Annotated in this window: 36 protein-coding genes and 1 tRNA gene (2 of these 37 only partly in view); 21 read left to right on the forward strand and 16 right to left on the reverse strand. The window is 35.8% G+C overall.

Features of this window, described 5'->3' with window-relative positions:
- The 3 genes from ACNH59_RS06375 to ACNH59_RS06385 form a co-directional block, all read left to right on the forward strand.
- A protein-coding gene (locus ACNH59_RS06375; RefSeq protein ID WP_418264595.1) for a TonB-dependent receptor domain-containing protein crosses the window boundary here: on the forward strand, positions 1–2,581 show its 3' portion. It extends 299 nt beyond the left edge of the window; 2,581 of the gene's 2,880 nt are visible here — the last part of the coding sequence; the start codon falls outside the window, past its left edge; the stop codon is at positions 2,579–2,581.
- Between the two features lie 251 nt (positions 2,582–2,832).
- Entirely contained in the window at positions 2,833–4,344 is a 1,512-nt protein-coding gene (gene atpD / locus ACNH59_RS06380; protein ID WP_418264596.1) for a F0F1 ATP synthase subunit beta, read from the forward strand.
- A gap of 77 nt (positions 4,345–4,421) precedes the next feature.
- Positions 4,422–4,703, forward strand: a complete 282-nt coding sequence (locus ACNH59_RS06385; protein ID WP_418264597.1) for a F0F1 ATP synthase subunit epsilon — start codon at positions 4,422–4,424, stop codon at positions 4,701–4,703.
- Positions 4,704–5,076: 373 nt separating this feature from the next.
- Here the strand turns inward: ACNH59_RS06385 and ACNH59_RS06390 are convergent, their stop codons facing one another.
- The gene (locus ACNH59_RS06390; protein ID WP_418264598.1) at positions 5,077–7,752 is read right to left on the reverse strand and encodes a reprolysin-like metallopeptidase; all 2,676 of its coding nucleotides are present in this window, start codon (positions 7,750–7,752) and stop codon (positions 5,077–5,079) included.
- Positions 7,753–7,968: 216 nt separating this feature from the next.
- Here ACNH59_RS06390 and ACNH59_RS06395 point away from each other — a divergent pair, with 216 nt between their 5' ends.
- The 4 genes from ACNH59_RS06395 (at position 7,969) to bioB (ending at position 11,182) form a co-directional block, all read left to right on the forward strand.
- On the forward strand, positions 7,969–8,901 hold the full coding sequence (locus tag ACNH59_RS06395; protein ID WP_418264599.1) for a bifunctional riboflavin kinase/FAD synthetase: 933 nt from the start codon (positions 7,969–7,971) through the stop codon (positions 8,899–8,901).
- Between the two features lie 118 nt (positions 8,902–9,019).
- Complete coding sequence (locus tag ACNH59_RS06400) at positions 9,020–9,463, forward strand: hypothetical protein (RefSeq protein ID WP_418264600.1); 444 nt, start codon at positions 9,020–9,022, stop codon at positions 9,461–9,463.
- Positions 9,464–9,568: 105 nt separating this feature from the next.
- Complete coding sequence (locus ACNH59_RS06405; protein ID WP_418264601.1) at positions 9,569–10,006, forward strand: hypothetical protein; 438 nt, start codon at positions 9,569–9,571, stop codon at positions 10,004–10,006.
- 90 nt (positions 10,007–10,096) lie between these two features.
- On the forward strand, positions 10,097–11,182 hold the full coding sequence (gene bioB / locus ACNH59_RS06410; RefSeq protein WP_418264602.1) for a biotin synthase BioB: 1,086 nt from the start codon (positions 10,097–10,099) through the stop codon (positions 11,180–11,182).
- Between the two features lie 44 nt (positions 11,183–11,226).
- On the opposite strand, the gene ACNH59_RS06415 is transcribed toward bioB, so the two are convergent.
- Positions 11,227–13,695 (reverse strand): hypothetical protein, encoded by a 2,469-nt coding sequence (locus tag ACNH59_RS06415; protein WP_418264603.1) that lies wholly within the window; start codon positions 13,693–13,695, stop codon positions 11,227–11,229.
- Between the two features lie 143 nt (positions 13,696–13,838).
- Entirely contained in the window at positions 13,839–18,038 is a 4,200-nt protein-coding gene (locus ACNH59_RS06420; protein WP_418264604.1) for a T9SS sorting signal type C domain-containing protein, read from the reverse strand.
- 240 nt (positions 18,039–18,278) lie between these two features.
- On the opposite strand from ACNH59_RS06420, the gene ACNH59_RS06425 reads away from it, so the two are divergent.
- Positions 18,279–18,746 (forward strand): regulatory protein RecX, encoded by a 468-nt coding sequence (locus ACNH59_RS06425; protein WP_418264605.1) that lies wholly within the window; start codon positions 18,279–18,281, stop codon positions 18,744–18,746.
- Between the two features lie 103 nt (positions 18,747–18,849).
- Here ACNH59_RS06425 and ACNH59_RS06430 read toward each other — a convergent pair whose 3' ends face one another.
- The 9 genes from ACNH59_RS06430 to ACNH59_RS06470 all read right to left on the reverse strand — a co-directional run bounded on the left by ACNH59_RS06430 (position 18,850) and on the right by ACNH59_RS06470 (position 39,850).
- Complete coding sequence (locus ACNH59_RS06430) at positions 18,850–20,004, reverse strand: beta-ketoacyl synthase N-terminal-like domain-containing protein (protein ID WP_418264606.1); 1,155 nt, start codon at positions 20,002–20,004, stop codon at positions 18,850–18,852.
- Positions 20,005–20,132: 128 nt separating this feature from the next.
- Complete coding sequence (locus ACNH59_RS06435; protein ID WP_418264607.1) at positions 20,133–22,085, reverse strand: OmpA family protein; 1,953 nt, start codon at positions 22,083–22,085, stop codon at positions 20,133–20,135.
- A 10-nt stretch (positions 22,086–22,095) separates the two neighbouring features.
- Positions 22,096–23,025: a type IX secretion system membrane protein PorP/SprF gene (locus tag ACNH59_RS06440; RefSeq protein WP_418264608.1), complete on the reverse strand. Its 930-nt coding sequence runs from the start codon at positions 23,023–23,025 to the stop codon at positions 22,096–22,098.
- A gap of 41 nt (positions 23,026–23,066) precedes the next feature.
- Positions 23,067–34,592, reverse strand: a complete 11,526-nt coding sequence (locus ACNH59_RS06445) for a DUF7507 domain-containing protein (protein WP_418264609.1) — start codon at positions 34,590–34,592, stop codon at positions 23,067–23,069.
- A gap of 356 nt (positions 34,593–34,948) precedes the next feature.
- On the reverse strand, positions 34,949–36,220 hold the full coding sequence (bioA, locus tag ACNH59_RS06450) for an adenosylmethionine--8-amino-7-oxononanoate transaminase (protein ID WP_418264610.1): 1,272 nt from the start codon (positions 36,218–36,220) through the stop codon (positions 34,949–34,951).
- Between the two features lie 56 nt (positions 36,221–36,276).
- On the reverse strand, positions 36,277–36,894 hold the full coding sequence (bioD, locus tag ACNH59_RS06455) for a dethiobiotin synthase (RefSeq protein ID WP_418264611.1): 618 nt from the start codon (positions 36,892–36,894) through the stop codon (positions 36,277–36,279).
- 69 nt (positions 36,895–36,963) lie between these two features.
- Entirely contained in the window at positions 36,964–38,106 is a 1,143-nt protein-coding gene (locus ACNH59_RS06460; RefSeq protein ID WP_418264612.1) for an aminotransferase class I/II-fold pyridoxal phosphate-dependent enzyme, read from the reverse strand.
- A 65-nt stretch (positions 38,107–38,171) separates the two neighbouring features.
- Positions 38,172–38,786, reverse strand: a complete 615-nt coding sequence (locus ACNH59_RS06465; protein WP_418264613.1) for a 50S ribosomal protein L25/general stress protein Ctc — start codon at positions 38,784–38,786, stop codon at positions 38,172–38,174.
- Positions 38,787–38,908: 122 nt separating this feature from the next.
- Positions 38,909–39,850: a ribose-phosphate pyrophosphokinase gene (locus ACNH59_RS06470; protein WP_418264614.1), complete on the reverse strand. Its 942-nt coding sequence runs from the start codon at positions 39,848–39,850 to the stop codon at positions 38,909–38,911.
- Positions 39,851–40,054: 204 nt separating this feature from the next.
- Between ACNH59_RS06470 and ACNH59_RS06475 the strand changes: the two genes are divergently transcribed.
- Positions 40,055–40,134 (forward strand) — tRNA-Leu (locus ACNH59_RS06475).
- 183 nt (positions 40,135–40,317) lie between these two features.
- On the opposite strand, the gene ACNH59_RS06480 is transcribed toward ACNH59_RS06475, so the two are convergent.
- On the reverse strand, positions 40,318–41,340 hold the full coding sequence (locus ACNH59_RS06480) for a LacI family DNA-binding transcriptional regulator (RefSeq protein ID WP_418264615.1): 1,023 nt from the start codon (positions 41,338–41,340) through the stop codon (positions 40,318–40,320).
- 167 nt (positions 41,341–41,507) lie between these two features.
- Between ACNH59_RS06480 and kduI the strand changes: the two genes are divergently transcribed.
- The 5 genes from kduI to pth all read left to right on the forward strand — a co-directional run bounded on the left by kduI (position 41,508) and on the right by pth (position 45,210).
- A complete protein-coding gene (gene kduI, locus ACNH59_RS06485; protein WP_418264616.1) occupies positions 41,508–42,350 on the forward strand; it encodes a 5-dehydro-4-deoxy-D-glucuronate isomerase in 843 nt (280 codons plus the stop codon).
- Positions 42,351–42,368: 18 nt separating this feature from the next.
- Positions 42,369–43,163 carry a gluconate 5-dehydrogenase gene (locus ACNH59_RS06490; protein ID WP_418264617.1) on the forward strand — a complete coding sequence of 265 codons (795 nt, stop codon included), beginning with the start codon at positions 42,369–42,371 and terminating at the stop codon, positions 43,161–43,163.
- 110 nt (positions 43,164–43,273) lie between these two features.
- The gene (locus ACNH59_RS06495; protein ID WP_418264618.1) at positions 43,274–44,176 is read left to right on the forward strand and encodes a DUF4861 family protein; all 903 of its coding nucleotides are present in this window, start codon (positions 43,274–43,276) and stop codon (positions 44,174–44,176) included.
- Positions 44,177–44,220: 44 nt separating this feature from the next.
- Complete coding sequence (locus ACNH59_RS06500) at positions 44,221–44,448, forward strand: DUF4861 family protein (RefSeq protein ID WP_418264619.1); 228 nt, start codon at positions 44,221–44,223, stop codon at positions 44,446–44,448.
- A 135-nt stretch (positions 44,449–44,583) separates the two neighbouring features.
- Positions 44,584–45,210: an aminoacyl-tRNA hydrolase gene (gene pth / locus ACNH59_RS06505; protein ID WP_418264620.1), complete on the forward strand. Its 627-nt coding sequence runs from the start codon at positions 44,584–44,586 to the stop codon at positions 45,208–45,210.
- Positions 45,211–45,422: 212 nt separating this feature from the next.
- Here pth and ACNH59_RS06510 read toward each other — a convergent pair whose 3' ends face one another.
- Positions 45,423–46,139 carry a DsbA family oxidoreductase gene (locus tag ACNH59_RS06510; protein WP_418264621.1) on the reverse strand — a complete coding sequence of 239 codons (717 nt, stop codon included), beginning with the start codon at positions 46,137–46,139 and terminating at the stop codon, positions 45,423–45,425.
- Positions 46,140–46,617: 478 nt separating this feature from the next.
- On the opposite strand from ACNH59_RS06510, the gene ACNH59_RS06515 reads away from it, so the two are divergent.
- Genes ACNH59_RS06515 through ACNH59_RS06540 form a run of 6 tightly spaced genes read left to right on the forward strand, consistent with a single transcriptional unit; the run spans position 46,618 to position 53,516 of the window.
- On the forward strand, positions 46,618–47,499 hold the full coding sequence (locus ACNH59_RS06515) for a hypothetical protein (RefSeq protein ID WP_418264622.1): 882 nt from the start codon (positions 46,618–46,620) through the stop codon (positions 47,497–47,499).
- Positions 47,500–47,536: 37 nt separating this feature from the next.
- Entirely contained in the window at positions 47,537–48,586 is a 1,050-nt protein-coding gene (locus ACNH59_RS06520) for a substrate-binding domain-containing protein (RefSeq protein ID WP_418264623.1), read from the forward strand.
- Between the two features lie 20 nt (positions 48,587–48,606).
- Positions 48,607–50,124 carry a sugar ABC transporter ATP-binding protein gene (locus ACNH59_RS06525; RefSeq protein ID WP_418264624.1) on the forward strand — a complete coding sequence of 506 codons (1,518 nt, stop codon included), beginning with the start codon at positions 48,607–48,609 and terminating at the stop codon, positions 50,122–50,124.
- A gap of 28 nt (positions 50,125–50,152) precedes the next feature.
- Complete coding sequence (locus ACNH59_RS06530; RefSeq protein WP_418264625.1) at positions 50,153–51,124, forward strand: ABC transporter permease; 972 nt, start codon at positions 50,153–50,155, stop codon at positions 51,122–51,124.
- A 5-nt stretch (positions 51,125–51,129) separates the two neighbouring features.
- Positions 51,130–52,626, forward strand: coding sequence for a mannitol dehydrogenase family protein (locus ACNH59_RS06535; protein WP_418264626.1), 1,497 nt, complete (start codon positions 51,130–51,132; stop codon positions 52,624–52,626).
- Entirely contained in the window at positions 52,626–53,516 is an 891-nt protein-coding gene (locus tag ACNH59_RS06540; RefSeq protein ID WP_418264627.1) for a carbohydrate kinase family protein, read from the forward strand. The genes ACNH59_RS06535 and ACNH59_RS06540 overlap by 1 nt, the downstream gene beginning before the upstream one ends.
- Positions 53,517–53,780: 264 nt before the next feature.
- On the opposite strand, the gene ACNH59_RS06545 is transcribed toward ACNH59_RS06540, so the two are convergent.
- Complete coding sequence (locus tag ACNH59_RS06545; RefSeq protein ID WP_418264628.1) at positions 53,781–55,265, reverse strand: mannitol dehydrogenase family protein; 1,485 nt, start codon at positions 55,263–55,265, stop codon at positions 53,781–53,783.
- 165 nt (positions 55,266–55,430) lie between these two features.
- Between ACNH59_RS06545 and ACNH59_RS06550 the strand changes: the two genes are divergently transcribed.
- Positions 55,431–56,195, forward strand: a complete 765-nt coding sequence (locus ACNH59_RS06550) for an NUDIX hydrolase (RefSeq protein ID WP_418264629.1) — start codon at positions 55,431–55,433, stop codon at positions 56,193–56,195.
- 173 nt (positions 56,196–56,368) lie between these two features.
- Here ACNH59_RS06550 and ACNH59_RS06555 read toward each other — a convergent pair whose 3' ends face one another.
- Positions 56,369–57,671 carry the 3' portion of a pyruvate carboxylase gene (locus ACNH59_RS06555; protein WP_418264630.1) on the reverse strand. 2,150 nt of this gene lie beyond the right edge of the window, so the window shows 1,303 of its 3,453 coding nt (coding positions 2,151–3,453); its start codon lies off the right edge, out of view; the stop codon is at positions 56,369–56,371.

Raw genomic sequence — 57,671 nt, forward strand, 5'->3', positions numbered from 1 at the left:
AAATGAGATCGTTATTTCTGCCTCTAGGACGCCAGAGCGTATAATTGAATCGCCAGTTACTATTGAAAGAATGGGAATTTCAGATATTAAAAAAACAGCATCTCCATCCTTTTATGACGGTCTTGAAAATCTTAAAGAAGTTCAAATGAATACGAGTAGTTTGACTTTTAAATCAATCAATACTCGTGGTTTTGCTACGGTTGCCAATACTCGTTTTATGCAACTAGTCGATGGAATGGATAATTCTTCTCCGTTGCTAAACTTTGTGTTGGGAAATATGATTGGTGTGTCTGAAATTGATGTACAAAGTGTGGAATTGTTGCCGGGAGCTTCCTCGGCCTTATATGGGGCAAATGCTTTTAATGGGATTATGTTTATGAATAGTAAAAGTCCGTTTTTTCACCAAGGGATTTCTACCTATTTAAAGTATGGTCAAACTAGTCAAAAAGCTGCGGGAACCAATGGGTATTATGACTTTGGAATCAGAATGGCACATGCTTTTGATAAACATTTTGCTGCTAAATTCAATTTCACACACATGGAAGGTACAGATTGGTTTGCGACTAATTATGATGATAAAACAGTAGTGGGTAGGACAAGGAGTCATCAAAACTATGACGGTATAAATGTATATGGTGATGAGGTAAGTACCAATATTTACAACGTAGGACAAACATTAGTTGCTAATTCACTTTTGCCAGCAAATCTTGCGGCTTTATTGCCTAGAGAGAATGTTTCAAGAACGGGATACAACGAAACCGATTTGACTGATAATAAAGCCAGTAATACTAAAGTGGATTTTTCTCTTCATTTTAGACCAATGGGAGATGAAAAGTTAGAAATTATTTGGCAAAGCAAATTTGGTTTAGGTAATGCGGTTTATCAAGGTGGGAATAGGTATTATTTGAATAACTTTTTCATGCAGCAACATAAGTTAGAATTCAAAGGCAAAAACTTTTTTGTGAGAGGTTATATGACTACTGAAGATGGGGGAGAATCTTATGACATGCAATTTACAGCATGGAATGTTAATAAAGCTTGGAAGTCTAATGAAAATTGGTTTGGTCAATATGCAGGAGCTTATGCACAAGCTATGGCTGGGGTTTTTGGACCAGGAAATCAAAACCCTACTGCCGCCGCTGCACTCGCTAGAGCCGCTGCAGATACTGGTAGATTGATTCCAGGTACTGCTGCTTTTCAAACAGCTTTTGATAAAGTAATTGCTGATCCTAATATATTAACTGGTTCCAAGTTGGTTGATAATTCCAAAATCTACCATTCTGACGCTAATTATAATTTGAAAGATTTGATAAAATTTGGAGAAATTCAAGTTGGAGGATCGTATCGACTGTATCAGTTAAATTCTCAAGGTAGGATTTATACAGATGCTAATAGCTCTATAGATTACGATGAATATGGTGTGTATACTCAATTGCAAAAGAAATTACTAGAGGATAGGCTTAAATTTACAGGTTCAGTGCGTTATGATAAATCTAAGAATTTTGAAGGTAATTTTTCGCCAAGAGTGTCGTTTGTTTATGCCGCAGGTAAAGAAAAACAGCATAATCTAAGGACTTCTTTTCAAACAGGTTTTAGAAATCCAACCACACAAGATCAATATATTGGATTTAATGTTGGGCCAGCTGTGTTAATTGGGTCGGCGCCAGATAATTTATTAAGATATGTTGAAACGGTACCAGTTAGCAATGGATTTCCAGCGGTAGGGCAACTATACGCAGGTGGTTCAACTACAACGATTACAGGTGTTAATGCTTATCAAAATTCCTATACAGCGGCATCTGTTGGTGCTTTTGCGGCTTTCGCAGCTGCAAATCCTACGAATACACCTGGGGCGGCAGCATTATTAAGAAAAACGAATGTAAATAATGTGAAGCCAGAACAAGTGAAAGCTTTTGAAGTGGGTTATCGTTCTCAGATAAAAGATATTAGTATAGATTTAAATGTATACTATAATATGTATAAAGATTTTATTGGAAATACAACTGCTATTGCTCCCTATTATGGTAAAGCTAGTGAAACATTCGATTTTACATCTGGAGCTCCAACTTATGCTACTAATCCTGAGGTTCAATCTTTACATGCTATTGGAAATGGTAACTTTAGAGTTTTTCAATTGTATACCAATACTCCGGTAGAAATTAATTCATTGGGAGTTGGTGTTGGATTATCAAAAAAGCTGTTTGGGGATTATCTAGCTGGTGTTAATTATAACTATGCACAGTTGGATTTTGATAAGTCAAAGGATCCAGGTTTTGAAGCTAGTTTCAATACGCCTAAACATAGGGTTAAACTGTCATTTGGAAACGAAAAGCTTTTCAGGAATTTTGGATTTAATGTAAGTGGAAGATGGAATAGCGAATACATGTGGGAATCTTCAATGGTTGATGGAATTATCGAGTCTGCTACTGTTATTGATGCTCAGGTAAATTATTCGTTGCCTTCTATAAAATCAATTATTAAAATTGGTGCTGCAAACTTAGGAGGAAAAGAATATACTCAAGTTTTAGGTGCTGGAGCAATTGGACGACAATTATTCGTGTCCTTTGTTTTGAAGCCTTAATCTCTTTTTTGAGGATTTTAAAGCAAAACCATCTCATTTTGTTAAGGGATGGTTTTGCTTTTTTTATGTAAATTCTTTGTATTCTCTAGCCTGATAATTGATTCATTAAAAAAATCAACTTTTTTATATAAAAAATTATTGATTTTTTGTTTTAAAAAATTATCTTTGCACTCTGAAAAAAGCGGTCAGTCAGTTGAGTTTGATTGAAAGCATTCATAAACCTAATTAGCTATTTAATAAATACATAAGTAATGTCAAAAGTAATAGGAAAAGTTGCGCAGATCATTGGTCCAGTAGTCGATGTTGTTTTCAACGGTAAAGATGTTGAACTTCCGAAAATTTATGATTCATTAGAAATCATAAAAAAAGATGGTACTAAATTAATCCTTGAAGTACAATCTCATATTGGTGAAAACACAGTTCGTACCGTATCTATGGACTCAACAGATGGTTTGAGTAGAGGTTATGAAGTAGTGGGAACTGGAAACCCAATCCAAATGCCAATTGGGGCTGATGTTTACGGACGTCTATTTAATGTGGTTGGAGATGCGATTGATGGATTGCCAGAATTGCCTAAAACAGGTGAAAACGGAATGTCAATTCACCGTCAAGCACCAAAATTTGAAGATTTATCAACTTCATCAGAAGTTTTATTCACAGGTATTAAAGTAATCGATTTGATTGAGCCTTATGCAAAAGGAGGTAAAATTGGATTGTTTGGTGGTGCAGGTGTTGGTAAAACAGTATTGATTCAAGAGTTGATTAACAATATTGCAAAAGGTCACGGTGGACTTTCAGTATTCGCAGGAGTAGGTGAAAGAACGCGTGAAGGAAATGACTTACTTCGTGAGATGTTAGAGTCAGGGATTATCAAATACGGTGAGGAATTCATGCACTCTATGGAAAATGGAGGATGGGATTTGTCTAAAGTAGACTTGCCAGGAATGAGAGAGTCTAAAGCTACTTTCGTTTTCGGACAAATGAATGAGCCTCCAGGAGCTCGTGCTCGTGTAGCATTATCTGGATTATCTATTGCTGAATATTTCCGTGATGGAGCAGGATCTGACCAAGGAAAAGATGTATTATTCTTCGTTGATAACATCTTCCGCTTTACACAGGCAGGTTCTGAAGTATCAGCACTTTTAGGTCGTATGCCATCTGCGGTAGGTTACCAACCTACATTGGCAACTGAAATGGGTGCGATGCAAGAGCGTATTACGTCTACAAACAAAGGATCTATTACATCTGTACAGGCGGTTTACGTTCCTGCGGATGACTTAACTGACCCGGCGCCAGCAACAACGTTTGCTCACTTAGATGCTACTACAGTATTGTCTCGTAAGATTGCTGAGTTAGGTATTTATCCTGCAGTGGATCCATTGGATTCAACTTCTCGTATCTTGACTCCTCATATCTTAGGAAATGAGCATTATGACTGTGCACAAAGAGTAAAAGAAATTCTTCAAAAATACAAGCAATTACAAGATATCATCGCTATCCTTGGTATGGAAGAATTGTCTGAAGAGGATAAATTAGCAGTATCTAGAGCACGTCGTGTACAACGTTTCTTGTCTCAGCCATTCCACGTTGCTGAGCAATTTACAGGTATCCCAGGTGTATTAGTTGATATTAAAGATACTATCAAAGGATTTAATATGATTATTGATGGTGAATTAGATCACTTACCAGAATCAGCATTCAACCTTAAAGGTACTATTGAAGAGGCTATCGAAGCTGGAGAGAAAATGTTAGCAGAAGCTTAATTGATTTAGGAATAAGGATGTAAGAATTAGGATTTCTAATTCTCAAATCTCAAATCCAAAATCCTTAATAATAAATTATGATTTTAGAAATAGTATCACCAGAGACGTCTTTATTTAAAGGAGAAATTACTTCAATAGCTGTTCCAGGTGTTGATGGTAGTTTTCAAATCTTGAATAATCACGCGCCTATAGTTTCTATACTTCAAAAGGGAATAGTTAGTATTAAAGCTCCAAGTTTTAAGTTTAGTAAGGAGTCAGCAGGATTGTTTACTAAAGTAAATGATCAAAATTATACTTTGGCTATTGCTTCTGGAACAATTGAAATGAAAGACAATAAAGTAATTGTTTTAGCAGACTAGAACCGTTATCATAAATAAAACAAAGCTCTACAAATTTATATTTGTAGGGCTTTTTTATTTATAGTGCTATTATTAGGTGCATTAGGGATATGTTTGATGGTAGTTTATGTATAGTAAGAGGAGTGTTTGATATAAGTGCAAGACTTTAGATTGATTATTCGGAAAATTATAAAAGAACAATACTTAAAGAGGCCTAATTGAATTTTTTAAATTTAAGTGCTAATGTCAATATGGTTTGATATAATGTATTTTGGTAGAGGATGTGATTTTTCTTGTGTGTAAAGTTGCCTAAAAGTTTTAAATACAAAAAACCGTCTCAGAAAGTTGTTGAAACGGTCTTAGTAATGGATTTGATAAAATACTTTTGTCAAGATTAATTCACAATTATTTTTTTGATTATTTTTTTCTCGCCAACGATGATTTGTAAAAAATAAATTCCTGTTTGTGCATTGGGGATTTGCATGTCTTCTATGAATAAATTTGTTCTAGGAAATTCTTGTTCGACTATCTTTTTTCCTAGGATGTCGTGTATTTGAATGTTGATAACGCTAGTTGAATCACTTTCAAATTTAACTTTAAATTTCCCATCGTTGGGATTCTTGTACAAGGCAAAATTTAGAATTTTAAATTCAGGCTGTTTTAGGGTAAAAGTTTTGGTGCAAATTTGGATTGAGGCGGAGTTTAATGTGCCGGTATCTTCAGGATAAGCATCTCTTATTCGAAAAATCCAAGTTCCTTCAGGATTCTCGCCATTAAATGCTGAGAGGGTTCCAAATGGTGCTACGGTTTGTGGTGAGCTAGATCCACAAGTTAGATCGGAACCTGAATCGTCGTAAGTTAGTGATAAAGTGCCATTAGTGTCACTGCAACCTCTTTCAAATAGTTTTACAGTGGTTCCTTTTGGGCTAATAACATCCATTTGAATGTCCGATAAAAAGGCATGCGTTAAGTTTAGGTTGAAGTTTACATCAGATACCACTCCTTCTGTTGCTGGATATGCAATGGTTCTGGTGGTATAGGTGCTTCTTTCAGGGATTGTAAATGGTGCTGTGTAGTTATAGGTATTACAAGTGTAATCTACTGTGTAGCCAATAGAAAAAGATTGGCTGTTTAGGGCGTAGTAGATGTTATTTGTAGGTTCGATTAATAGTCGGCAGTTTTTTTCAGTTATATTCGGCACTGTTATGCTTTCTGAGCCGTCATTTGGCGTGTTTGTGGCTAATGAGATAGGGAAGCTTATTCCTCCGTCTATGGAGAGTTTAATGTTTACATTGCTAGATCCCGGAAGTGTATTAGTGTTGTTTACTGTCCAGGTTATGGTCTCGTTTGAACCCTGCGTCCATGATATATTTTCTGTGTTCTGCGAGCTAATAGTAAATGGTCCTGCAGTTTCATTCACAGAAACAATCATTTCGTCTGAATTAGTTTGTGCTGTTCCTTGTGCGGCATTATCTCTTGCGGTTAATACAAACTTTAAGTTTCGACCAATATTAGATACGGATTCCCAAGTACTCGTAAGTTTATTGGCTAAAACATTATTGTAAGGAGGCATATATCTTATAGGGCTGCTTGCAGGTGGAAGAGATCTAAATAAAGGTCCGTTGGTTTTCGTCGGATTGGCAATGCTATTGCTTTGGCTGGCCGTCGTTGCAGAATCGTTTTGTTCCCAACAGTAGGTAAGAGTGTTGTCATCAATGTCAGAGCCTGTTCCTTTTAATATAAAAGCTGTTCCTTTGGGTATTGTATAATCGTTTCCAGCGTTAATTTGAGGGGTGCTGTTGGTGGTAATTGTAGTGCTAACGGGACAAGATTTAGTTGCAAGATTAGATTGGATTTGTGAGATGGTGGCAAATGAAAAATAAGTATCAGAATTGGTTTGTACATCGTAGTCATCTGTTACTCCTGCGTAGCCCATAATGGTGGAACCACTGCCTGGTTCTACATTTACACCTGTGCCTTCAATTTCATAGGAAAAAGTATGGTTGGCTCCAAGTTGATGTCCCATTTCATGAGCAACAAAATCGATATCAAAAGTGTCGCCTTCTGGTTTTCCGTTACTTGGCGAAGTGTAGGCGCTTCCTTTACCATAAGGGTTTTGTGTTGTGGGATTGACACAAACGCAACCGATACATCCTGCATTTCCTCCTCCTCCGGATGCTCCAAATAAATGGCCAATGTCATACCCATTGTTAGTGATTACAGAGGTCAAGGTGTTTTGTAATTCTAGAGCCCAATTATCTAAAGAGTTTGCATTGGAATACGGGTCGGTTCCTGCATTGGTATAGATGATTAAATCATTATTTGCAATGATGTTTAGTTTAACAGCTAAATCTCTATTGAATATAGCATTTACTCTTGTCATTGTGGCGTTCATCGCTGCTAAAGCTCCCTCTTTAGTATTGCCATGGTAAGCGGTATATTCTCCAGTACAAGATAGTGCTAGCCTCAGGGTTTTGAAGACTTTATTGTTTGCGGTAAGTTTGGCGGTTTGATTGAGTAAGGAGTTGTTTATTGCAATATCATCGGTTTTGCAACTAAATGGGAGGCTACCTTTGCCTCGGCTTTTAGAAGAGAATATAATGTATTTTGAAGGGTCATCTGGGGACAATTCGATGAATTCTGATGCGGTATCTGTTCTTAAAACGATAGTTTGTAATCCCTTTGGTGAGAGACTGAAATGTAATTTTGCTTTTTTATCAGTTATTCCTTTTCCTTCATAGGCTTTAATTTCAGGATATTTGGCTTGTAATTCAGGTTCAAAATTCGAGGCTTCTTGCACGGAATATTTTTCTATTACGCCTTCTGTATTTGGAATGCTAATTTCAACTGCAGCGTACTTAGCAGTTTTTGAGTTTAATTTGGTTAAAGATTGTTTAAACATCTCCAAATCTAGTTTGAAAAATAATTGGTCATTATTAGTCTGTAAACTGCTGTTTTTATTGGAGGTACTTGGATTGGGAGTATTTATTCTGGTCCAAGGAGATTGATTTTGAGCTAAAGAGGGTAAGCAGTAGGTGAATACTGCAAATAGTAATACATATTTTTTCATAATCAATATAAATATATTATGTCAAAAATAAGGTTTTAAATTTAAAACATGAGTCTGAGTATCTTTATTAAATTAGTTGGGTTGTAGATTTTGTGAAATGTTACTTTCTTTAACTAAAAAGTAAGAAACCTTTATAAAAAACAGTCAAAATCAATTGTTGAAACGACTCCAATTAAAATAGATACTATAAATTTGCAGAACCGTAAAATAATAGCCTTGAAGATTTTTGACTCTATACAGGATTTTAGTTCCTCTAAGAAAACTATTTTGACCTTAGGCACCTTCGATGGGGTGCACATTGGGCATAAAAAAATATTGGAAAAATTAATTCTGAATACCCAAAATAAGGAGTTTGAAAGCCTAGTGTTGACTTTTTTTCCACATCCTAGAATGGTTCTTCAAGAGAAATCAGAAATAAAATTACTCAATACCATTCCAGAGAAAGTCAAATTGTTAGAAGCAATTGGGATAGAAAACTTAGTAATTCATCCTTTTGATGAGATTTTTTCAAGATTAACAGCTGAGGAATTTGTTACGACAATCCTGGTGAATCAATTTAGGATTCATAAAATTATTATTGGATATGATCATCGTTTTGGCAGGAATAGAACCGCAAATATTGATGATTTAATAGGCTTTGGAGAGAAATATGGTTTTGAGGTGGAGCAAATTTCAGTTCAAGAATTAAATGATATTTCTGTAAGTTCTACGAAGGTTAGAAAAGCAATTGGTGAAGGTGATATCAAGCTTGCCAATAGTTATTTAGGTTATAATTATTTTATGACTGGAATAGTTGCTGAAGGAAAACGTTTGGGTAGAACAATCGGATTTCCAACGGCTAATTTGAAAATCAAAGAAGATTATAAGTTGATTCCAATGAACGGGGTGTATGTTGTAAAAAGTATTTTAAATCATACTGCGGTTTATGGATTGATGAATATTGGTTTTAATCCCACTGTAGGCGAAAATGAATTGTCAATCGAAATTCATTTTTTGGATTTTGAGGGGGATTTATACGGTCAAGAAATTGAAGTTTCTTTTTTAGATTATATCCGCTCCGAACAAAAATTTGACTCTGTTCTTTTGTTGAAAGAACAGATCGAGAAAGACAAAAAAATAGCACAGCATTTCATAAAAGAAATGCATTAAAAAGCAAAAGAATTCTTAGGTGATTCTTTATATATACGTTTTTTTTGCGTAAATTTGAGATGTATTCCATTGTTTATCAAAGAAGTATTTGTTAACTTTTAAAATTAAACAGATGAAAATGTCAAAAGAATTTATAAACGGTTTTCTTATTTTTATAGGTATTGGACTCTATTTTTTAATAATGGAGTTTTCAGGATTGGCTCATTTGTATTATTTGCGTTTCTTCAATATCTTGTTTGTTTTCTATGGGGCCGACCGAACTTTAAAGTCCAATTTTGCAGAAGGAAAACTTCACATTTCTGAAAATGCAATATCGGCATTGTTTACTGCGCTTATTGGTGTTTTTCTAAGTATAATTGGGCTTATTGCTTATAGTTATATTCAAGGTGGGGATGAGTATGTGCAAACGTTATCTAAAACCTTGTTATTTGGTGGAAATCCATCAATCATGACTTATTCTATTTCTTTACTTTTTGAAGGAATTGTATCAGCGGTAATCGTCACTTTTATATTGATGCTGAGTTGGGATAGCAGGTATGTTTCCGATAAACATCAAAATTAGTATTTCCTAATTCTGACTGTACTAGTCGGAAGTGCTTTGTAGAAGCATTTTTTCTTTATGAGGTCATTTTCATAGTATTCTAAATATTAACTAAAAAATGAAAAAATGAGAGTTTCAAAAGAAATAATAAACGGCTTTATTATCTTTAGTGGCATAGCGTTATATTTTATGCTAATGAATGTGCTAGGATATGCAGATATATTTTATTTAAGACTCTTTAATGTCGTTTTTGTATTTTATGGTGTGAATAGAACTATTGAAATGAATCTCTCAGAAGGAAAGTTAAAATTTATTGAGAATGCTACTTCAGCCATGATTACTTCAGTCATTGGTGTGGTTTTGAGTGTTGTCGCGCTTATTGCTTATAGTTATTTTCAAGGAGGAGATGCTTATGTGCATTCTTTGTCTAAAACTTTCTTATTTGGTGGAAATCCTTCTATTGAGGCTTATTCTATATGCTTGCTTTTTGAAGGAATTGCTTCTTCCGTCATTGTTACCATGTTATTGATGTTGTATTGGAATAATAAACTCTATACGGATTAATTATATTGATTAACTCATTTAGCTTTTCGATATTTTAGATTGCTTCATTAGAACTATTTGACTACTTTTGGAGCTTTAAAAAATGTATCGATGAGTATCACAAAACACAATTGGACAAAAGAGGAAATTATTGCCATATACAATAAACCTATGATGGATTTGCTTTACGAGGCAGCATCTTTACATAGAGAACATCATGATCCTAATGTAGTTCAAGTTTCAACATTATTGTCTATTAAAACGGGTGGATGTCCGGAAGACTGTGGGTATTGTCCGCAAGCGGCACGATATCATACGGATATTGAAGGTAATGATTTGATGAGTGTGAGTCAGGTAAAAGCACAAGCTTTACGTGCTAAGTCAGGTGGTTCTTCCCGTGTATGTATGGGAGCAGCTTGGCGAAATGTGAAGGATGGGCCAGAATTTGACCAAGTTTTAGAGATGGTTCGCACCATTAATAAGTTAGATATGGAGGTATGTTGTACATTGGGTATGATTACCGAAAATCAAGCGCAACGTTTAGCAGAAGCGGGTTTGTATGCTTACAATCATAATTTAGATACTTCTGAAGAATATTATAAAGAGGTTATTTCTACAAGAGGTTTTGAAGACCGTATTCAAACTATTGAGAACGTACGTAAAACCAATGTTACGGTTTGTAGCGGTGGAATTATAGGTATGGGGGAAAGCATTGAAGATAGAGCAGGAATGCTTGTAGCGCTTTCTACCCTAAATCCTCAACCAGAATCAGTGCCAATTAATGCATTAGTAGCAGTGGAGGGAACGCCAATGGAGGAGGAAAAACCAGTCGAAATATGGGAAATGATTCGTATGGTAGCAACCACTCGTATTGTGATGCCAGAAACACAGGTTAGATTATCAGCAGGACGTATGAATATGAGTAGAGAAGGACAAGCGATGTGTTTCTTTGCAGGTGCCAATTCCATTTTTGCGGGAGATAAATTGCTGACTACTCCTAATCCTGATGTTGACGAAGATATGAAGATGTTTGAGTTGTTAGGGTTAAATCCTCAAAAACCGTTTACTAAAGTGTCACAACCACAAACAGTGGAAGCTGCCGATTCTCAATTTTCTGCCTTAGGTGAGAAACCAAAATGGTCTAGACCAGGGCATGAAATCGAAAGAAATCTAGAAGCTTCTCAAAAAGGGAAATAAAAATATTGAACCGTCTCGATTATGAGACGGTTTTTTTTCTATTTTTAGAATAGGGTCTTTATAATGGCTCTTTGATTGTTTTCTAGTTGTATTTTGATAATAAGAAGTTTGTTCGCGGGCTCTAATGCTGTTATTTGATACTGTTTCGAATTAATGTTTCTCTTTTTGAATAGAGGTATTCCAAGGGCGTCTAAAACTAGAAGTTCATGGATATTTTTATACAAAGATTGAACTTTTAAGCTATTATCCTTTCGGTAAATATAAATATCATTGGTAGGGGGTTCACAGCTGCTTTTTGATAAATTGATATGGTTGTGTTTTAATACAAATCGGTTGTCAAATATGCCTTTTTCGGTAGAAAAAGTATAAGCCCCCTCCTTTAGGTTATGAATTATTTGTGCTGTTTTATCCTCAAGGTATAGCGGTCTGTTTTCAAATACTCCATCTGTTGCTGCTATATTTAGGTTAAACTCACCTGAAATTGTTGTTCTGTAACCCAAAGGAATTGTATCCTGTGCTTGAAATGGAGCTGTTTTTCCTTGAATGACAAGTTTCTTGTTACCAATAAGACTGTAGAAGTCTAGGTATGGATTGCTATCAAATGTTATTCCATCATAATTTTTGTCATATTCGTTGGTGGCGCCTGGGATGTAGCCTACTAATATTTGTTTGAAGGCCCCTTGTTTATTGGATAGATTGAGCCATATTCTATTTTTATTGTCATTATGATTTTTCTTAACAGATTGGTTTTTGAAAAATTGAGAATTGTCATTAAAACCCCCACTATTATCTAATCGCATGCTGTTGTTGAAGATGAGATTTCCAGAAATGTTTCCAGTAACAAAAAATCCTTGACCCGCAGCAATATTTCCGTTTGGGATGTTAGTATTTGAGCCTCCCGAAATATTAGGTGTTTCTATTGCAGCAACCCCGCCCGTTAAATTATAAGTGGCATAGTCGTCAGAGGTATAGGCATATTTTCCAGTCCCAGCGGTTCCATTGGTGATATTGGATGCTAATTGGATTGAAGTATTGTGCGTCCAAAAATAAAGTGTTCCGTCAATCATGGCGTTATTTTTCAGAATAAAAGTATCCGCGTTAATTGCTGACGGGTAGGGGTTTCCAACAAGATTGGAGCGATTATTGCCCACAATAGGAACGTTGATACTGCCGTTATTGGGAGTTCCTATAAAAGTAGCTAGATGCGCACTAGGACTATTGGGCGCTTTGTTTTGTTCTGGACCACGAATGATATAGCCGATGCCTTTGTCCATAATAGTGCCTGCGCTTTCTTGTTTCCAATTGTCAGCTGTGGCATTATAAGAATACCATTTGCCTGAAAGAGTATTAGGTGAAACGGCACCGATAGTAAATCCAGTCACAGGCGATGACCAATAAGTATAATCTAAGTTACTCACAGGGGTGGTTACTCTTTGATAGTGAATTGTTCCAATATTTGTTGCGTTATCGTTTAATTGGACCAAACTCGCCTGATTGTTGAAAGTCAGTTTGCCGCCTGTTACACTAAGATTATTTGTGATTTTAAAAGTATGATTGCTTTGGAAAATAACCTCTCCTGAATTGATTTTGCAACTACAACATTCCAAATTAGAAGATGAGGTGTAATTGCCTTCAAAAACCAGATGATTGGTTCCATTGGGTGCGCCATTAGACCATGAATTGCCATCCCAAGTAGTGGTATTTGAAATAATTGTTACATCGTTAGAAGCATTAGAAAGACAATAATTATTTCCTATTTTAAATTGGTGCGTACCTGCATAGATGTGTGTTACTGTTACTGAGTTACCAGTTCCGTTGGACTGTATTAAAACGTCATTTTGGAATAAGTTCCAAGTGCCATTAGGTAGGTTTGTGAGCGTTACACTTCCTGTAGGACTGCTACAATCGGGTTGCATTACACTTTGAATATGAGGTACTGGTAAGTCACAATTGACGCTGCCATGAAAAGCAAACTCATTTATACTAAAGGTTCCTGTAGTGCTACTGCCGCCCCAAGCATACAATCTAAAATGAATCGCCGTATTGAGGACTTGGAATTGAGAACCTGATAAGTCAATAGGAGTAGGGGTGATTTCTGTTCCTGTAGCGGGAATGACAGGAGTACTTATGTTTGAAGCATATCCGTCTAAACTGGATCTTAAGGCGAAAAATATTGGGCCAGCCAAAGCCGAAACCTGTGCTTTGTATTCTAATGATGTAAGTGTTATGTAGTAGCCACTTTTTGGAGTCAGAATAAATTCAAAATAATCATTCGTATCAAGTGTTAGTAGGTTCCAATCTCTAGCATTGTAACGATTTGCTCCGGTGTTTCCATTAATACCCGAACCTCTTCCTATTCCTGAAACGGTGATGTTAGGGTCGGTAGTTTGTCCATTTGTGTAGGGGTTTGAAAGGCTTGGGTTTGTGTCAGTAATATTGTTTCTAAAAATGCTTTGGCCATAAGAATGGGAATTTATTTCAATGAAAATCAGAAGAAATAATAATGCTTTCATTTGTAATATGCTTTGAGTGAATCATTTATCACTAAAGATATTTACAAATGATTATTCTTACAATACCCACTTTTGGTGATTTTTCACATAAAAAAATCCCATCCGTTTCGGGATGGGATTGTAATAAGTGTTTGTTTTTTGGGTTAATAAAGGATCTTTTTATTAATGATTTGGCCGTTATTTAGCTTTATTTTGACAAGTAACATTTGTTCTGAAGTTGCCATATTTGTAATTAAAAGTTCAGGACTGTCAACTTTTGATTTTTGCAATATTAATTTTCCTGAAATATCAAATACTGAAACTTCATCAATTACATCAGTAGTCACATTTATCTTAATTTCATTTTCTTTTTGTGAAATGTAAACTGCATTATTAATAATTTCAATGTCTTCGGTTCCTAATGTGTTTTGGGTTTTGTAGGTTAGTAAGAAACGATTATTGAATGTCCCTTTGGTAGTTGTAAAAGTATATGGTTTTTCTTTTAAGTTCTGAATTGTGTTGGTTGTTTTATCCTCCAAATAGATGTTTTGGTTGTTCAAACTGCCATCAGTTTTATCAATAGCAATAGTGAACTCACCTGCTATAGTAGTGCTGTATCCTAAAGGTACCACATCGCTGTCTTGAAAAGGTAAAGCACGGCCTTGAATTGTTAAAGGGGTGTTTTGGTTGATACTATAAAAATCAATAAAGCTATTTCCATCATAACTGATTCCGTCATACCCTCTATCGTAATTATTGGTAGCTCCAGTAATGTAGCCAATTAAGGCTTGTTTGAACGCCCCTTGAGTGTTGGTCATGTTAAGCCAAACCCTATTTTTTTCTATTTTGCTAGTAGTAGCTGTTTTAGCTGTTTTGCTGTTAGAGGCAGGTTTGAAAAAGAAAGAATTATTTAATAACTCACCTGCTGGACCTATACGCATACTGTTAGTGAAAGTAGCCGAACCACCAGATAAGCCTGTAGCCATAAAACCTTGACCCGCACCGATAACACCATTAACGCCACTTGTTCCTCCAGTGTAATTATAAGTAGCATAATCATCAGAAGTATAGGCATATTTTCCACTTCCAGCTGTGCCTGTAGGGAGATTAGAGGCTAATTGAATAGCTGTGCCGTGCGTCCAAAAGTACAAGGTGCCTTCTAAAACACTATTATTGGCAAACAAAAAGGCATCGGCATCAATAGCAGAGGGGTAAGGGTTTCCAATGAGATTAGAAGCATTTGAACCTACAATTGGCGTACTGATGATGCCATTGTTTGGTTTTCCAAAAAATGGAGCATTTACCACTACTGAGCCACTATTAAAACCAGTACCTTCTCCTCGAACAATATAGCCATTACCCGGAGTCATAATTGTTGAAGCATACGCTCTTGTCCAAGAATTCCCTGCGGCATTGAACATATAATACAAAGTACCGGCTTTTATGCCTCCAAGCGTAAAGTTCTCCACTGGAGAAGACCAGTAAGTATAATCTGTTTTTAGGATAGATGCTGTAGTTCGGTTATAAGTAATATTTCCTGAATTGATAGCGTTATCATTGATTTGAACTAAACTAGCATGATTCTCAAAAGTTAATGAGCCGGTTCCCATAACTTCAACATCATTAACAATCTGCATGATGCGTCCTGTTTTAATAATTACATTTTTGTTAGGAGTGACTTTACAAGAGCATCCTTTGACATTCGTATCTTCATTATAATCTTCGGCAAAAACAATTTTTTGATCTAAAGTAGGTGTGCCGTTATCCCATGATCCCGTCCATGTGTTGGTAATTATTGGTGCATTATTAATAGTTACTGATGCACTGGAACCTGATGTGCAGGTTCCATTGTTTACGGTAAAAGTATAATTTCCAACGGCTAGTCCACTTACGGTTGCAGTACTTCCTGAACCAGTAATTGTGTTTGTTACTTCTCCATATTGATACAATGTCCAGTTTCCAGAAGGAAGGTTGCTTAGGGCTATACTTCCTGTAGGTAACGAGCAGGTAGGTTCTGTTGTTGAGCTAATTGTTGGAATTGAAGGTAGTAGGGTTACTGAGGCTGTTACTGGAGTTCTCGTTGCTGTAGTGCATCCGTTATTGGTAGCGTCAACATAATAAGTTGTAGTACTTGTGATTGACGGTGTTGTAAATGAAGTTCCTGTTCCTAATATTGCCCCACCTGTTGAAGCAGCATACCAGTTTAAAGTTCCTACAGAGGCAGTTGCTCCTAACGAAACGGTACCAGTACCACATCTTGTGTTGGGCGTTGTTCCTGTTACTGTTGGAATTGCATTTACTGTAGCGGTTACTGGAGTTCTCGTTGCTGTAGTACATCCGTTATTGGTAGCGTCAACATAATAAGTTGTAGTACTAGTGATTGACGGTGTTGTAAATGAAGTTCCTGTTCCTAATATTACTCCACCTGTTGAAGCTGCATACCAGTTTAAAGTTCCTACAGAGGTAGTTGCTCCTAACGAAACGGTACCAGTACCACATCTTGTGTTGGGCGTTGTTCCTGTTACTGTTGGAATTGCATTTACTGTAGCGGTTACTGGAGTTCTCGTTGCTGTAGTGCATCCGTTATTGGTAGCGTCAACATAATAAGTTGTAGTACTTGTGATTGACGGTGTTGTAAATGAAGTTCCTGTTCCTAATATTGCCCCACCTGTTGAAGCTGCATACCAGTTTAAAGTTCCTGCAGAGGCAGTTGCTCCTAACGAAACGGTACCAGTACCACATCTTGTGTTGGGCGTTGTTCCTGTTACTGTTGGAATTGCATTTACTGTAGCGGTTACTGGAGTTCTCGTTGCTGTAGTACATCCGTTATTGGTAGCGTCAACATAATAAGTTGTAGTACTAGTGATTGACGGTGTTGTAAATGAAGTTCCTGTTCCTAATATTACTCCACCTGTTGAAGCTGCATACCAGTTTAAAGTTCCTACAGAGGCAGTTGCTCCTAACGAAACGGTACCAGTACCACATCTTGTGTTAGGCGTTGTTCCTGTTACTGTTGGAATTGCATTTACTGTAGCGGTTACTGGAGTTCTCGTTGCTGTAGTACATCCGTTATTGGTAGCGTCAACATAATAAGTTGTAGTACTAGTGATTGACGGTGTTGTAAATGAAGTTCCTGTTCCTAATATTACTCCACCTGTTGAAGCTGCATACCAGTTTAAAGTTCCTGCAGAGGCAGTTGCTCCTAACGAAACGGTACCAGTACCACATCTTGTGTTGGGCGTTGTTCCTGTTATTGTTGGAATTGCATTTACTGTAGCGGTTACTGGAGTTCTCGTTGCTGTAGTGCATCCGTTATTGGTAGCGTCAACATAATAAGTTGTAGTACTTGTAATTGACGGTGTTGTAAATGAAGTTCCTGTTCCTAATATTGCCCCACCTGTTGAAGCAGCATACCAGTTTAAAGTTCCTGCAGAGGCAGTTGCTCCTAACGAAACGGTACCAGTACCACATCTTGTGTTAGGCGCTGTTCCTGTTACTGTTGGAATTGCATTGACAACTATTGTAATAGTTTTTGAATGAGAAAATGCAGTGGTGCCAAAATAGGTAGTACAGGTTAATGTTGCAGAGTAATTACCAGTTTGTGATGCTGAAAAACTTGGATTTTGAGATGTATATGTTGTTGTAGCAGAATTAGGTGCTGTAACTGACCAAGAGTATTTTACTCCATTGGTAGAACCGCCAGACGTTGTTTTCCCTACTAATCCAGTATAGCTTCCGTATAAATTAATAGCATTTCCGCTACATACAGGAGAATTTGATGATGGAGTTGAATATAAAGTACCTCCATTATCCATAATGTCATCAAAATCATATCCTGTGTCGGAATTCCCCCCCTTACAGACTGCAACTTCAACAGACCCGATAAACAGCGAGTTATTATTACTACAGTCTCCAATTAAGCCTCCAGTAGAAACCTGGATAGGAGTGCCTGCAGGTAATTTTATATCAGACTTTTTATTAAAATCTATTGATCCTAAAGAGGAAGTGACAATTAATGAGGTTGTGTTGATAATATGGGTAGTGTCATCGACTAAAACTAATTGGCCACTTATTGTAAATTGACCAAATGAGGTAGGAATAGTCGCCATATTTAGCGTGATTTTATGTCCTGATTGAATCAAAACAGCACCTGTGCCAGAAAATTGACCAGGATAACCTTGTGGGGAAGTTCCTGAAGGAGTGACCCATGAAGTGCCATTAAAACGTTGCCAACTTGAAAGTGTCGTCCAGTTACCATTTCCTGTGGATTGATAATCTCCGACTGATTGTGAAAAGCCTACAAATGAGAAAAATAAAAAAAATAAAAAAAGAATAAAAGTATTCCAAGTAAAAATTTGTCTCATAAAATTCTTTTGATTTCGTGGTAAATCAGTTTTTCACAGTGCGAAAGTACTGTTTTCCTTGTATTTACGAATTAAAGACGTTAAAGGTTTTATTTTATCGATAAAATGCATTTTTTAACAGTTGTGTAAGGTTATTTGTTTTTTGGAGATAAAATATTGTTATTATTCGTTAAATAAATGAAAAGGAGTTTGTCGTCTAAATTGTGTATTTTCGGGTTTGAAAATCACAACAAATAATCAATGTATATTGCTCAAGAGATAAAGAATAAAATAGAAAATTACTGTGCTTATCAAGATCGTTGCCATGAAGAAGTTATTTCTAAATTAAGAGAAATGAAACTTACAAATGATGAAATTGATATGATAATAAGTCAACTCATTGCTGATAATTTCCTGAACGAAGAACGTTTTGCTCGCAGTTTTGCACGTGGAAAACACCGCATCAAACATTGGGGCAAAATCAAAATTGAAAGTGAATTGAAAATGCGTCGAATAAATCATACTTTGATTAAAATCGCTCTGAAAGAAATAGAAGAGGAATACGCAAACAACTTTGAGATTTGGTCCCTAAAATATTGGGATACAATTTCGGAAACCAATCTATTAAAAAAAAGAAAAAAATTCTGTGATTACTTCCTTCGAAGAGGTTTTGAGTCTTTTTTGATTTATGATTGTATTAAGGAATTGGAAAGTAATTCTAAGAACTAGTGCATATCCGTTTGCAATATAGGTAAAACTGATTTAAAGGGAAAAAGCGGATGTAGGCTGTTTTTTTTGTAACACAGATTTAAGAAATTTAAAAATCTATAATTTAAACGCTCAACAAGATACTTACTGCATTTCCACCAAAACCAACGGAATTCACCAATACCTTTTGGATAGGCTTAGTCTGTTGTTGTGCCTTCGCAAAAGGGACATTAATAAACTGATTGTGTTGCATCATGAAAATGGCTAATTCAACACTCAACATGCCTGAAGTCCCAAAAGTATGGCCTATTTTCCACTTATTTGTGGTTAGCAAAGGCAGTTGTTCTCCAAATATTTTTTGAATGGCTCGGTACTCTGTTAAGTCACCTTTGATGGTGCCGGGTGCATGCATCACAATGGCATCAACATCTGTAGTTGGTGTATTTGCTAGTGCCATACTCATGGATTTCTGGAAACAAATGGCTTCTGCCGATATGGAAATATTGTGTTCCAAAATTTCAGTAGCATAACCAAAACCTTCAATATAGCCTAAAGCATTTTCTTTGGGACCCAATTCTAAACAACCCACTGAGGCTCCTTCGCCTAAAATCATTGTATTTTGTTTTTTGTCAAAATCCAAAGCTCTATTCGGATATTGTTCCTTACTGTTGGAGTAAATTTTTAAAGCACGCATTTGACCAATAGTAAAATCAGTTAAGGGAGCCTCACTTCCACCAACTAAAAATTTAGTCGCCATGCCTGCTTTCAGCCAAGCAATGCCGTTTAATAACGAATGTAAAGCCGTAGAGCAAGTGATTGAATGCGAAATTTCAGGACCTGTAGCTTGTAAATCATGAGCCACCCATGACGAAATGTTTCCTAAAGTCGTAGTAGGGGAGGCTAGCGTTTGTGCTTTTCCTGATTCTAAATATTCTTTATAATGTTTTTCGAACAAATCTGTTGCACCACGTGAGGAACCAATATTAATTCCAAAATTATCTCCTTTTTTCCAGCCTGCTTTTGCTATAGCTTGTCGAGAAGCAGCTATAGCAAGCAAAACAGTTTTGTCTAATGATTTGTATTTAGAGTCGGATTCGGCAAGTTCTTTTATTGTCCTATCGTCATTTGCATTTATCGTTCCCACTAAAGTTTCTTGATGATCCAAATGTTTTTTGGAGAAACAAGGTGTTGGATTCAAATAATTTTTCCAAATTTCTTCGGGTTTTGAACCAAGTGGTGAAATAGAAGCTAAAGCTGTAATGGCAATTTTTTGTGACAAGGGTATTAATTTTAGTTTGCAAAGATAATCAAAGGAACCTGAGCCTCAAAGATTCTGTGTTGTAATAAAAAAATGGGCATGACTATTAATTTTAGTCAAACCCATTTTTTATTTTAAAAGAAAGTAGTTTAATCTATTGCTATAACAATAAATTCACTTCTACGATTTAATTGGTGTTGTTCTTCAGTACAATTTGATTTATTTGTAGGTTCACAAGCACAATCATTAAGAAGTTGCGATTCTCCATAACCTTTGGCATTTAGTCTATTGGTTTCGATTCCATTCTTAATTAACCATTCCATTGTAGATTTTGCTCTTCTATCTGATAATGCTTCATTGTATTTTGCTGTTTGTCTACAATCAGTATGGGAACGAATATCGATTTTCATTTTAGGATATTCCTTCATAACCGCGAGAACTTTTTCTAATTCAAAAGCAGCATCTTTACGAATAAATGATTTGTCTAAATCAAAATAGATAATTGGTATATTTAGCGTTTTTGCAAGATCAGTTCCAATTCCGAATTGTTTGATTCTTTTATCAAGTGCTAATGAAAATTCGGTTTCCCCCGTTTTTTTAGGGACATTTATTTTACCTTCATTGGTTTCATAATCTTTCTTCTCAGCTCTTACATAATAAGTTTTATCACATTCAACATCTTTGAAGCGATATTTGCCTGTTGCATTAGAATAGGTTTCTTTTATAAAATTAAACTTTTCGTCAAAAAGACTAACTTTTGTATTTTCTATAGATTTAGAAGTTTCCTTATCGGTAATATTACCAAACAGTGATTGTTCACATTTTAGTTTTCTGGTTTCAGAAAATTTGTAGATATCATCATAACCATGTCCGCCATCTCTGTTAGAAGTGAAAAACCCAATTCGACTTTTACTGTCAATAAAAAATGCAAAATCATCTTTGTTTCCATTTATGGGTTCCCCAATATTTTGCACTTCAGAAAAAGAATTTCCTTTAATTTCCGTAACATATACATCAAGTCCTCCTAAACCAGGACGTCCGTCTGAAGAAAAGTATAATTCATTATCATCAGAGATAAATGGAAATGTTTCTCTTCCTTCTGTATTGATTGTTTTTCCTAAATTTTCAGGTTTAGAAAATGTGCCATCATTGTTTATTTTTACTTTAAATAAATCAGATTGGCCTAAAGTGCCTGGCATATTTGAAGCAAAATAGAGTTCTTTGTCATCCGGACTCAAGGCTGGGTGAGCATTACTATAGTCGTCACTGTTGAAAGGCAATTCAATTACATTGGACCATTTTCCGTTTTCTAAAGTAGCTTTGTAAATTTTTAGCAATGTGATTCTTTGACTATCTTTTCCTTTTTTTCCGTCAAGGAAATTGTTTCTAGTGAAATACATTGTTTGACCATCTCTTGTGAAAACAGGTGTGGATTCGTGAAATTTTGAATTTATTTTATCAGCAAAGGGAACAGGTTTTCCTAAGCGTCCAGTGGTGTTTACTTCTGAACTGTATAGATTGGTAAACGATTGATTGGTCCATTTGAATACTCTTCGGTGTACGCCAATTGTATCTCTGGCAGATGCAAAAACTAATTTATTTCCCATAAATGCGGTTCCATAATCTGAGTATTCAGAATTTATTCCAGCATCTTCGATGTTAAATCGTCCCGAGTTCTCTTTAATAACTTCTAAATAATTTTTGTTTGCAGCAAATAATTTGGCTCTTTGGTCATTACCAGATTTGTTATTGAATTCCTCCAAAACTTTATTCGCTCTGTCATATTTGCCAATAGATTTCAAGCATTCTGAAAAGCGGTAATAATACTCAGGATCTTGATTTGCATTCATAGCAAATAATTCCTCATACCATCGACCAGCTTTGCTCAACTCTGCATTGAAATAATATGCATTCCCTAATTTTTGGAACATTTTTTCATCTTTATATCCTTTTTCAGCAACTCTTTCGTAGGTGCTAATAGCATCGATATAAGAAAAACGTTCGTATTGTCTATCTGCAGCTTCAACACTTGCTTTTTGGGCATAGATTTGAATTGCGGAAAAGATTAATAAAGTGCTAAATAAAAAGTTTCTTATTTTCATTTTGTGTATTTTAAAAGAATCTAGGGGTAACAATTCTGTCGTATTTATTAAATAGTTCATACCTCAAAAAGATTTCATGTGAACCAGAGTTGTAATGTGCTAACCGAGTTGTTTCAAGGTCGTAACCATAACCAATAAACCATGAGTCTGTAGCTTGAAATCCAACCATTGCACTAACGGCAGCACTCCATCTATAGGATAAACCTGCAACAAATTTTTCTTGAAACATGAAATTTCCAGATACATCTACTTGAAGAGGAGTCCCTTGTGCCAACTTACTGATAAAGGAAGGTTTGAATTTAATATCACCCGTTAGGTCAAATACATATCCAGCAGTTAAATAATAATGCAATCTTTCTTTTGCTATATAGCTAATGGAACCACCTCCTTTGTATTTGTCAAAGTGACTTGTTTCAATTAAATTAGGAACAGATAGACCAATGTATGAGTAATCAGAATAATAGTAAAGTCCTGCGCCAATATTAGGAGTAAATCGATTGTCGATATTTCCATCATTAAAACTCTTGTCTGGAGTTAGGTAAGTTAGTTTGTTGAAATCAATATTCAATAAATTAACGGATGCCTTTAATCCAAAAGATAAACGGTAGTTTTCAGAGGTTTGAATTCCGTAAGAAAAATTTAAACCAATATCAGTTTCGTCAGAAGGTCCTATCTTGTCATTTAAAATGGATACTCCCATTCCCATATTACCTCCATTAATTGGAGTGTGGATTGAAACATTGTTTGTCACAGGAGCGCCTTCTAGACCTACCCATTGTGTACGGTGCAAAGCAAATATGCTCATTTTTTCTCTTAAACCAGCATAAGCAGGATTGATACTCATGCTATTGTACATATACTGAGTAAACTGTGCATCTTGTTGTCCATAACTAAAGCTAGTTATGAATATTAAAACCAATATTGCTATTTTTCTTTTCATTTGTTTCTATTTAAAACCTAAGACGTTTTCTTGGAAATTGTTTATCTATTTAAATATAAGTATCCAGCTTTTTGATGTAATACAGCGTCTGTATCTTTATAGTTTACAATGTAATAGTAAGTTCCTGTTGGTAATTCTGATGATTGACTAACAGTAACTCTTCCTTCAGATCTTCCTTTAAAAGCTCTGTCAGTGTTGTTGTATAAATCTCTTTCGAATACCAGAACTCCCCATCTATTATATATTTCAACTTTGTTATCTGGATAACATTCGATTCCACGAATATAGAAGACATCATTATCACCATCTCCATTTGGAGAAACTGCTTTTAAAGGGTCTACCACACATCCTACAACACCTAATACTGTTGGTTCTTCTTCAAGATTACTAGTACTTGAAGAAATTGCAGTAACATCTGAGCCAAACCTTGTTTTACCTATAACCGTAGCTTGATTGGAAACAAAACCTTTTACAATGTCAGCTTGAGTTAATGGGTAAATAGCAGAGTATGCAGAGTAGTTTATTTCGCCTGGAGCCAAAATCGAAATTGGACTTCCATTCAAAATTACTCCTGCTAAATCATCTGTTAAAACTACATTGTAGAGTGTAACATTTCCTGTGTTTTTAATTTCAAAGCTATATTTGATGGTTTCCCCTGCTTGTGCAAAGCCATCATTATTGTTGTCTTCAAAAGTTGCAGTTTTTAAAACTGCGATATTTCCTTTACTAGGTAATACTGTTTCCGTTTTTGTGTCATTTTCAACAGTTGTACCAGAGATGTCTTTTACCTCGTTTCCAGATGTATCTTTTCCTATCACTAATGCTGTATTGATAACTTTACCATTATCAATATCTGATTGTGTTAAGGTGTAAGTTCCAGTAATAGAAGCTATAGAAGCTCCAGGTAATAAAGTAGCTATTGTATTTCCTGTTATGGTAGGAAGCATAGTATCAGTAAGCACAATATTGGTTAAGGTTACCGAACCAGTGTTTGTTACATTAAAGTTATAAGTGATTTTTTCACCTGCTTGAGCTATTCCATCATTATTTGTGTCAACAAAAATTGCCGTTTTTACTAAAGCTATTGCGCCTTTTTGTGGTAAAGGAGTTTCCGTTTTTGTGTCATTTTCAACATCAGTACCAGATATATCCTGAACATCATTCCCTTTAGGGGCTTTTCCTTTTGCTAGAGCAGTATTGGTAACTTTTCCATTATCAATATCAGTTTGAGTCAAAATGTAAGTTCCTCTTAAATTGTTGACAACAGTTCCAGGAGCTAAACTAGCAATTGTGTTATTGCTAATAGTAGCAATCATTGGGTCAGTAACTATAATATTTGTTATTGTAACGTTTCCAGTATTAGTCACTGTAAAGAAATAGTTTACTTTTTCTCCAACTTGTGCAAAACCATCATTATTAGTATCCTCAAAAATACCTGTTTTGACTAAAGCTATTGAAGGATTTTGCGACAATGGAGTCATTGTGCAATCCAAGCACTCAGGGTCTTTAGGACAAGTAGTACAAGGCGTTGGGTCAGTAGAAGTTCCCGTCACAGGATTTCCTTTGGGATCTTTTCCTGTAGCAGTTGCCAAGTTGTAAACAATTCCTGCATTGATATCCTCTTGTGTAAGTGTATGCGAAGCAGTGAATGTAGTATCATCTGAAGTTCCTACAGCAAGAGTTGCAATTGGACCACCAGTAACTACTGCATTGTTATCGGTTACAGTTACGTTTGTAAGGGTTACGTTTCCAGTATTTTTTACTACGAAAGTATAGTTGATTTTATCCCCAACATTTGTTTTACCGTCAGCGTTAGTATCTACATAAGTACCGTCTTTGGTAATTGAGATTGAAGGATTTTGCGACAATGGAGTCATTGTGCAATCCAAGCACTCAGGATCTTTAGGACAAGTAGTACAAGGCGTTGGGTCAGTAGAAGTTCCCGTCACAGGATTTCCTTTGGGATCTTTTCCTGTAGCAGTTGCCAAGTTGTAAACAATTCCTGCATTGATATCCTCTTGTGTAAGTGTATGCGAAGCAGTGAATGTAGTATCATCTGAAGTTCCTACAGCAAGAGTTGCAATTGGACCACCAGTAACTACTGCATTGTTATCGGTTACAGTTACGTTTGTAAGGGTTACGTTTCCAGTATTTTTTACTACGAAAGTATAGTTGATTTTATCCCCAACATTTGTTTTACCGTCAGCGTTAGTATCTACATAAGTACCGTCTTTGGTAATTGAGATTGAAGGATTTTGCGACAATGGAGTCATTGTGCAATCCAAGCACTCAGGATCTTTAGGACAAGTAGTACAAGGCGTTGGGTCAGTAGAAGTTCCCGTTACAGGATTTCCTTTAGGATCTTTTCCTGTAGCAGTTGCCAAGTTGTAAACAATTCCTGCATTGATATCCTCTTGTGTAAGTGTATGCGAAGCAGTGAATGTAGTATCATCTGAAGTTCCTACAGCAAGAGTTGCAATTGGACCACCAGTAACTACTGCATTGTTATCCGTTACAGTTACGTTTGTAAGGGTTACGTTTCCAGTATTTTTTACTACGAAAGTATAGTTTATTTTATCCCCAACATTTGTTTTACCGTCAGCGTTAGTATCTACATAAGTACCGTCTTTGGTAATTGAGATTGAAGGATTTTGTGACAATGGAGTCATTGTACAATCCAAGCACTCAGGGTCTTTAGGACAAGTAGTACAAGGCGTTGGGTCAGTAGAAGTTCCCGTTACAGGATTTCCTTTAGGATCTTTTCCTGTAGCAGTTGCCAAGTTGTAAACAATTCCTGCATTGATATCCTCTTGTGTAAGTGTATGCGAAGCAGTGAATGTAGTATCATCTGAAGTTCCTACAGCAAGAGTTGCAATTGGACCACCAGTAACTACTGCATTGTTATCGGTTACAGTTACGTTTGTAAGGATTACGTTTCCAGTATTTTTTACTACGAAAGTATAGTTGATTTTATCCCCAACATTTGTTTTACCGTCAGCGTTAGTATCTACATAAGTACCGTCTTTGGTAATTGAGATTGAAGGATTTTGTGACAATGGAGTCATTGTGCAATCCAAGCACTCAGGGTCTTTAGGACAAGTAGTACAAGGCGTTGGGTCAGTAGAAGTTCCCGTCACAGGATTTCCTTTAGGATCTTTTCCAGTAGCAGTTGCCAAGTTGTAAACAATTCCTGCATTGATATCCTCTTGTGTAAGTGTATGCGAAGCAGTGAATGTAGTATCATCTGAAGTTCCTACAGCAAGAGTTGCAATTGGACCACCAGTAACTACTGCATTGTTATCCGTTACAGTTACGTTTGTAAGGGTTACGTTTCCAGTATTTTTTACTACGAAAGTATAGTTTATTTTATCCCCAACATTTGTTTTACCGTCAGCGTTAGTATCTACATAAGTACCGTCTTTGGTAATTGAGATTGAAGGATTTTGTGACAATGGAGTCATTGTACAATCCAAGCACTCAGGGTCTTTAGGACAAGTAGTACAAGGCGTTGGGTCAGTAGAAGTTCCCGTTACAGGATTTCCTTTAGGATCTTTTCCTGTAGCAGTTGCCAAGTTGTAAACAATTCCTGCATTGATATCCTCTTGTGTAAGTGTATGCGAAGCAGTGAATGTAGTATCATCTGAAGTTCCTACAGCAAGAGTTGCAATTGGACCACCAGTAACTACTGCATTGTTATCCGTTACAGTTACGTTTGTAAGGATTACGTTTCCAGTATTTTTTACTACGAAAGTATAGTTTATTTTATCCCCAACATTTGTTTTACCGTCAGCGTTAGTATCTACATAAGTACCGTCTTTAGTAATTGAGATTGAAGGATTTTGCGACAATGGAGTCATTGTGCAATCCAAGCACTCAGGGTCTTTAGGACAAGTAGTACAAGGCGTTGGGTCAGTAGAAGTTCCCGTCACAGGATTTCCTTTAGGATCTTTTCCAGTAGCAGTTGCCAAGTTGTAAACAATTCCTGCATTGATATCCTCTTGTGTAAGTGTATGCGAAGCAGTGAATGTAGTATCATCTGAAGTTCCTACAGCAAGAGTTGCAATTGGACCACCAGTAACTACTGCATTGTTATCGGTTACAGTTACGTTTGTAAGGGTTACGTTTCCAGTATTTTTTACTACGAAAGTATAGTTGATTTTATCCCCAACATTTGTTTTACCGTCAGCGTTAGTATCTACATAAGTACCGTCTTTGGTAATTGAGATTGAAGGATTTTGTGACAATGGAGTCATTGTGCAATCCAAGCACTCAGGGTCTTTAGGACAAGTAGTACAAGGCGTTGGGTCAGTAGAAGTTCCCGTCACAGGATTTCCTTTAGGATCTTTTCCTGTAGCAGTTGCCAAGTTGTAAACAATTCCTGCATTGATATCCTCTTGTGTAAGTGTATGCGAAGCAGAGAACGTAGTGTTATCTGAAGTTCCTAAAGCAAGAGTTGCAATTGGACCACCAGTAACTACTGCATTGTTATCGGTTACAGTTACGTTTGTAAGGGTTACGTTTCCAGTATTTTTTACTACGAAAGTATAGTTGATTTTATCCCCAACATTTGTTTTACCGTCAGCGTTAGTATCTACATAAGTGCCGTCTTTGGTAATTGAGATTGAAGGATTTTGTGACAATGGAGTCATTGTGCAATCCAAGCACTCAGGGTCTTTAGGACAAGTAGTACAAGGCGTTGGGTCAGTAGAAGTTCCCGTCACAGGATTTCCTTTAGGATCTTTTCCTGTAGCAGTTGCCAAGTTGTAAACAATTCCTGCATTGATATCCTCTTGTGTAAGTGTATGCGAAGCAGAGAACGTAGTGTTATCTGAAGTTCCTAAAGCAAGAGTTGCAATTGGACCACCAGTAACTACTGCATTGTTATCGGTTACAGTTACGTTTGTAAGGGTTACGTTTCCAGTATTTTTTACTACGAAAGTATAGTTGATTTTATCCCCAACATTTGTTTTACCGTCAGCGTTAGTATCTACATAAGTGCCGTCTTTGGTAATTGAGATTGAAGGATTTTGCGACAATGGAGTCATTGTGCAATCCAAGCACTCAGGGTCTTTAGGGCAAGTAGTACAAGGCGTTGGGTCAGTAGAAGTTCCCGTTACAGGATTTTCTTTAGGATCTTTTCCTGTAGCAGTTGCCAAGTTGTAAACAATTCCTGCATTGATATCCTCTTGTGTAAGTGTATGCGAAGCAGTGAATGTAGTATCATCTGAAGCTCCTACAGCAAGAGTTGCAATTGGACCACCAGTAACTACTGCATTGTTATCGGTTACAGTTACGTTTGTAAGGATTACGTTTCCAGTATTTTTTACTACGAAAGTATAGTTGATTTTATCCCCAACATTTGTTTTACCGTCAGCGTTAGTATCTACATAAGTACCGTCTTTGGTAATTGAGATTGAAGGATTTTGTGACAATGGAGTCATTGTACAATCCAAGCACTCAGGGTCTTTAGGACAAGTAGTACAAGGCGTTGGGTCAGTAGAAGTTCCCGTTACAGGATTTCCTTTAGGATCTTTTCCTGTAGCAGTTGCCAAGTTGTAAACAATTCCTGCATTGATATCCTCTTGTGTAAGTGTATGCGAAGCAGTGAATGTAGTATCATCTGAAGTTCCTACAGCAAGAGTTGCAATTGGACCACCAGTAACTACTGCATTGTTATCGGTTACAGTTACGTTTGTAAGGATTACGTTTCCAGTATTTTTTACTACGAAAGTATAGTTGATTTTATCCCCAACATTTGTTTTACCGTCAGCGTTAGTATCTACATAAGTGCCGTCTTTGGTAATTGAGATTGAAGGATTTTGCGACAATGGAGTCATTGTGCAATCCAAGCACTCAGGGTCTTTAGGACAAGTAGTACAAGGCGTTGGGTCAGTAGAAGTTCCCGTCACAGGATTTCCTTTGGGATCTTTTCCTGTAGCAGTTGCTAAGTTGTAAACAATTCCTGCATTGATATCCTCTTGTGTAAGTGTATGCGAAGCAGTGAATGTAGTATCATCTGAAGTTCCTACAGCAAGAGTTGCAATTGGACCACCAGTAACTACTGCATTGTTATCGGTTACAGTTACGTTTGTAAGGGTTACGTTTCCAGTATTTTTTACTACGAAAGTATAGTTGATTTTATCCCCAACATTTGTTTTACCGTCAGCGTTAGTATCTACATAAGTGCCGTCTTTGGTAATTGAGATTGAAGGATTTTGCGACAATGGAGTCATTGTGCAATCCAAGCACTCAGGGTCTTTAGGACAAGTAGTACAAGGCGTTGGGTCAGTAGAAGTTCCCGTCACAGGATTTCCAACTGGAGGTGTTCCTTTAGCTAAAGCTAAATTGTAAACAATTCCTTTGTTAATATCTTCTTCCGTAATATTATAAATTGCTGAGAAGGTATTTGAATCAGTTTCATTACTATTTAAATCTATTGGTCCGCCATTTACAGTCACTTTGTTATCAGTTACGGTTACTCCGGTTAATATTGAACCACCAGTATTTTTAACTGTAAAAGTATATTTAATTTGATCTCCTACATTTGTTTTGCTGTCACCGTTAGTATCAACATAGGTTCCTTCTTTTGTAATCGAAATTGAAGGAATGTAAACATTGACAATTACTTTTGCATCGTCACAGTTTGTTGGATTTATTTTTTCACAAATTTTGTATACCAATTCATAGTCACCAGCAGGAGTTCCCGCAGCTACTTTAACATCAGTTCCCACTAAAGAGATTCCCGCATTAGTAGCCGAAACAAAAGTAGTATTGACCTTAGTTGGGTCAACAAGAACCCCGTTTAATTTATCATTTACCAGAACATTAGTGAAAGCTGTACCACCAGTAAAACCATTGGTAGCAGTTGGAGCAGTATCGTCATTAGCTTCGATAGTTGCTGCTGATACTTTTACTTTTACAGTAGCCTCGTCACAGTTTGTAGGGTTTATTTTTTCACAAATTTTGTATACCAATTCGTAGTCACCAGCAGGAGTTCCCGCAGCTACTTTAACATCAGTTCCCACTAAAGAGATTCCCGCATTAGTAGCTGAAACAAAAGTAGTATTGACCTTAGTTGGGTCAACAAGAACCCCGTTTAATTTATCATTTACCAGAACATTAGTGAAAGCCGTCCCTCCAGTTAAACCATTGGTAGCGGTAGGAGCAGTATCGTCATTAGCTTCGATAGTTGCTGCTGATACTTTTACTTTTACGATAGCCTCGTCACAGTTTGTAGGGTTTATTTTTTCACAAATTTTATATACCAATTCGTAGTCACCAGCAGGAGTTCCCGCTGCTACTTTTACATCAGTTCCCACTAAAGTAATTCCAGCATTAGTAGCTGAAACAAAAGTAGTATTGACCTTAGTTGGGTCAACAAGAACCCCGTTTAATTTATCATTTACCAGAACATTAGTGAAAGCCGTCCCTCCAGTCAAACCATTGGTAGCAGTTGGAGCAGTATCGTCATTAGCTTCGATAGTTGCTGCTGATACTTTTACTTTTACGATAGCCTCGTCACAGTTTGTTGGATTTATTTTTTCACAGATTTTGTATACCAATTCATAGTCCCCAGCAGGAGTTCCCGCAGCTACTTTTACATCTGTTCCTACTAAAGAGATTCCCGCATTAGTTGCTGAAACAAAAGTAGTATTGACTTTAGTTGGGTCAACAAGAACCCCGTTTAATTTATCATTTACCAGAACATTAGTGAAAGCCGTACCACCAGTAAAACCATTGGTAGCAGTTGGAGCAGTATCGTCATTAGCTTCGATAGTTGCAGCCGACACTTTTACTTTTACAGTAGCCTCGTCACAGTTTGTAAGGTTTATTTTTTCACAGATTTTGTATACCAATTCATAGTCTCCAGCAGGAGTTCCCGCAGCTACTTTTACATCAGTTCCTACTAAAGTAATTCCCGCATTAGTTGCTGAAACAAAAGTAGTATTGACCTTAGTTGGGTCAACAAGAACCCCGTTTAATTTATCATTTACCAGAACATTAGTGAAAGCTGTACCACCAGTAAAACCATTGGTAGCAGTTGGAGCAGTATCGTCATTAGCTTCGATAGTTGCTGCTGATACTTTTACTTTTACAGTAGCCTCGTCACAGTTTGTAGGATTTATTTTTTCACAGATTTTGTATACCAATTCGTAGTCCCCAGCAGGAGTTCCCGCAGCTACTTTAACATCAGTTCCCACTAGAGAGATTCCCGCATTAGTTGCCGAGACAAAAGTAGTATTGACTTTAGTTGGGTCAACAAGAACCCCGTTTAATTTATCATTTACCAGAACATTAGTGAAAGCCGTACCACCAGTAAAACCATTGGTAGCAGTTGGAGCAGTATCGTCATTAGCTTCGATAGTTGCTGCTGATACTTTTACTTTTACAGTAGCCTCGTCACAGTTTGTAAGGTTTATTTTTTCACAAATTTTGTATACCAATTCATAGTCCCCAGCAGGAGTTCCCGCAGCTACTTTAACATCAGTTCCCACTAAAGTAATTCCCGCATTAGTAGCCGAAACAAAAGTAGTATTGACTTTAGTTGGGTCAACAAGAACCCCGTTTAATTTATCATTTACCAGTACATTAGTGAAAGCCGTCCCTCCAGTTAAACCATTGGTAGCAGTAGGAGCAGTATCGTCATTAGCGCAAATAAAATTAGAAATAATAGTATTTGGAGTAGCTTCTGAAGTACAACCTAATGAATTAGTAACAGTAAAGTTATACGTGCCTGGTACTAATTCAGATATGGTTTTAGTGGTTGTATTTCCACTTATATTACCAGGATTAATAGTCCAATTTCCAGAAGGCAATCCACTTAATAGAATGCTTCCAACTGGATTGTCACATGAAGGTTGTGTGCTTACAGTAACAGTTGGAGCAGTTGGTTTTGTTTTAGGCGCTGCAATTCCACTTGCAGTATCACTAGTACAACCGTTTACAGTTTGTGTAACGGTGTAAGTTGCTGCTGTATTTACATTTATAGAAGCTGTAGTTTGTCCGTTACTCCACAATAAAGTTCCCGTATAATTAGAAGCAGTAAGCGTTGAAGTTCCGTCACAGTTGTTTACTACAGTAACAGTTGGAGCAGTTGGTTTGTTTTTAGGCGCTGCGATTCCACTTGCAGTATCACTAGTACAACCGTTTACAGTTTGTGTAACGGTGTAAGTTGCTGCTGTAGTTACATTTATAGAAGCTGTAGTTTGTCCGTTACTCCACAATAAAGTTCCCGTATAATTAGAAGCAGTAAGCGTTGAAGTTCCGTTACAGTTGTTCACTACATTAACAGTTGGAGCAGTTGGTTTGTTTTTAGGCGCTGCGATTCCACTTGCAGTATCACTAGTACAACCGTTTACAGTTTGTGTAACGGTGTAAGTTGCTGCTGTATTTACATTTATAGAAGCTGTAGTTTGTCCGTTACTCCACAATAAAGTTCCCGTATAATTAGAAGCAGTAAGCGTTGAAGTTCCGTCACAGTTGTTCACTACAGTAACAGTTGGAGCAGTTGGTTTTGCTTTAGGCGCTGCGATTCCACTTGCAGTATCACTAGTACAACTGTTTACAGTTTGTGTAACGGTGTAAGTTGCTGCTGTATTTACATTTATAGAAGCTGTAGTTTGTCCGTTACTCCACAATAAAGTTCCCGTATAATTAGAAGCAGTAAGCGTTGAAGTTCCATTACAGTTGTTCACTACAGTAACAGTTGGAGCAGTTGGTTTTGCTTTAGGAGCAGCGATTCCAGTTGCAGTATTACTAGTACAACCGTTTACAGTTTGTGTAACGGTGTAAGTTGTTGCTGTAGTCACATTTATAGAAGCTGTAGTTTGTCCGTTACTCCACAATAAAGTTCCCGTATAATTAGAAGCGGTAAGCGTTGAAGTTCCGTCACAGTTGTTTACTACAGTAACAGTTGGAGCAGTTGGTTTGTTTTTAGGCGCTGCGATTCCACTTGCAGTATCACTAGTACAACCGTTTACAGTTTGTGTAACAGTGTAAGTTGCTGCTGTAGTCACATTTATAGAAGCTGAAGTTTGTCCGTTACTCCACAATAAAGTTCCCGTATAATTAGAAGCAGTAAGCGTTGAAGTTCCGTCACAGTTGTTTACTACATTAACAGTTGGAGCAGTTGGTTTTGCTTTAGGAGCAGCGATTCCACTTGCAGTATCACTAGTACAACCGTTTACAGTTTGTGTAACGGTGTAAGTTGCTGCTGTATTTACATTTATAGAAGCTGTAGTTTGTCCGTTACTCCACAATAAAGTTCCCGTATAATTAGAAGCAGTAAGCGTTGAAGTTCCATTACAGTTGTTCACTACAGTAACAGTTGGAGCAGTTGGTTTTGTTTTAGGCGCTGCGATTCCACTTGCAGTATCACTAGTACAACCGTTTACAGTTTGTGTAACAGTGTAAGTTGCTGCTGTATTTACATTTATAGAAGCTGTAGTTTGTCCGTTACTCCACAATAAAGTTCCCGTATAATTAGAAGCAGTAAGCGTTGAAGTTCCGTCACAGTTGTTCACTACATTAACAGTTGGAGCAGTTGGTTTGTAAGTGATTGTAATCTTAGCTTGATTGGAAGTCAATAAAGTAAAGTCCGTTATTGTGTAATAAATTGGTGTTGGATTGTTTTTGAAAGAATCTAGTGGAGTAAATGTAACTACACCACTTGGATTTACAGACCATGTTCCTTCTCCAGAAACAGTTAATGAATTTTGAATTCCTGAAGCGGATGGATTTAAGTCAACTGTTGCTTTGTTAATATTTTGATTGGAATCGACATCATTGGCAGTTACATCTATACTAACAGCACCATAATTTTTACATAAACTAGAATCATTATTTGCAATTGGAGCTATAGGTACAATAAAAATTACTTCGCCAAAACTAATTGAACTTTGTCTAGCGTTTGAAGAGGTATTATATACTGACCCATTACCAAGTCTAAATTTTACAGAATTTAAACTTCCGAAATTAACAACAGCAATGTATCGAGTTTCCAATAGGCTAATCGTATTTACAGATTCACTTGGACCTTTAAATCTTGTGTAAGTTGGGTTTGTTCCAGTTGTAGATACCGTAATTTTGGTTGGATTTTCTAAAGCATAAGAACCGTTTGATGGTATAGCAACATCAAAAAATTCGTTACCATCAATGTCTATGGCTTCTAAGGTAAAGGAACTCAAGTCTATTTGTATGGGTTGTGCTGTTCCGTAAGTTCCTGATTTAAAGAAAGCAAATTCAAATTCAACGTATCCATCAGCTTTTGAAGTATTGATTTCGGGTTGAAAACGATCTATTAAACCTCCATTAGATGGGTTGTCTACAGTTCTAAGTGTAGCGTCACTAATAGCAACAATTGTTACAATTGCTTCTACGTCAGTTCCATCTACAGTGGTTACAACAGGATATCGATATTTTGCTCCAACTTGTTTATCTGTTCCTGATATTAACGTTGGAGTCGTAAATTTAGGGCTCTGGGAGTATAAATTTAATGAAACTAAAAGAAAGAGGGTGAAAAACAATAATTTTCCAAATTGGATTCTTTTAAAAGTAACTTTATCCATAATTTTGTAATTTTTTCTGTATAGATCTTTTAATGCTAAAGGCTTTTTTTGCGGCCTCCATGTCTTTATGTTATTATCAACATTGTTAAAAAGATGCAAAACTATATAAAAAAAAACAACTGTAGCTAGGAAATTCTTACTAAAAATTATAAAATCGATTAACTCAAGAATAAGTCGTTAAATGACCGTTTTTAACATTTGTTTATATAATGGGTTAGCAAGGATATTGGAATTTTTTTTGATTTTTGTGTAATGAAAAGCTTCAATTGGTTAAGATTTATTGAATAATTGGTAACTTTATGTTAATTTTTAATTTAATAAATTAACATGTATTTTTGGGTTGTGATGTTTAAAAACTAAATGAAATCCAATACTTCTTCGATTTTTGAGTAGACTTTATTGAGTTGATTTTCGGTCATCACATAGGGTGGTAAAATGTAAACAATATTTCCCACAGGTCTGATGATGACTCCGTTTTCAATAAAGAAATTGTATAATTTATTGCGGAAAGAACCGTAATAAGTTTCTTCGTTTTCGGTCTTGATTTCTAAGGCAAAAATGACTCCCAAAACGCGGGTTGTTGCCACTTTAGGATGCTTTTTGATTTTGTTTTCAAATGCTAAATGACTTTGATGTACGCGTTGGATATTGGCTTGCATTTTCTCTGATTGTAGTAATTGCAAACTTGCCAAAGCGGCCGCACAACCTGTAGGATTGGCTGTAAAAGTATGACCATGAAACAATGCTTTGTTGATGTCGTCATCATAAAATCCATCAAAAATTTCTTGGGTAAAACTAGTAATTGCCATGGGTATGGCGCCACCTGTTAAGGCTTTCGAAATGCACATCATATCAGGCATTTGAGTCAAGTAATCACAAGCAAAGTTTTTGCCTGTTTTTCCAAAACCTGTCATTACTTCATCAGCAATGGTGAAAACTTGATTTTCTCTGCAAATGGCAATCAATCGGTCTAAAACTTCGGGCTTGTACATCACCATTCCGGCGGCTCCTTGTACCAAGGGTTCAAAAATGAAGGCCGAGCATTCATTGGTAATTACTAATTCCGTTAGCGCTCTTATAGAAGCTTCTTCGTTTCCTAAAGTAGGTACAGGAATACGTACTACTTCAATCAAAGAATCTTTAAAAGCTTCGGTGAAAAACGAAATACCACTTGCTGCCATCGCTCCAAAAGTATCCCCATGAAAAGCATCTTCAAAAGCAATGATTTTGGTTTTCTTGATGCCTTGGTTGAAAAAATATTGCATCGAAACCTTAATGGCAATTTCTACCGAAGTCGAACCATTGTCAGAATAAAACAATTTATTTTGATTCGATGGTAAAATTGCCATCAATTTCTCCGAAAGTTCCACCGCAGGTTCGTGCGTAAATCCTCCAAAAAGCACATGTTCCAAAGTGGTCAATTGCTTGTAAATCGCCTCAGCAATTACAGGATTTGAGTGTCCGTAAGGATTTACCCACCAAGATGCAATGGCGTCAATATATTCTTTACCGTCTTCGTCCCATAGCAAAGCGCCTTCACCTTTGACAATCGCAATGGGTCGTTGAGCGGTTTTGTGTTGTGTGTAAGGATGCCAGTTGTGCTTTTGGTTTCTTTCTGCTAAGGTCATGGATGTGGTTTGTAACCCTCCAAGGTTTTGAAACCCTTGGAGGGGTTGGTTGGGTGTTATAAGTTTAAAAGATTTTCTCGAAATAATTCTGCATATTCTTTGATTACATTTTGATCAAAGTATGGTTCTTGTGCAATGCGTCCTATACATTTTAATCCCGTTTTATTCAAAATAATCGATTCGGTTGCTTGGTTTTCATCACCACTAAAGATGATTCCAGCTGCAGTTAAATTTTTGTTTTTCAAAGCTTCAATGGTTAATAAAGTGTGATTGATGCTTCCTAAGTAATGTCTAGAAATGACAATTATTTTGTAGTCGGGTGCAATAAGGTCAATTATGGTGTCAGTGTCATTCAATGGTACAAAAATGCCGCCCGCACCTTCAATAACCAAATGATTATCAGTGACTGGTTCTTTAATTTGGTTCAAATCTATAGTGATTCCATCTAATGCCGCTGCATGATGTGGACTAGCAGGAGTTAACAAGGCATAACTATTTTTATGAAATTGTGATTTGCTGTTCGTTATATAGGTTTGTACTTTGATCGTATCGGAGTTTTCTAAATCGCCTGCTTGAACGGGTTTCCAGTAATCCGCTTCTAGTGATTCTGTAATGATTGCCGAGGCAACTGTTTTGCCTACATCGGTCGATATTCCTGTTATAAATAGTTTCATTTTTTAAAGTATTTCGCAAAGATTCACAAAGATAGAAAAGAAGACTCGTAAAGTTTTAGTTGGATTGCTTTAAAAAACTAAAGAACTTAAGGAGTTTAGAATTTCGGATATTTCCTTTTTTGTATTAAAGCTATGTAAGCAAAAGCGCAAGCGTTCTTGTCCTTCAGGAACTGTGGGAGAGAGGATGGCTTTGACTTCAAATCCCTTTTCTTGTAATTGGCTAGCAATTGCTTTTACTTTTTCATTTCCAGGGATAATTGCGCATTGTATGGCCGATTTAGAACGTACAAATAATGATTGAAGCCCGAGAAGCTTTTTCTCTTGGTTGAACCACAAAATATTTTCTCTTAAATGACCGATATTTTCAGATTGGCTAATTAAGTTTTGATAGGCAATGCCAATGGTAGCTATCGAATGAGGATTGAGTCCTGTCGTGTAAATAAAGCTTCGAGCAAAATTGATGAGGTAGGTTTGTAAATCTTTAGCCCCTAAAATCGCAGCACCATGACAGCCTAGTCCTTTACCAAAAGTCATAATGCGTGCAAAAACTTGATTTTGCAATCCTAAATACTGAACCAAACCTTGTCCATATTCGCCAGATACACCAAGGGCGTGCGCTTCATCAATAACTAAATGGCAATTGTGTTTTTCTGACAAGGCAACTAGTTCTTCCAGATTAGGGCTGTCGCCGTCCATTGAGAAGACACTTTCTGTAGCAATGTATATTGTGGTGGTGTTTTTGAATTTTAGAATCAACCGTTCTAAATCTTCAAAGTCATTATGGTCGTATTTGTAGGCTTTCGCGTTTGATAATTGAATTCCGTCCCGAATAGAAGCATGGCAGAGTTCGTCGTAGAGTATAAAATCTCCTTTTTGAGGAACTGAACTAAAAAAGCCCAGATTAGCATCATAGCCTGAATTAAAAATTAATGCGGACTCTGCTTCGTGGAAGTTTGCAATTTCTTTTTCAATGGTAGAATAGATTTCATGGTTTCCAGAAATGAGGCGAGAACCTGTTGAGCCATTTTGGGTGTAATTATGGGCTATAAGATATTGGTGGGTCTGCTCGAAAATTGCTGCAGATTTCGAAAATCCGATATAATCATTGGATGAAAAATCAATGCTCTTAGAATTAGTGCCCAATTGCCGCAATGCATTGGAGTCTATCCTTTTTTGGATTTTGGTTAAAAGAGTTTTGGGTAATTGTTTCATAATCCAAATGTAAAAAAAAGACTGTCTTTTGAGACAGTCTTTTTGATTGTGTATTTTGAAAAAAATTATTTTTTCTTTCCTTTTGCAGTAGCTCCTTTTGCAGCTTTTGCAGCTTCTTGAGCCGCTTTCATAGCAGCACGAGAAATCTTCACCTGACAAATAACAGTGTTGTCTGGGTGTAAGATTTTGAAGTTTGGAGTAGGGACTTGAGTAACATATAATTTGTTACCCATGTTAAGTGGAGTAATGTCAGCTTCAACAAAATCAGGAAGATTTGCTGGTAATGCTTTAACTTTTAATTTACGGTTGTTCAAACGTAAATCTCCACCTGCCATAACTCCTTTTGAGTTACCAATGATTTTAACAGGAACTTCAATAGCAATTTCTTTCTCGTCAAAAATTTGAAAGAAATCAATGTGTAAAATTCTGTCAGATACTGGGTGAACTTGAATGTCTTGCAAAATTGCATTGAATGATTTTCCGTTACCCAAATCAATCACAACTGTGTGTGCGTTTGGAGTGTAAACCAAGCTCTTGAATGCTTTTTCTTCTGCTGAAAAGTGCACTGGTTGATCTCCTCCGTATAAAACGCAAGGAACCGCTCCAGCATTACGTAAGGCTTTAGTAGCTACTTTGCCCACGCTTTCTCTTTCTGATCCTTTAATTGTAATCGACTTCATTGTATATATATAATTGTTAATAATTCATGTTTATAGCTGTTGGCTATTAGCTGTCAGCAGTTTGTTTTGCGTCAGTTTAGGTTTTCCAAATGGCGAAAAGCCAAGAGTTAAAAGCTTAAAATCTACATTAAAAACTTTCCGCTGATAGAGCTGTTGTGTTGTACCATATGCATTACTTCTGCAAATAACGGTGCACAGCTTACTACTTTTATTTTTTTAGATGCTTTTTTCAATGGAATTGAATCTGTTACAATCAATTCGCTTAACTTGGAATTTTCAATCTTTTCATAAGCACCACCTGATAAAATTGGGTGTGTACAAATGGCTCTTACACTCAAAGCTCCTTTTTCAATCATCAAATCGGCAGCTTTGGCTAATGTTCCTCCTGTGTCAATCATATCATCAACCAAGATTACATTTTTACCTTTTACTTCCCCAATCAATTCCATCGTTTCAATAACGTTGGCTGCTTTTCTTTGTTTGTAGCAAATTACGACTTCAGAGTTTAAGAATTTAGAGTAAGCGTATGCTCTTTTAGAACCTCCCATATCTGGAGAAGCAATCATAAGATTGTCTAATTTTAAACTTTCTATATAAGGTAAGAAAATAGTAGAGGCAAATAAATGGTCTACTGGTTTTTCAAAGAAACCTTGAATTTGATCCGCGTGCAAATCCATAGTCATGATGCGAGTCGCTCCAGCAGTCTCCAGCATTTTAGCAATCAATTTTGCTCCAATCGGCACTCTAGGTTTGTCTTTTCTGTCTTGTCTTGCCCAACCGAAATAAGGAATTACAGCAGTAATATGTCTAGCTGATGCGCGTTTTGCCGCGTCAATCATCAATAAAAGTTCCATTAAATTATCCGCAGATGGAAAAGTTGAACATACTAAAAATACGCGTAACCCTCTGATGGACTCTTCGTATGAAGGTTGGAATTCTCCGTCACTATAGTGTGACATAGTCATTTTTCCTAATGGAATTCCATACTTATCAGCAATCATCTCTGCTAGATAGACACTTTGTGAACAAGCAAATATTTTAGCTTCTGGTTCTTTATGTGACATTTAATTTGTTGTTTTATAATTAGTTAGTGCCTCTTGTTTTTACGAGCTGCAAATTTAGAAAAAATAATCCACTATGAAAGGGAATTTTTTAGTTTTTTTATTAGAATGTTTTGATTTTTTTTATACATTTGCACCGTGTTAAAGGAATAGGGGTTGCAAGATTTCTATTTATTGCGTTAAAGAATGACTTTTTTAGTCTGCTGCGCCCGGATGGCGGAATTGGTAGACGCGCTGGTCTCAAACACCTGTGGGAAACCGTGCCGGTTCGACTCCGGCTCCGGGTACAAAAACCGCTTCGAAAGAAGCGGTTTTTTGTTTTTATACTATTTCTTTTTTCTGAAAAAAGAATTTCCAAAACGGTTCAAAATAATGAATTGTTGATTGCGAGCAATAATAAAGCAATAATGCGGAACCTATAAATTGCCAATTTTGGTTTTTACTGATGTTTTTCCGGTTTTAGTTGGTATTTATTCTTTTTTTCTAGAAGAGTTTCTGATGATTAATTCAGGTTTTAATATTTTTGTATGATTTAGTCCCTTGTTGGTTTTGTTTTTTATCTGTTCAAATAACAAACTGGCTGCTATTTTTCCCATTTCAAAATCGGGCTGTTTTACTGTTGTCAATGAAGGTTCTATTACGGCTGAAATTGGTTCGTTGCTAAAGCCAACAAAGGCAATATCTTCAGGAATGCGAATGTCGTTTTCTTTTAAATATTGCATGGCGCTAATCGCCGAAGTGTCATTTGATGAAAAAACCGCGTCTACTTGAGGGAGCTTGAGTAATTTTTTTGCCATTTCTATTCCGTCTTCTCTCATTAAGTAGGATTCAAAAATATATTCTTCTCGAATTGGAATATTGTTTCTTTCTAAAGCTGCTTTGTAGCCGTTAGTTCTGTTTTGATACAGCTGTGATTTTTGTGGCCCTGAAAAGTGTACGATATTGGAACATCCTTGTTTGATTAAATGTTCAGTAGCTTCCATGCTAATTTTATAATCGTCAATGATGACATTAGTGCTGTTTTCTATGCTGCAAGGTCTGTCAAAAAAGAGAATAGGGAAGCCTTGTTTTTGGTATTCTTTAAAATGATTGTACTCTATGGTTTTCATAGAAACGGATATCAGTATGCCGTCTACCCTGTTAGATAGCATGGTGTTCATGAGTTTTTTTTCTCTTTCAAAATCATCTAAGGATTGACAAATAATTACGTCATAACCAGCATCAAAAGCAGTTTCTTCTATTCCTGCAATGACTGAAGAGAAAAAATGACGTGAAATTCTTGGGACGATAACGCCTATAGAATAGGTTTTGTTTGTTCTTAATTTTGAAGCTAAACTATTGCGTTGGTATCCTAATTCATTGGCCATGCTTAGGATTTTATCTTTTGTTTTTTGAGAAACTCGTGGGCTGTTGTTGAGTGCTCTTGAAACAGTTGAACTGTCAATTTCTAATGCCTTTGAGATGTCATGAATGGTGACGTTATTGTTTTTCATGCTTGTTTGTTGCGTTCAAAGATAATTGTTTGTTTTTTTAAAAAAAACAGTTGGTAACATTAAGGAGTTGTTTTGCAAATGTAGTCAATAATAAAAAACAAAATACAATCGATTGTATTTAAGAATAATTATTTATATATTTACACCGAAATTTTAAAATGAAAAAGATGAAAAATAAATATGAATCGCGTTATGCAGCTGCTCCTCAGGATGTAAAGTCTTATGATACTGCTAAGTTACGTAAGGAATTTTTAGTTGAGAGTTTGTTTGAGGATGATAAAATCAATTTGGTGTATTCTCATTATGATAGATACATTACAGGTGGTGTAAAACCTGTTGGAACAACGGTGCAATTAGAAACTATAGATCAATTAAAAGCTTCTTATTTTTTAGAGAGAAGAGAGTTGGGGGTAATTAATGTTGGTGGAAAAGGAACAGTTACAGTTAATGGCGAAGCATATGAGTTGGATCATAAAGAAGCTTTATATATAGGACAAGGAAATGAAAAGGTTACTTTTAATAGTAGTGATAAATCAAATCCAGCTTTGTTTTATATAAACTCTACTCCAGCACATAAGGCATATCCAATTAAAAAAATTGGAATTGATGATGTAGAGGTAGTAGAATTAGGGACTCCAGAAACAGCCAACAGACGTACGTTAAGAAAGTATATTGTAAATAGTGTTGTTGATGTTTGTCAGTTGCAAATGGGAATGACCACTTTACATAGTGGAAGTGTTTGGAATACCATGCCAGCTCACGTTCATGATCGTAGAATGGAAGTTTATTTTTATTTTGAAATTCCAGAAAACCAAGCAGTTTGTCATTTTATGGGGCAACCTGACGAAACAAGACATATTTGGATGGGTAATAATCAAGCGGTGATTTCACCACCATGGTCTATCCATTCAGGTTCAGGTACTAGTAGTTATTCTTTCATTTGGGGAATGGCAGGAGAAAACCTAGATTATGGTGATATGGATTTTTGTAACATAACCGATTTAAGATAATATAAAAAAACTAGAATTATGTCAATTAATTTATTTGATTTAACAGGCAAAGTAGCGCTTGTAACAGGTGGAGTTCATGGGTTAGGAATGTCTATGGCTAAAGGATTAGGTCATGCAGGAGCTAAGATTGTTGTTAACGATCGTTCTTCAGAAGAATCGGTTAATAATGCAGTAGCAGAATACAAATCAGTTGGTATTGAAGCTTATGGTTACATTTTTGATGTAACTGATGAGGCGGCTGTGATTGCGAATATTGCTAAAATTGAAGCAGAAGTTGGACCTATTGATATTTTGATTAATAATGCGGGTATTATCAAAAGGATTCCAATGGTTGATATGGAGGTGGAAGATTTTGAAGCCGTGATTAAAGTTGATTTAATTAGTCCTTTCATTGTTTCTAAGAATGTTGCTAAAGGAATGATTAAACGTGGCGGAGGAAAAATTATTAATATTTGTTCTATGATGAGCGAATTGGGTAGGGACTCTGTTAGTGCTTATGCCGCAGCTAAAGGCGGATTGAAAATGTTGACTAAAAACATGGCTACAGAATGGGCTAAGTTTAATATTCAAACTAATGGAATTGGACCAGGTTATTTTGCAACGAGTCAAACAGCTCCAATTCGTGTAGATGGGCATCCATTCAATGATTTTATTATTAGCAGAACTCCTGCAGGACGTTGGGGTGATCCTGATGATTTGCAAGGTGCAGCAATCTTTCTAAGTTCTAAAGCAAGTGATTTTGTAAATGGACATGTTGTTTATGTTGATGGTGGAATTTTAGCTACTATCGGTAAGCCATCAAACGAAGATTAATTAGTCAATAATAACTTTAAATATGAAATGCGCATAAAGTACTTTGGTTTTTGATGTCAATGTTGTTATGCGAATGGAATAGGGGGGTTAGAAATATAAAATACCAACGTATGAATGCTTTCAAATTATTTTCTGGTGCTATTTTAAGTATGTTGTTGTTTTCTTTTGGAACAAAAGAAGACCCAATAACGATAAAAGTGAAAAACAGCTTAAATAAGCAACGCTCGTTTGAAACCGTTACTTTGACCAAAGAATTTTTAAAAACCAATGACTTGTCTGTCTTAGGTGTTAAGGATAAAAAAACGGGTAAATTATTGGTTACACAAGTAGTCGATACAAATGGTGATGGCGTTATGGACGAATTGTTATTTCAACCCGTAGTTGCAGCTAAATCGACCCAAGAATTTGAAGTAATCAAAGTGTCAGATAAAGTAAGACCAAAGTCGATTGAGTACTGTTATTCTCGTTTTGTGCCTGAACGTACAGATGATTATACCTGGGAAAACGACAAGGTTGCTTTTAGAGTGTACGGTCCTGTAGCCCAAAAAATGATTGAAGATAAAATCCCAGGAGGAACACTTTCTAGTGGAGTAGATGCTTGGTTGAAAAGAGTTGACTATCCAATTATCAATAAATGGTATAAGAAAGTGGTCGATAAAACGGGAACCTATCATGAGGATACTGGCGAAGGACTTGACAATTTTCACGTAGGTTCTAGTAGAGGTGTGGGTGGAATTGCCGTAAAAAATAAAGGTCAGTTTTATATTGGAAAAAATTATACTGAATATAAGACCATAACCACTGGGCCAATACGTACGAGTTTTTATTTGAAATATGCAGATTGGGATGCTAATGGCAATAAGATTATTGAATCTAAAATTATCAGTTTAGATTTAGGAAGTAGGTTGTCTAAGTTTGAAACCTCTCTGAAAGGCACCAAAACTATTGCTGCTGGATTGACACTTCACGAAAAGAAAGGAAAAGTTACTGGGAATAAAAAAAGGGATGGGTAAGTTATTATGAGCCTATTGGGGATTCTGAAATCGGAACGGCAATCGTGGCTACTAAAAAGTACTTTTGTGATTTTGAAACCTATGATACTAAAGCGGTTGATTTAAGCAATGCTTATGCTAATTTAAAAGTGAAAAACAATATAGTTGTTTATTACGCTGGTCATGCTTGGAAAAAACAAGGTGATATTAAAAATGCAAAAGAATGGCAGGATTATTTGGACCAATTTTCAGAAAACATCAACAATCCTTTGGAAGTTTCATTAGTTAAATAGTTATTATTTAAAATAAACATAAATCCTTTTGCATTTGAGTATTCATTTGTAAAAGGATTTTTTTTGGCTTTATTTTTTTATTTTTTTACAAATTGATTTTGCATAGATTTTAATAAATACCCTTATTTTTGCGGCATGATAAAATGGATACAACAATTGTTTTCCTCATCAACCATCGAGAACAAAACGGATAATATGAAGAAATTTTTAATAGTAGGTCTGGGGAACATTGGTGCAGAATATGTGAATACGCGTCACAATATTGGCTTTAAGGTTTTGGATTTCTTTGCTCGAAAAGAAGGACTTTCTTTTGAAACTGTAAAATTGGGTGCTTTGGCAGAATATAAGTTCAAGGGAAGAACATTTTTTCTTTTGAAACCTAATACCTATATGAATTTAAGCGGTAAAGCAGTTAAATATTGGATGGACAAAGAGAATATTCCAGTTGAGAATATTTTAGTGATTACCGATGATTTGAATTTGACTTTTGGAGCCATTCGAATTCGCTCAAAAGGGAGTGATGGCGGACATAACGGCTTGAAAAATATCAATTTGGTATTGAATACCAATATGTATCCACGTTTTCGATTTGGAATCAGTGACGAATTCAAAAAAGGAAAACAGGTGGATTATGTATTAGGCGAATGGACTGCTGAAGAAGAGGCCAAGTTGCCAGAGCGTTATGAGATGGCAGCAGAAATCATAAAATCTTTTGGAACAGCAGGCTTGGAACTTACCATGACTTCCTATAATGGAAAGTAATCATTGGTTGAATTATGTCATTACTAAGTACAACTACTATCAGTAGCTCACTTAATTTACCGTTTTTATATAGTTTGTATTTACCATTAAGCAATTAAGAAAATTTATTCTTAATTGCTTAATGGTTTAAAAAAATAACATTTTTTTATTTTGATTAATATGCAAATTAGATGGTATGACTTTGTTTGTTAGGGTCTTAATGGTAAATGAAACTAGTCGCAGCCCTCTATACCGCAACTATCACCTTCTTCATTGTTTAAAAGAGTTAGTTGTGGACTAAAATCGCCTTCTTCCCATACTTTTTCAAGTGTTTTGACAAAAGTTTCCACATGTTGTGCACCTGAAATAGCATATTTATTATCGAAAACAAAAAACGGTACTCCTTGAATTCCGATTTGCTGTGCCATGGAAATATCTTTTTGTACTTCATTAGCGTAGGCATCCGAATTTAAAACGCCTGCTACTAGCTCTTTGTCCATGCCTACTTCTTGTCCTAGGGCAATTAGCGTATTTTTATCGTCTATATTTTTTCCGTCGGTCATGTAAGCTTTAAAAAGCAATTCTTTTAATTCATTAGCTAAATGATGTTTTTTAGCTAAATGTAATAATCGGTGCGCATGATATGAATTGGCTAATATAGCTTTGTCAAAATTAAACTCCAATCCAGAATTTTTGGCATTTTGAGTCATGTTTGCAACCATTTCTATAGCCCAATCTTTGTCTTTACGGTATTTTTCAGCTAGGTGATCGTAGATATTGTCCTCCGCTGAGGCTATAAAATTGGCGTCCAGTTGAAAGCTTTTCCATTCTATTTCTATTACGTCTTGGTGTCCAAACTCTGCTATGGCGTTTTCAATGCGTCTTTTTCCTATATAACAATAAGGGCACATTATGTCCGACCATATTTGAATTTTAAGTGTGTTTTTCATTTTTTAAATGTTTGTATATACAAATGTAATAAAGACTTTTTGGAAACTAATGGGGTTTAGGGTTTTATTATGATTTGAATTAGAAATATTATAGGATTGGCTCTTTAGTGGGTTAATAGCTTTTATTGCCTTTTGGATTTCAACTGTTTTTTCGGAAGGTTTTTGATGAATTCTAGAGTTTTTAGGCTTATTTTTTAGTAGTAAAGAATCAATTTTGGACTAAAGACGAAATCGTAATAGTGGAATTTTCTTTCTTTTCGGATTATAAAACGTATTTTTTACGTAATATAAATATTTTGCAAATCCCTTGATATATATGGTTAAATGATAAAAAATAACGTTTTTAATTGAATTAAGTGTTTTTTTAAATGAAAAAATTTTTAGTAATATCAAAAATAGTTATATCTTTGTTTTAATAAAGCGTAAGAAATACGTTTTATATTAAAACCAAAAAATTAACTAACTAACAAATTTAATCATGAAACAATTAATCAAAAGTGCAGTTGCTTTAAGTAATGTAAAGCTTGGTAAAAAACTAGCGTTAAAAGCATTAGCTTTAGGGGTGCTTTTTGGGGCAGGCAGTATGCAGGCACAAGGTGTAAAAGTTAAAAGAGCTGCCGAAGAAACTATGGTAGAGGATAATTATGAGCCATTTACTTTTGGGCTTCATTTGAAAAACATGCACCTATGGCATGGTTTTACAGTGACTCCAGGTCCAATGGCTGCAACTAATTTAGAGTATAACACTCGAAATAAGAAGTTTACATTTGGTTTTTGGGGTGGTGCTGGTGCTGCTTCAGATGTAACTAATAAGAATGGAGACCAAGTAGGGGCGCACTATAAAGAATTTTCCCTTTATACAGTATACCGTTTTTCAGATAAATTTTTCGTTGAAGCGGTTACTCACAACAACTACACAGGTGTTGAAGAAAGAGGTGATGTGTTACGTTATTGGAGTTATGATAAAACACAAGGATATAATTTCGTAGATTTAAACATTGGTTATCAGGTTTCTAAAAGTACTTTGTTGTATTTAGCTACTATTATAGAAGGTGGTTCTGGAGATTATCAAGTGCAATCTGATGGTTCTTTGAAAGATTCGTACACGCATTATTTAGAGGTTAAAAGCAAAGTATGGGAAAAAGGAGATAGTCATCTTTCGCTTTTTGCTGGTGGGGCTTGGTCTTTTATAACAGACAAAACTTTTTATACAGAAGGTAAAGGTAATTTTATCAATGTAGGAGCAACACTTTCAAAAAATGTAAAATTAGGAAGCTATGTTTTACCAGTGGATGTTACCGCAATGTGGAATCCAGAAAAACAAAAAACTGTACTACAAGTTGACTTGAAAATATTTTAATTAAGTAAAAACATATTAACAATCTAAACTAAAAACGATGAAAACATTATTGAAAAAATTGGTTAAGCCACTATTGATGTTGGCAATTATAGTAAGTGCAGCAAGCTGTATCGATAAAGACAAAGGTGGTCAAGACAAAACAGAAGCTACGGAATCTACTGGGGAAAAAATTGAAAGTGCTAAAGATTTGACAGGTTTGAAAATTGGGTATTGTACGCCTTCATTGGATGCACCCTACTACCAAGCTTTATTGACAAGTATTAAAGAAACTACAGAAGCAAACGGAATGGAATTCTTGTCTGCAGATGGTCAAGGAGATATCAATAAACAAATTGCGGCTTGCGAAGATTTGATTACTAAAGGAGTTGATGCTTTGTTATTGAATCCAAAAGATCCAGATGCTTTAGTAGGTGTAACACAAGTTGCGAAAAAAGCGGGTATCCCAGTATTTATTATTGACAGTTCAATCAGCCCTTCTGCAGATTATGTAACGACAATTCAATCAAACAATTTGGCTAATGGTGAATTAGCTGGAGAATGGGTAGCGAAGAAATTTGGAGCAAAAAAAATGAAAATAGCCTTACTAAGTGGAAATGCAGGAAATCCTGTTGGAAAAACACGTAAACAAGGACTTTTACAAGGAATTACTGAAGAGCAATTGAGAAGTTTAGGATACATTGATCTTAATGTAAAAACACAAATGTACACAGACTGGACTTATGCAGGAGGTATGAAAGCTATGGAAGATGTATTAGTAGCACATCCTGATGTAAATGTAGTAATTACTGAATCTGATGTTTGTGTATTGGGAGCTATTAAGGCGATTGCTCAGGCAGGAAAAACAAATGATATTTTAATAGTTGCTGCGGCAGATGGACAAAAAGAAGCAATCAAATACATTATGGATACTAATTTCTATGGTTGTACTGCCATGAATAGTCCAGTTCAAATTGGGAAAAATGCTGTAGAAGCTGCAGTGCAATATATAAATGGTAAAAGAGATTTTTCTAAAATTTCATACACTGATCCATTGTTGATTACAAAAGAAAATGCAGCTAAATATTACAACCCAAAAGCATTGTTTTAATCTAATAAAACTATAGTAGTATGGAAAATAGGATAAGTGAATACCGAGTTGAAATGACTGGAATAACCAAAAGTTTTGGAGTTGTTTCTGTTCTCGAAGGAGTTAATTTGAAAATAAAGCATGGAGAAATCCATGCTTTACTCGGGGAAAATGGAGCAGGAAAATCTACATTAGTTAAAATTCTAAGTGGTGTGCATCAAAAGGACGGTGGTAAAGTCCTTTTGAATGGCACCGAAATTAATCCAAAAAACACACACGATGGTCAGGTTTTAGGGATTAGCGTGGTGTATCAAGAATTGTCATTAGTGAATGATTTGTCTGTGGCTGAAAATATTTATTTGCACAAGTTAGGAGCAAGTAAATTTTGGATGAATTGGAAAGAAATTACTAAAGACGCTCAAGATTTAATTGACTCTTTGGGTTTTGAAATTGATGCATCAGCAACGGTTAGAGATTTGAGCATTGTTCAAAAACAAGTGGTGGAGATAGCTAAAGCCCTATCTGAAGACACAAAGGTGTTGATTCTAGACGAGCCCACTACAGTTTTCGACCCAAATGACGCAAAGAAATTGTTTGAGAATCTATTAAGACTTAAAAGTGAAGGGATGTCTATTATCTATATATCCCATCATTTAGAAGAGATATTTAAGATTGCGGATACAATTACAGTGCTAAAAGATGGGGTGGATACGGGTAGTATGGCTACTAAAGACATCAATAAAGACAATGTAATCAAGTTGATGATTGGTCGTGAGCTAGAGGATTTATATCCTACACGTAATACAGAGGTGGCTGAGAAACCTGTTTTTGAAGTTAAAAATCTTTATGGTAGTGATGGTTTTGTAAAAGATGTTTCTTTTTCAGTGCGACCAGGGGAAGTTTTAGGAATCGCTGGGTTAGGAGGTAGTGGAAGAACCGAAATGGCAAAGCTGATTTTTGGTGCCGATAAGAAGAAATCGGGAACCTTAATTCTGAACGGTAAAGAAATTAGAACGGATTCGCCTTTTGAAGCTGTTAAGCACGAAATTGGATTTGTTTCCGAAGATAGAAAAGAAGAGGGAGTGTTTTTACCACTTTCAATCAAGCGAAATATCAGTATTACAAGTTTTAAGCCTATTTCAAGTAAGCTTGGATTTATAAATAATCAAAAAGAGTCTGATAATGTTAATGGTTTGATTACGAAATTAAATATCAAGACTCCAAGTAGTGAGGTTGATGTTAAAAATTTATCAGGTGGAAATCAACAAAAAGTAGCCTTAGCCAAATGGTTGAGCATTGATAGTAAATTAATTATTATTGATGAACCTACAAGGGGAGTTGATGTAGGTGCCAAAATTGAGATCTACAACCTAATAAATGAAGTTGCAAAAAAAGGAGTTGGTGTTGTTGTTATTTCTTCAGATATGCCTGAAATTATGGGAATTGCAGACCGAATTCTAGTAATGCACAAAGGAACTGTTTTTGGCGAGTTGTCAAAAGATCAATTTACTGAAGAAAATATTTTAAGATATTCCATCGGAGAAGAATTAAAAGCATAATCAATAACTAACATTAAAAATAAATAAAATGAATACATCTATAAATAAACAAGCAACTGGTCTGGGTGATATACTAAAGTTTATCATCAAGCATAATACAATTTTTATTTTTATCCTTCTGGTAATTTTTTCGGCATTAATATCTGATGTCTTTTTTACAGAAACCAATCTTTCTAATTTATTAAAACAAGTTTCTGGAATTGGTATTGTAAGTATCGCGATGTTAATTGTGATTTTGACGGGCGGAATCGATCTGTCGGTTGGTTCGGTAGTGGCCTTATTAGCTGTAACTTTTGCCATCTTAGTAAATACGGTGATATTACCAGTAGCTATTTTGATAACTATACTATTAGGGTTTGCTTTGGGAAGTTTTTCAGGTTATTTGATAGCCTATCGAAAAATGGCCCCGTTTATCGCAACCTTGGCTTTAATGACCATTGCTAGAGGTTTAGGTTTTATTTATTCTAAAGGGTCTCCAGTAACTTTTGAAACACCAGGAGGTGCTTTTATGTCTGATTTTGCTAATAATTCAACACTTTGGATTCCAAATATTGCTATTGTGTTTTTTATTATCGTTGCCTTAGCTTCGGTTATGTTGCGATTTAATGTTTTTGGTAGATTAATTATTGCCATGGGAAGTAATGAAGAAGCTTCGCGTTTGTCTGGAATTAGAGTAAATAAATATAAGTTTTTAGTTTACGCTATCTCTGGTAGTTTGGCTGCTATTGCTGCAATCATCACCGCTTCAAGAACTAATCTAGGTTCGCCTAATATGGGTGTGGCTTGGGAGCTAGACGCTATTGCTGCTGTAGTAATTGGTGGAGCAAGTTTAAATGGAGGAAAAGGAACAGCAATTAATACGCTGATGGGTGTCCTTATCTTGGGATTAATTGGAAACATTTTGAATCTATTAAATGTCCCTTCTTATCCACAACAAGTTGTAAAAGGGGTAATCATCATCTTAGCCGTATTATTTCAAAAAATCGAAGGTAAAAAATAATCATCATGGAACATTATAAATTAAATAGCGGAAATTTAAATAAACTTTCTGCAGGGGTTTCTATTCCCAAATACAATAGAGAAAACGTAAAAACAGGAATTGTTCACGTAGGTGTTGGTGGGTTTCATAGAGCGCACGAAGCCATGTATTTAGATCAATTATTACATGACGAATCCAATGCAAATTGGGGAATTTGTGGAGTGGCTTTGTTAAATTTTGATCAAAAAATTTACAACACTTTAAAAGACCAAGACGGTTTGTATACCCTAGTGGTAAAAGAATTGGATGGTACTTTGACCAAACGTGTTATTGGATCTATTGTAGAGTATTTGTTTGCTCCAGATAGTCCTAAAGCTGTGATTGATAAAATGGCACATCCTGATGTGAAAATTATAACGCTTACCATTACTGAAGGAGGTTATAATTTAAACGAAGCAACAGGTGGTTTTAATTTTGACAATCCTCAAATTATACACGATAGTAAAAATACAGATAGCCCAATAACTATTTTTGGTTATTTGACACAAGCTTTAAAATTACGTAAAGAACAAAATACAGCTGGGGTTACCATTCTTTCTTGTGATAACATTGAAGGAAATGGTGATGTAACCAAGAAAATGCTTTTGTCTTACATAGAATTTGCACAACCTGATTTGTTGGATTGGGTTAAGGATAATGTTTCTTTCCCCAATAGTATGGTGGACAGGATTACACCAGCTACGATTCCTGCTGATATTGCAGAACTGAAAGAGGTTTCTGGGATTGAAGATCAATGGCCGGTGGTTTGTGAATCTTTTCAGCAATGGGTCATCGAAGATGAGTTTATTGCAGGAAGACCAAATTTAGAAGCTGTAGGAGTACAGTTTGTAAAAAATGTTGCTCCATACGAGAAGATGAAACTGGGGTTGTTAAATGCAGGGCATTCTGTAGTTGGGATTTTAGGGAGTTTGATGGGGTATTCTACTATCGACGAAGCCGTAACTGATCCTAATATTGGGACTTTCTTAGCAAATTATTTGGATGTAGAGGTTACGCCTATTCTTCGTGATTTAGAAGGTATGGATTTAACAGCCTACAAACAAACATTGATAAATCGATTTAGCAATATTTACATCAAAGACCAAATTGACAGAATTTGTTCTGAAACTTCGGCTAAGATGCCAAAGTTTATTTTGCCAACAGTACAAGAGCAATTAAAGGGAGATAAAGCAATTAGTTTAGCTTCATTTGTAATTGCAGCTTGGGCAGTTTATAGTTTAGGTTTCAATGAGAAAAAGGAAGCTATAAACATTAAAGATGCTTTGCAGGAAACACTTTTAGCACAAGCCAAATTAGCACAAGAATATCCAAAGAACTTTTTAGAACTAGAGGAAGTTTTTGGAAACCTAAGTAAATCAGAAATTTTTAGTGACGCTTTCGCTAAAGCTTATCAGAATATTGTAAGTTTTGGGGTTGAAAAATGTATAATAGAGTTGAATAACAACTTGCTAATTGAGAAATAATGGTAAAAGCAACCTGTTTTGGAGAGGTATTGTGGGATGTGTTTCCAACGCATAAAAAAATTGGAGGCGCACCACTGAACGTTGCTGTTCGGTTGAGGTCAATGCAGAATGATGTGGCCATAATCAGCAGTATTGGAATGGATAAGAAGGGGCAATTATTGCTGGACTTTTTAAAAGAGAACAATGTTAATGATCAAGGTGTTCAGGTAGATACTAATTATAAAACAGGTAAGGTCAAAGTTGTCTTAGATGAATCAGGTTCTGCCTCTTATGATATTATGCAGCCACGTGCCTGGGATAATATTCAACTGACAGATGTAGCAAAAGAATTGACACAAACAGCTGATGTTTTTATTTATGGAAGTTTAGCAGCTAGAGATTTGGTCAGTAGGACCACTTTGTACGAACTATTGAAGCTTGCAAAATATAAAGTTTTTGATGTTAATTTGCGTAAGCCATATTACTCGGCTGATGTTTTATCCCATTTGATGAACGAGGCTGATTTTATTAAATTCAATGATGACGAAATCTTTGAAATTGCGGGATTACTAGGTTCAGAGACGCAAAATTTAGAAGAAACCATTTTGTATATCGCTCAAAAAACAAAGACTGATTGTATTTGTGTGACCTTAGGTAGTAAAGGAGCTGTTTTGTATTTTGAAGGAAACTTTTATTCGAATCCAGGATACAAGATTACAGTGGCTGACACAGTAGGAGCAGGAGATTCTTTTCTAGGCACTTTGATTAATAAATTAGTCAAAAAATCTGACCCACAAGAGTCTATTGATTATGCTTGTGCAGTGGGCGCTTTGGTAGCAAGTTATGAGGGTGCCAATCCAATAATAGAAGAAGATACCATAAGAAATTTAATGGGTAAAGCCGTTTCTTAAAAAAGAGTGCAAAAAATAAATAAAATAGATGTGTTCTCCATTAAGGAATTTTGAGGATAAAGGCTTGAAGAATCTTAATTTCTTAATGGTTTACATTTTTTTAAAGTTTGAATAATGTTAAAGAGTAATCTTATTGTGTTAAAGGATTATTAGTTCATCGTCTTACAATTTTTAACTTGAACATTTTAGAATTTGTCGTAAAACTTCATAATGCAGATTATGAAGTTTTTTTATGCGCTAGAGTTCGAGTTTTTTGAATGGGAATTAGTTTGCATTCCAGTTCTGAATACAAGTTTTTACCTTATTTTCTCTTAGTAAAGCAAGGGCTTCTAAATAATAGGAAGTAAATACTTCGTTCTGGCTTAAATCATCAAAAATAGATTTGATTTCAAGGAATTTTATCGGGTTTTGGATAGATAGCGCTGCCGTTCTAATCAAAGTACCGCTCAAAGTGTCAATGATTTCATAAGGATTGTCATTGTCGTCCACCCCGTCATTGTATTTCGTCCAAGCAGCGATTACAAATGCCGCACTCTTTACTTTCTTTTCGTTTTCCAGTTGGTGTTTGACTGTAGGTAAAATAAACAAAGGAACCTTAGCTGAACTTTCTTGGCAAATACGAAATAATTGGTCATTAATATGCGGATTCAGGAATCGGGAAACCAAGCTTTTTTTGTAATTCTCAATGCTCTTTTTATCGGAATCGGTAAGTGTTGGTGTTACTTCTTCGTCTAAAAATGTTTTTAAGAAAAACATAAAATCAGTGTCATTTGCTGTTTCATATACGGTTTTGTAGCCGTGTAAGGTTCCTAGGATTCCTAATATGGTGTGGCTCGCATTTAGCAAGCGCAGTTTTAAGTTTTCAAAAGGAGCAATATTTTGAGTGTATTGCACGCCCACTTTATCCCAACTAGGTCTGTCGTGAATAAACTGATCCTCGATTATCCATTGGGAAAAAGATTCGCAAACTACTGGCCATTGGTCATCAATAAAAAAATCTTCCTTTAATGTGTTAATGTCTTTTGAGTTGGTGATAGGCGTAATTCTATCGACCATGGTATTGGGGAAACTGGTGTTTTTTGCAATCCAATCTAAAAGATCTGGTTCTATTTTACTCACGTATTTTAATAGTGATTGCTTCATGGTATCTCCATTCGACTTGATGTTGTCACAAGATATGATGGTGCAACCTGGGAGGTTTCGAAGTTTTCTTAACTTGAATGATTGGGTCAAATACCCAAAAACAGTTTTAGGGCTAAAAGGGTTTTTGATATCTTCAGTCACTCCTGGGTGATTGATGTCAAATTCACCTGTAATTTCATTTAAATGATAACCGTCTTCGGCAATGGTCAAAGAGATAATTTTGATGTCAGGATTTGCCATTTTTTCAATTACCGCCAGCGGGTTTTCTGGGCCGTAAAAATATTCTACAATTGAGCCAATGATTTTGGCTTTATGAGAACCATTTTTTTCTTTGGTATACAAAGTAAATAATCCATCTTGGTCTTTCAGGATATTGTATATTTTTCGGTCAGAATCCAATAAATCTACACCGCAAATCCCATAGTTCAATTCGTTGTATTTATCAATAAGTTCATGAATATAATAAGCTTGATGAGAACGGTGAAAATTGCTTACTCCAATATGCACAATGCTGGTGCTGATGAGGTCTCGGTCATAAGAAGGTACCGAAATGTCTTTTGGCAATAAACTTAAGTTTTCTGCATTAAGGTAATAAGATTTTGCCATAGTTTTGGGTAATCATGAAATGTAATTAATAAGCGTTAAAATTACGTAATTAAATTATATTTAAAATGAAAATCTTGTGTTTGAAAAGAAAAATGTAGGTAATAAAGTTATTAAAACAGTTATATTTGTGTAATGGACCTATGGGAGGTAATTCCAGTTTAAATTATGGACTTTAGAAAAATAAATAACTTATCGGTAGATTGTGTGATTTTTGGTCTAGGGACAGATAATCTTAGTGTTTTACTGCAAAAAAGAACCTTGAATTTGTACAATGACAATTATCCTTTGATTGACGATTGGGTTTTGCCTGGTGAAAATGTTTTAAAGAGTAACAATCTAGGACAATCAGCAGAGCGAATTTTAAAAAGAGTCACAGAAAAAAACTTTCCCAATAAAAAGCAGTTTAGAACCTATGGAAGTCAAAACCGTATCCATTCGGATAAAGATTTATTGTGGGTTAGAAGTCAAGGCGCTGAAACCCGTACGATTACCGTGGTTTATTATTTGACCATACCAAAAGAAAATATTGCACTAAGAGATGGTAGTGATTTTAAGTGGTTTCCTGTAGAATCGTTACCTGAAGTGGGTTATGACCACAAAAGGATTATTAATGATGCTTATGAAGACTTAAAATCAAAAATCACAACAGAGCCGGTAATGTTTGATTTGGTTCCAGTTGAGTTCACGTTAAATGAACTGCAATCAGCGTTTGAGATACTTTTAAACATCGAACTGGATAACCGGAATTTCAGAAAAAAAACCCTTAGCAAGACTTATATTGTTCCTCTAGATAACAAACGCAAAGTAGCAGGTTCCAAGAAGCCTTCGAAATTATATATGTTTAGCAAAGATGTCTATGATAAAATCGCCGAAAAAGATTTTATGATAGGCACCATTTTGGTTTTAATGTTAAAATTATTCCTGATCTAAGTTTGCTTGATTTGTGAACTAAGTTTTATTACTATCATCTTATTAAGATAGCTATTAGCATCTCTGCTAATGTCCAATAAATCAATAAGCACAACGCAAGCTGTGCTTATTGATAAAAGTTTTGGGGTTGTAATTAGTTTTTGAAATCTTTGTCTTTTATAGCTGTTTTTTGATTATTCTAATTCAAGAATTAGATCGTCAGCATTGACCATCTTTCCGGGTTGTACGGCTATTTTTTTGATGGTCGCATTTTCAGTGGCAGTAATAGTTGTCTCCATTTTCATGGCTTCAATTATAAATAAAGGTTGGTTTTTTACGACTTTTTCTCCAGGGTTTACAAAAATAGTCGACAATAGTCCTTGTAAGGGAGTTCCAATTTGAGCACTATTGTTTTTGTCTACTTTTACATTTGCTACCGTTTCTACTTTTATAGATTGGTCTTTTACTTCAATAATTCTACCTTGTCCATTTACTTTAAAATAAACGGTTACAATTCCTTCAGAGTTCGGTGTTCCTACAGAATCCAAAGTAATCAATAAAGATTTGCCCTTGTCAATTTCTATGGTTATTTCTTCGCCAATTTCCATTCCGTAGAAGAAATTTTTAGTAGGTAGATTTGTTAGATTGTCATATTTTAAATGTTTGTTGTAAGCATCTATAAATACTTTTGGATACAATTTATAGGATAAGAAGTCTGTAAAATCAATTTTTCGTCCTAAGTCATTTTCGAAAATTTTTCTAAAATCGGCATATTCTTTTTCAAAATCTATTGGGGGAATATGAGCATTCGGCCTGTCTGTAAAAGGCTTCTCGTCTTTTAAGATTAACTTTTGCAGTTTTTCAGGAAAACCATTTACGGGCTGCCCCAATTCACCTTTAAAGAAACTCACTACAGAAGCAGGGAACGAAATGGTATCGCCTCTTTCAAGGACGTCGTTTACCGTTAAGTTGTTGCTCACCAGGTATTGCGCCATGTCTCCAACCACTTTAGAACTCGGGGTTACTTTTATAATATTACCAAATAAGGTGTTAACCTCTGCATACATTTTTGTAATCTCGTGAAAACGATCTTCTAGTCCCAACGATTGTGCTTGCGGTTTTAAGTTGGAATATTGTCCACCCGGAATTTCGTGCTTGAAAACTTCTCCAGAACCACATTTTAACCCTGATTCAAAGGGATAATAATACTCTCTTACGGTTTCCCAATAATTAGAATATTCGTTCAAGGATTCGATATTGATTGGGTTTTCACGTTCGTGAAATTTCATCATCTCTACTACAGAATTGAAATTAGGCTGCGAGGTTAATCCAGACAAGCCTCCTAAAGCCACATCTATAACATCTACGCCAGCTTCAATAGCTTTTAAGTAGGTCGCGGCTTGAATTGAAGAAGTGTCATGGGTGTGCAAGTGAATCGGAATGTTCAATTCGGACTTTAAAGCCGAGACTAATTCAGATGCAGCATAAGGTTTTAGC

The organism is Flavobacterium faecale (assembly GCF_048320115.1).
Lineage (GTDB): Bacteria > Bacteroidota > Bacteroidia > Flavobacteriales > Flavobacteriaceae > Flavobacterium > Flavobacterium faecale_A.

Bases quoted from the DNA above. Each gene is read 5' to 3' on its own strand.
- atpD (WP_418264596.1), top strand. From the start codon at position 2,833: ATGTCAAAAGTAATAGGAAAAGTTGCGCAGATCATTGGTCCAGTAGTC.
- ACNH59_RS06385 (WP_418264597.1), top strand. From the start codon at position 4,422: ATGATTTTAGAAATAGTATCACCAGAGACGTCTTTATTTAAAGGAGAA.
- ACNH59_RS06390 (WP_418264598.1), bottom strand. From the start codon at position 7,752: ATGAAAAAATATGTATTACTATTTGCAGTATTCACCTACTGCTTACCC.
- ACNH59_RS06400 (WP_418264600.1), top strand. From the start codon at position 9,020: ATGTCAAAAGAATTTATAAACGGTTTTCTTATTTTTATAGGTATTGGA.
- ACNH59_RS06405 (WP_418264601.1), top strand. From the start codon at position 9,569: ATGAGAGTTTCAAAAGAAATAATAAACGGCTTTATTATCTTTAGTGGC.
- bioB (WP_418264602.1), top strand. From the start codon at position 10,097: ATGAGTATCACAAAACACAATTGGACAAAAGAGGAAATTATTGCCATA.
- ACNH59_RS06415 (WP_418264603.1), bottom strand. From the start codon at position 13,695: ATGAAAGCATTATTATTTCTTCTGATTTTCATTGAAATAAATTCCCAT.
- ACNH59_RS06420 (WP_418264604.1), bottom strand. From the start codon at position 18,038: ATGAGACAAATTTTTACTTGGAATACTTTTATTCTTTTTTTATTTTTT.
- ACNH59_RS06425 (WP_418264605.1), top strand. From the start codon at position 18,279: ATGTATATTGCTCAAGAGATAAAGAATAAAATAGAAAATTACTGTGCT.
- ACNH59_RS06435 (WP_418264607.1), bottom strand. From the start codon at position 22,085: ATGAAAATAAGAAACTTTTTATTTAGCACTTTATTAATCTTTTCCGCA.
- ACNH59_RS06440 (WP_418264608.1), bottom strand. From the start codon at position 23,025: ATGAAAAGAAAAATAGCAATATTGGTTTTAATATTCATAACTAGCTTT.
- ACNH59_RS06445 (WP_418264609.1), bottom strand. From the start codon at position 34,592: ATGGATAAAGTTACTTTTAAAAGAATCCAATTTGGAAAATTATTGTTT.
- bioA (WP_418264610.1), bottom strand. From the start codon at position 36,220: ATGACCTTAGCAGAAAGAAACCAAAAGCACAACTGGCATCCTTACACA.
- bioD (WP_418264611.1), bottom strand. From the start codon at position 36,894: ATGAAACTATTTATAACAGGAATATCGACCGATGTAGGCAAAACAGTT.
- ACNH59_RS06460 (WP_418264612.1), bottom strand. From the start codon at position 38,106: ATGAAACAATTACCCAAAACTCTTTTAACCAAAATCCAAAAAAGGATA.
- ACNH59_RS06465 (WP_418264613.1), bottom strand. From the start codon at position 38,786: ATGAAGTCGATTACAATTAAAGGATCAGAAAGAGAAAGCGTGGGCAAA.
- ACNH59_RS06470 (WP_418264614.1), bottom strand. From the start codon at position 39,850: ATGTCACATAAAGAACCAGAAGCTAAAATATTTGCTTGTTCACAAAGT.
- ACNH59_RS06480 (WP_418264615.1), bottom strand. From the start codon at position 41,340: ATGAAAAACAATAACGTCACCATTCATGACATCTCAAAGGCATTAGAA.
- kduI (WP_418264616.1), top strand. From the start codon at position 41,508: ATGAAAAATAAATATGAATCGCGTTATGCAGCTGCTCCTCAGGATGTA.
- ACNH59_RS06490 (WP_418264617.1), top strand. From the start codon at position 42,369: ATGTCAATTAATTTATTTGATTTAACAGGCAAAGTAGCGCTTGTAACA.
- ACNH59_RS06495 (WP_418264618.1), top strand. From the start codon at position 43,274: ATGAATGCTTTCAAATTATTTTCTGGTGCTATTTTAAGTATGTTGTTG.
- pth (WP_418264620.1), top strand. From the start codon at position 44,584: ATGATAAAATGGATACAACAATTGTTTTCCTCATCAACCATCGAGAAC.
- ACNH59_RS06510 (WP_418264621.1), bottom strand. From the start codon at position 46,139: ATGAAAAACACACTTAAAATTCAAATATGGTCGGACATAATGTGCCCT.
- ACNH59_RS06515 (WP_418264622.1), top strand. From the start codon at position 46,618: ATGAAACAATTAATCAAAAGTGCAGTTGCTTTAAGTAATGTAAAGCTT.
- ACNH59_RS06520 (WP_418264623.1), top strand. From the start codon at position 47,537: ATGAAAACATTATTGAAAAAATTGGTTAAGCCACTATTGATGTTGGCA.
- ACNH59_RS06525 (WP_418264624.1), top strand. From the start codon at position 48,607: ATGGAAAATAGGATAAGTGAATACCGAGTTGAAATGACTGGAATAACC.
- ACNH59_RS06530 (WP_418264625.1), top strand. From the start codon at position 50,153: ATGAATACATCTATAAATAAACAAGCAACTGGTCTGGGTGATATACTA.
- ACNH59_RS06535 (WP_418264626.1), top strand. From the start codon at position 51,130: ATGGAACATTATAAATTAAATAGCGGAAATTTAAATAAACTTTCTGCA.
- ACNH59_RS06540 (WP_418264627.1), top strand. From the start codon at position 52,626: ATGGTAAAAGCAACCTGTTTTGGAGAGGTATTGTGGGATGTGTTTCCA.
- ACNH59_RS06545 (WP_418264628.1), bottom strand. From the start codon at position 55,265: ATGGCAAAATCTTATTACCTTAATGCAGAAAACTTAAGTTTATTGCCA.
- ACNH59_RS06550 (WP_418264629.1), top strand. From the start codon at position 55,431: ATGGACTTTAGAAAAATAAATAACTTATCGGTAGATTGTGTGATTTTT.